This is a genomic window from Shewanella sedimentimangrovi (assembly GCF_017354965.1).
Classification (GTDB): Bacteria; Pseudomonadota; Gammaproteobacteria; order Enterobacterales; family Shewanellaceae; genus Shewanella; species Shewanella cyperi.
The window spans coordinates 4,077,851-4,135,168 of sequence record NZ_CP071502.1 but is presented as its reverse complement, the minus strand read 5'-3'; the positions used below and the strand labels follow the sequence as shown (position 1 = coordinate 4,135,168).

General features: G+C 57.0%; 51 protein-coding genes and 1 riboswitch (2 of these 52 only partly in view). Of the genes, 23 read left to right on the top strand and 28 right to left on the bottom strand.

The features are described 5' to 3' along the window. The 8 genes from gorA to JYB85_RS18435 all read left to right on the top strand — a co-directional run. Positions 1-604, top strand: partial view of a glutathione-disulfide reductase gene (gene gorA / locus JYB85_RS18470; RefSeq protein ID WP_207380461.1) — the 3' end only. Its footprint begins 752 nt before the window's first position; only the last 604 of its 1,356 coding nucleotides appear in the window; the start codon falls outside the window, past its left edge; it ends in the stop codon at positions 602-604. 136 nt (positions 605-740) lie between these two features. Further along, on the top strand, positions 741-1,901 hold the full coding sequence (locus JYB85_RS18465) for a GGDEF domain-containing protein (protein ID WP_207380460.1): 1,161 nt from the start codon (positions 741-743) through the stop codon (positions 1,899-1,901). A gap of 143 nt (positions 1,902-2,044) precedes the next feature. Then, positions 2,045-3,343 (top strand): phospholipase effector Tle1 domain-containing protein, encoded by a 1,299-nt coding sequence (locus JYB85_RS18460; protein ID WP_207380459.1) that lies wholly within the window; start codon positions 2,045-2,047, stop codon positions 3,341-3,343. Positions 3,344-3,952: 609 nt separating this feature from the next. Beyond that, positions 3,953-5,329, top strand: a complete 1,377-nt coding sequence (locus tag JYB85_RS18455; RefSeq protein WP_207380458.1) for a COG3014 family protein — start codon at positions 3,953-3,955, stop codon at positions 5,327-5,329. A 15-nt stretch (positions 5,330-5,344) separates the two neighbouring features. Then, positions 5,345-5,959, top strand: a complete 615-nt coding sequence (gene lpoB, locus JYB85_RS18450; RefSeq protein WP_228730161.1) for a penicillin-binding protein activator LpoB — start codon at positions 5,345-5,347, stop codon at positions 5,957-5,959. 56 nt (positions 5,960-6,015) lie between these two features. Next, positions 6,016-7,422, top strand: coding sequence for a DUF6844 domain-containing protein (locus JYB85_RS18445; RefSeq protein WP_207380457.1), 1,407 nt, complete (start codon positions 6,016-6,018; stop codon positions 7,420-7,422). Further along, positions 7,409-8,662, top strand: a complete 1,254-nt coding sequence (locus JYB85_RS18440) for a CsgG/HfaB family protein (protein ID WP_207380456.1) — start codon at positions 7,409-7,411, stop codon at positions 8,660-8,662. The genes JYB85_RS18445 and JYB85_RS18440 overlap by 14 nt, the downstream gene beginning before the upstream one ends. A 207-nt stretch (positions 8,663-8,869) precedes the next feature. Then, the gene (locus JYB85_RS18435; RefSeq protein WP_207380455.1) at positions 8,870-10,954 is read left to right on the top strand and encodes a M13 family metallopeptidase; all 2,085 of its coding nucleotides are present in this window, start codon (positions 8,870-8,872) and stop codon (positions 10,952-10,954) included. A gap of 126 nt (positions 10,955-11,080) precedes the next feature. Here the strand turns inward: JYB85_RS18435 and JYB85_RS18430 are convergent, their stop codons facing one another. Further along, positions 11,081-12,019, bottom strand: coding sequence for a pirin family protein (locus JYB85_RS18430; RefSeq protein ID WP_207380454.1), 939 nt, complete (start codon positions 12,017-12,019; stop codon positions 11,081-11,083). A gap of 72 nt (positions 12,020-12,091) precedes the next feature. After that, positions 12,092-12,940 (bottom strand): DMT family transporter, encoded by an 849-nt coding sequence (locus JYB85_RS18425; RefSeq protein ID WP_207380453.1) that lies wholly within the window; start codon positions 12,938-12,940, stop codon positions 12,092-12,094. Positions 12,941-13,099: 159 nt separating this feature from the next. On the opposite strand from JYB85_RS18425, the gene JYB85_RS18420 reads away from it, so the two are divergent. The 4 genes from JYB85_RS18420 (at position 13,100) to JYB85_RS18405 (ending at position 20,928) form a co-directional block, all read left to right on the top strand. Next, positions 13,100-13,495, top strand: coding sequence for a VOC family protein (locus JYB85_RS18420; RefSeq protein ID WP_207380452.1), 396 nt, complete (start codon positions 13,100-13,102; stop codon positions 13,493-13,495). 78 nt (positions 13,496-13,573) lie between these two features. Beyond that, positions 13,574-16,480, top strand: coding sequence for a DUF2339 domain-containing protein (locus JYB85_RS18415; RefSeq protein ID WP_207380451.1), 2,907 nt, complete (start codon positions 13,574-13,576; stop codon positions 16,478-16,480). Between the two features lie 163 nt (positions 16,481-16,643). Beyond that, positions 16,644-19,976 (top strand): TIM-barrel domain-containing protein, encoded by a 3,333-nt coding sequence (locus tag JYB85_RS18410; RefSeq protein ID WP_207380450.1) that lies wholly within the window; start codon positions 16,644-16,646, stop codon positions 19,974-19,976. A gap of 133 nt (positions 19,977-20,109) precedes the next feature. Next, positions 20,110-20,928, top strand: coding sequence for a substrate-binding periplasmic protein (locus tag JYB85_RS18405; protein WP_207380449.1), 819 nt, complete (start codon positions 20,110-20,112; stop codon positions 20,926-20,928). Here JYB85_RS18405 and JYB85_RS18400 read toward each other — a convergent pair. Together JYB85_RS18400 and JYB85_RS18395 are read right to left on the bottom strand one after the other, a co-directional pair. Then, positions 20,925-21,083, bottom strand: coding sequence for a DUF2986 domain-containing protein (locus tag JYB85_RS18400; protein ID WP_207380448.1), 159 nt, complete (start codon positions 21,081-21,083; stop codon positions 20,925-20,927). The two genes, JYB85_RS18405 and JYB85_RS18400, sit on opposite strands and share 4 nt — an antisense overlap. A gap of 59 nt (positions 21,084-21,142) precedes the next feature. Continuing rightward, positions 21,143-21,310 (bottom strand): YqaE/Pmp3 family membrane protein, encoded by a 168-nt coding sequence (locus JYB85_RS18395; RefSeq protein ID WP_207380447.1) that lies wholly within the window; start codon positions 21,308-21,310, stop codon positions 21,143-21,145. Positions 21,311-21,458: 148 nt separating this feature from the next. On the opposite strand from JYB85_RS18395, the gene JYB85_RS18390 reads away from it, so the two are divergent. Beyond that, complete coding sequence (locus JYB85_RS18390) at positions 21,459-22,649, top strand: GGDEF domain-containing protein (protein ID WP_207380446.1); 1,191 nt, start codon at positions 21,459-21,461, stop codon at positions 22,647-22,649. Here JYB85_RS18390 and JYB85_RS18385 read toward each other — a convergent pair. The 11 genes from JYB85_RS18385 to moaA form a co-directional block, all read right to left on the bottom strand. Further along, positions 22,620-23,291: a TIGR01621 family pseudouridine synthase gene (locus JYB85_RS18385; protein WP_207380445.1), complete on the bottom strand. Its 672-nt coding sequence runs from the start codon at positions 23,289-23,291 to the stop codon at positions 22,620-22,622. The genes JYB85_RS18390 and JYB85_RS18385 overlap by 30 nt on opposite strands. A gap of 8 nt (positions 23,292-23,299) precedes the next feature. Then, positions 23,300-24,562, bottom strand: a complete 1,263-nt coding sequence (locus JYB85_RS18380) for a sensor histidine kinase (protein WP_207382138.1) — start codon at positions 24,560-24,562, stop codon at positions 23,300-23,302. A 49-nt stretch (positions 24,563-24,611) separates the two neighbouring features. Continuing rightward, entirely contained in the window at positions 24,612-25,289 is a 678-nt protein-coding gene (locus JYB85_RS18375; RefSeq protein WP_207321351.1) for a response regulator transcription factor, read from the bottom strand. Between the two features lie 14 nt (positions 25,290-25,303). After that, entirely contained in the window at positions 25,304-25,840 is a 537-nt protein-coding gene (locus tag JYB85_RS18370) for a PepSY domain-containing protein (protein WP_207380444.1), read from the bottom strand. Between the two features lie 186 nt (positions 25,841-26,026). Then, positions 26,027-27,127: an ABC transporter ATP-binding protein gene (locus JYB85_RS18365; RefSeq protein ID WP_207380443.1), complete on the bottom strand. Its 1,101-nt coding sequence runs from the start codon at positions 27,125-27,127 to the stop codon at positions 26,027-26,029. Between the two features lie 21 nt (positions 27,128-27,148). Next, positions 27,149-27,826 (bottom strand): molybdate ABC transporter permease subunit, encoded by a 678-nt coding sequence (gene modB / locus JYB85_RS18360; RefSeq protein ID WP_207380442.1) that lies wholly within the window; start codon positions 27,824-27,826, stop codon positions 27,149-27,151. Next, positions 27,826-28,587, bottom strand: coding sequence for a molybdate ABC transporter substrate-binding protein (gene modA, locus JYB85_RS18355; protein WP_207380441.1), 762 nt, complete (start codon positions 28,585-28,587; stop codon positions 27,826-27,828). Before modA ends, modB begins: the two co-directional genes overlap by 1 nt. Next, entirely contained in the window at positions 28,584-29,117 is a 534-nt protein-coding gene (gene moaE / locus JYB85_RS18350; protein ID WP_207380440.1) for a molybdopterin synthase catalytic subunit MoaE, read from the bottom strand. The genes modA and moaE overlap by 4 nt, the downstream gene beginning before the upstream one ends. A 1-nt stretch (position 29,118) precedes the next feature. Continuing rightward, positions 29,119-29,367, bottom strand: coding sequence for a molybdopterin synthase sulfur carrier subunit (moaD, locus tag JYB85_RS18345; RefSeq protein WP_207380439.1), 249 nt, complete (start codon positions 29,365-29,367; stop codon positions 29,119-29,121). A gap of 4 nt (positions 29,368-29,371) precedes the next feature. Further along, entirely contained in the window at positions 29,372-29,845 is a 474-nt protein-coding gene (gene moaC, locus JYB85_RS18340; protein ID WP_207321345.1) for a cyclic pyranopterin monophosphate synthase MoaC, read from the bottom strand. Positions 29,846-29,866: 21 nt separating this feature from the next. Further along, on the bottom strand, positions 29,867-30,847 hold the full coding sequence (gene moaA / locus JYB85_RS18335; RefSeq protein WP_207380438.1) for a GTP 3',8-cyclase MoaA: 981 nt from the start codon (positions 30,845-30,847) through the stop codon (positions 29,867-29,869). Continuing rightward, positions 30,835-30,971: riboswitch (molybdenum cofactor riboswitch) on the bottom strand. (Overlaps the previous gene by 13 nt.) 230 nt (positions 30,972-31,201) lie before the next feature. Between moaA and JYB85_RS18330 the strand changes: the two genes are divergently transcribed. Then, complete coding sequence (locus tag JYB85_RS18330) at positions 31,202-32,851, top strand: electron transfer flavoprotein-ubiquinone oxidoreductase (protein WP_207380437.1); 1,650 nt, start codon at positions 31,202-31,204, stop codon at positions 32,849-32,851. Between the two features lie 208 nt (positions 32,852-33,059). Next, positions 33,060-34,976, top strand: coding sequence for a methyl-accepting chemotaxis protein (locus tag JYB85_RS18325; RefSeq protein WP_207380436.1), 1,917 nt, complete (start codon positions 33,060-33,062; stop codon positions 34,974-34,976). Between the two features lie 42 nt (positions 34,977-35,018). On the opposite strand, the gene JYB85_RS18320 is transcribed toward JYB85_RS18325, so the two are convergent. The 3 genes from JYB85_RS18320 to JYB85_RS18310 form a co-directional block, all read right to left on the bottom strand. Continuing rightward, entirely contained in the window at positions 35,019-35,621 is a 603-nt protein-coding gene (locus JYB85_RS18320; protein ID WP_207380435.1) for a GNAT family N-acetyltransferase, read from the bottom strand. An 11-nt stretch (positions 35,622-35,632) separates the two neighbouring features. Beyond that, positions 35,633-37,090: a sensor domain-containing diguanylate cyclase gene (locus JYB85_RS18315; protein ID WP_207380434.1), complete on the bottom strand. Its 1,458-nt coding sequence runs from the start codon at positions 37,088-37,090 to the stop codon at positions 35,633-35,635. A 236-nt stretch (positions 37,091-37,326) separates the two neighbouring features. Further along, positions 37,327-38,187 (bottom strand): PfkB family carbohydrate kinase, encoded by an 861-nt coding sequence (locus JYB85_RS18310; RefSeq protein WP_207380433.1) that lies wholly within the window; start codon positions 38,185-38,187, stop codon positions 37,327-37,329. 295 nt (positions 38,188-38,482) lie between these two features. Here JYB85_RS18310 and JYB85_RS18305 point away from each other — a divergent pair, with 295 nt between their 5' ends. Beyond that, entirely contained in the window at positions 38,483-39,214 is a 732-nt protein-coding gene (locus JYB85_RS18305; protein WP_207380432.1) for a DNA/RNA non-specific endonuclease, read from the top strand. A 162-nt stretch (positions 39,215-39,376) separates the two neighbouring features. On the opposite strand, the gene JYB85_RS18300 is transcribed toward JYB85_RS18305, so the two are convergent. Continuing rightward, positions 39,377-39,916 carry a GNAT family N-acetyltransferase gene (locus JYB85_RS18300; RefSeq protein WP_207380431.1) on the bottom strand — a complete coding sequence of 180 codons (540 nt, stop codon included), beginning with the start codon at positions 39,914-39,916 and terminating at the stop codon, positions 39,377-39,379. Between the two features lie 35 nt (positions 39,917-39,951). Further along, entirely contained in the window at positions 39,952-40,311 is a 360-nt protein-coding gene (locus tag JYB85_RS18295; protein ID WP_207380430.1) for a nuclear transport factor 2 family protein, read from the bottom strand. Positions 40,312-40,643: 332 nt separating this feature from the next. Here JYB85_RS18295 and JYB85_RS18290 point away from each other — a divergent pair, with 332 nt between their 5' ends. Continuing rightward, positions 40,644-40,877, top strand: a complete 234-nt coding sequence (locus JYB85_RS18290) for a hypothetical protein (protein ID WP_207380429.1) — start codon at positions 40,644-40,646, stop codon at positions 40,875-40,877. Positions 40,878-41,042: 165 nt separating this feature from the next. After that, positions 41,043-41,516 (top strand): peroxiredoxin, encoded by a 474-nt coding sequence (locus JYB85_RS18285; protein ID WP_207321335.1) that lies wholly within the window; start codon positions 41,043-41,045, stop codon positions 41,514-41,516. 4 nt (positions 41,517-41,520) lie between these two features. Here JYB85_RS18285 and JYB85_RS18280 read toward each other — a convergent pair whose 3' ends face one another. The 3 genes from JYB85_RS18280 to ompR all read right to left on the bottom strand — a co-directional run bounded on the left by JYB85_RS18280 (position 41,521) and on the right by ompR (position 45,603). Then, a complete protein-coding gene (locus tag JYB85_RS18280) occupies positions 41,521-43,467 on the bottom strand; it encodes a methyl-accepting chemotaxis protein (RefSeq protein ID WP_207380428.1) in 1,947 nt (648 codons plus the stop codon). Between the two features lie 80 nt (positions 43,468-43,547). Beyond that, positions 43,548-44,864, bottom strand: a complete 1,317-nt coding sequence (gene envZ / locus JYB85_RS18275) for a two-component system sensor histidine kinase EnvZ (protein WP_207380427.1) — start codon at positions 44,862-44,864, stop codon at positions 43,548-43,550. A 13-nt stretch (positions 44,865-44,877) separates the two neighbouring features. Then, positions 44,878-45,603, bottom strand: a complete 726-nt coding sequence (gene ompR, locus JYB85_RS18270) for an osmolarity response regulator transcription factor OmpR (RefSeq protein WP_207321332.1) — start codon at positions 45,601-45,603, stop codon at positions 44,878-44,880. A gap of 308 nt (positions 45,604-45,911) precedes the next feature. Here ompR and greB point away from each other — a divergent pair, with 308 nt between their 5' ends. Together greB and JYB85_RS18260 are read left to right on the top strand one after the other, a co-directional pair. Beyond that, positions 45,912-46,406, top strand: a complete 495-nt coding sequence (gene greB, locus JYB85_RS18265; protein ID WP_207380426.1) for a transcription elongation factor GreB — start codon at positions 45,912-45,914, stop codon at positions 46,404-46,406. 117 nt (positions 46,407-46,523) lie between these two features. Beyond that, positions 46,524-48,872, top strand: a complete 2,349-nt coding sequence (locus JYB85_RS18260) for a Tex family protein (protein ID WP_207380425.1) — start codon at positions 46,524-46,526, stop codon at positions 48,870-48,872. Between the two features lie 56 nt (positions 48,873-48,928). Here the strand turns inward: JYB85_RS18260 and JYB85_RS18255 are convergent, their stop codons facing one another. Together JYB85_RS18255 and bioH are read right to left on the bottom strand one after the other, a co-directional pair. Continuing rightward, a complete protein-coding gene (locus JYB85_RS18255; RefSeq protein ID WP_207380424.1) occupies positions 48,929-49,444 on the bottom strand; it encodes a hypothetical protein in 516 nt (171 codons plus the stop codon). 34 nt (positions 49,445-49,478) lie between these two features. Beyond that, entirely contained in the window at positions 49,479-50,267 is a 789-nt protein-coding gene (bioH, locus tag JYB85_RS18250) for a pimeloyl-ACP methyl ester esterase BioH (RefSeq protein WP_207380423.1), read from the bottom strand. Between the two features lie 29 nt (positions 50,268-50,296). Between bioH and JYB85_RS18245 the strand changes: the two genes are divergently transcribed. Next, positions 50,297-51,043 (top strand): ComF family protein, encoded by a 747-nt coding sequence (locus JYB85_RS18245; protein ID WP_228730160.1) that lies wholly within the window; start codon positions 50,297-50,299, stop codon positions 51,041-51,043. Here the strand turns inward: JYB85_RS18245 and JYB85_RS18240 are convergent. Then, positions 51,040-53,541: a M14 family zinc carboxypeptidase gene (locus tag JYB85_RS18240; RefSeq protein ID WP_207380422.1), complete on the bottom strand. Its 2,502-nt coding sequence runs from the start codon at positions 53,539-53,541 to the stop codon at positions 51,040-51,042. The genes JYB85_RS18245 and JYB85_RS18240 overlap by 4 nt on opposite strands. A gap of 221 nt (positions 53,542-53,762) precedes the next feature. Here JYB85_RS18240 and nfuA point away from each other — a divergent pair, with 221 nt between their 5' ends. Further along, positions 53,763-54,341 carry a Fe-S biogenesis protein NfuA gene (nfuA, locus tag JYB85_RS18235; RefSeq protein ID WP_207380421.1) on the top strand — a complete coding sequence of 193 codons (579 nt, stop codon included), beginning with the start codon at positions 53,763-53,765 and terminating at the stop codon, positions 54,339-54,341. A 40-nt stretch (positions 54,342-54,381) separates the two neighbouring features. On the opposite strand, the gene JYB85_RS18230 is transcribed toward nfuA, so the two are convergent. Next, positions 54,382-55,719, bottom strand: a complete 1,338-nt coding sequence (locus JYB85_RS18230; protein ID WP_407695904.1) for an MATE family efflux transporter — start codon at positions 55,717-55,719, stop codon at positions 54,382-54,384. A gap of 19 nt (positions 55,720-55,738) precedes the next feature. On the opposite strand from JYB85_RS18230, the gene JYB85_RS18225 reads away from it, so the two are divergent. Next, positions 55,739-56,791 carry a polysaccharide deacetylase family protein gene (locus JYB85_RS18225; RefSeq protein ID WP_207380420.1) on the top strand — a complete coding sequence of 351 codons (1,053 nt, stop codon included), beginning with the start codon at positions 55,739-55,741 and terminating at the stop codon, positions 56,789-56,791. Positions 56,792-56,801: 10 nt separating this feature from the next. Here the strand turns inward: JYB85_RS18225 and JYB85_RS18220 are convergent, their stop codons facing one another. Beyond that, a protein-coding gene (locus JYB85_RS18220) for a protein-glutamate methylesterase/protein-glutamine glutaminase (RefSeq protein ID WP_207380419.1) crosses the window boundary here: on the bottom strand, positions 56,802-57,318 show its 3' portion. The gene runs 506 nt beyond the window's last position; only the last 517 of its 1,023 coding nucleotides appear in the window; its start codon lies off the right edge, out of view; it ends in the stop codon at positions 56,802-56,804.

Genomic DNA, 57,318 nt, shown 5'->3' with positions numbered 1-57,318 from the left:
CCATGAAGTGGATTGCCTTATCTGGGCCATAGGCCGCAGCCCGGCCACCGGCAACATAGGGCTGGAAAATACCGATGTACAGCTGGATGAGCAGGGCTATGTGCTGGTGGATGAACAGCAGAACACCCGTGCCAAGGGCATCTACTGCGTCGGCGACATCATGGCCGGCGGCATTGAACTGACCCCGGTGGCGGTGAAAGCAGGACGCCTGCTGTCCGAGCGCCTGTTCGGTAACATGCCAGAGGCGCGCATGGACTATTCCAATGTGCCGACCGTGGTGTTCAGTCATCCACCCATAGGCACCATGGGGCTGACCGAGCCCGAGGCCAGGGCCAAGTACGGTGAGAATAATATCAAGGTCTACAATTCGACCTTCACCTCCATGTATACCGCTGTTACCGCCCACCGCCAGTCCTGCAAGATGAAACTGGTGTGTGCCGGCCCAGAGGAAACCGTGGTCGGTATTCACGGCATAGGTTTCGGCATGGATGAAATACTCCAGGGCTTCGGCGTGGCCATCAAGATGGGGGCCACCAAGGCCGACTTCGATGCGGTCGTGGCCATACACCCCACCGGCGCAGAAGAGTTTGTCACCATGCGCTGAGAATTGCTGCAATTACCTAAGGCCGCTTTGTATTAAAGCGGCTTTTTTGTTGCGCAAGTGGGCGAGGTCTATACTTCTTGGAATAGTCTTGGGGCGGCTAACGACCCACTTCCTGATACAGCGGCAGCAAGGTGCTATGTTTTACAAATTGGAACATACCATTGGCTCCACCATTTACTTCGTCATTTGTATCCTGTTTATCCTGGTCAGCAGGGTCCCCAGAACCAATGGCGGTGCCAGGCTGTGGGCGGCAGCAATCTTCTTCGCACTGTTGGCGCGGTTGTCCTTGCTACTGCACGCGCAGCAGTCAAATCTCGAACTTACCTTAGTTAGTTATGCCGCTTTGAGTGTGCTGGAAAAAGCGCTGCTGGTGGCAGGTGTGCTGCAGTTTTATGGCTTGAAGCCCGGGCAGGTTTGGCTGTGGGCAGGTACCTTGGCGGCAGAGCTGTGGCTGTTGTTGGTGTTGCTGACCGACATACCCTTGTGGGCCGGGCGAGCCAGCTTGGTGGCCTTTAACCTGGCCTACCTTGGCTGCTTTGCATTTGTCATTGTGAAGCATAGACAAATGATGCCAATTGTCTTCATGACCGCGGCAGCTGTGACAGCCGCCTTGTTGACGCTGCACTGGCTGTCCTACCCCCTGATGTATCTGATGCCAAGCTGGCAGCTTCCGGGTTTTATGATTGGCACTGGTCTGACTCTGGTGTTGTATCTGGCACTCTTGGCGGCCATTTTGTTCAGCTTGCAAAAGCGCTTGCTGGAAGCAGAAGAAAAAGCATTGGAGCTGGCCCATCACGATCCTCTCACCGGGCTGAAAAACAAAAGGTATTTGCACAATATTTTTGAGAAAGCCGTGTTGTTGGCAAACCGGCCCCACCAATTGATGGCCATTTTTTATATCGATCTGGACAATTTCAAACCCATCAACGATAAGGCGGGCCACGGTACCGGAGATGAAGTGTTGAAGGTGGTGGCCGAGCGGCTCAGGAGCAGTACCCGAAGCACAGATATTTGTGCCCGGATCGGCGGTGATGAATTTATCATCATAGCCACGCAGTTGGAAAACCATGCCCAGGTGCAGGAGGTGGCCAATAAGTTGGTAACTCAGCTGGCTGAGGATGTTGTGATAGGCAACAAAGCTTACAGCCTGGGAGCCAGTATAGGTATCAGTCTGTACCCAGAAAACGGCAATGAATTAAAGCAATTAATAGAGCAGGCCGACGCGGCCATGTACCAAATAAAGCAAGCCGGAAAACGGGGCTATAAATTCTGCGATTCAGATCCAAGATCGCACTGAGACACCAGCAATCATAGGGCTTGAGCCTGCTTTTACATCGTCAGGGTTGGTCACTTTTTAATCAATGTTCAGCTATACTCATTCCACTGTATCGGCGCCAATGTCGAGGCTTGCTGCTATTTCCCTGTGGAAGGAGTGTAATTATGAACGCGGCCAAACGCATCGTCATCTGTTGTGACGGCACCTGGAATGCGCCGGATGATAATCCGACCAATGCGGTGAAAATGGTTCGAGCCATCAGGCCCATCGCGGCCGATGGCAAACATCAGGTGGTGTTTTACGATCAGGGGCTGGGTATCAATCCCATCAGTAGATTGATTGCCGGCACCTTGGGTTATGGCATGAAGCGCAATGTGCTCAATGCATACCGTTTTATTGTCCACAACTATCAACCGGGCGATGAGGTGTATGTTTTCGGCGCCAGCCGCGGGGCCCATACAGCCAGGGCGCTGACCGGCCTGATTGATGCGGTCGGTCTGGTGGCCAGAGAAGATTTAGGCAAGCTGTCGAAAATTTACCGCTATTACCGCACTCCGGAATACAAACGCACCGCCACCCACTATGAAGGCAATATTCGTCCCGACATACGCATGCTGGGGGTGTTTGATTCCGTTGGTGCCCGTGGTGCACCGTTGCCGTTGCTTAATCGTTTAACCCGCAGTTGGATTGGCTTTTACGATACCCAAATCAGTCCCTCGGTGAACAATGCTTTTCAGGCCCTGGCCCTGGATGAAAGGCGACACAATTATCAGCCGGATCTGTGGGCCGGCTCCCAGCTCGACAATCAGCGCATTGAGCAGTGTTGGTTTGTCGGCGCTCACGCCGATGTGACCGGCGGCTATGAAGAATCAGGGTTGTCCGATGTGCCATTGCAATGGATGGTGAACAAGGCGCAAGCCTTGGGGCTGGACTTTGATGAGAACTATTTGGCTCACCATTGCAAACCGGATCTCAAGATGACAGCCCACAACTCCTATTCCTGGAGTTATCGAATGTTGGAAAAATTGGGCGCCAAACCCGAATTGCGGCAGGTTTACGGCGATCCCCAAAGTTCACCCATCAATGTCAGTCTGCATGCCAGTGTCAAGCAGCGCATGGCCGAAGGCACATACATGCCTGACAATCCCGAATTGGTTAGCGAGTCGGAAGTGCCACAGCATGAAGAGGCCGTTGCCAAGTCAGATGTGCAAAATACCCGGGAAGCAGATCGCCGTGCTCAGGAGCGCTTCAAGGGCGGCCACATCCAGGCTATGCTGCACAAGGACAAGATGGATGCCAGTTGCCAGTTGCTGGACTTCAGCAAAGAAGGTGCCCGTATTCAGTACCAGGGCGATCTGCTGGTGGGTGACAGGCTGTCACTGGACAGTGAACTGACAGGCCCAACCCAGGCTCAGTGTGTCTGGAAAAACGGCGCCAGCTATGGTTTGAGATTTGCTGCCTGATCTACTGCTGCCCGGCCTATTGCGGTCGGGCAGCCGATGCGCATCATCCTCCTGTGCCGAGTCTCTTCAGGTGTGCTCAGCCCTATAAATGCTCGTTTTGAACTGTATTGTGATGCTATGCCTGATAATCAGGGCCAAGCCTAAGTAATGGTTATAACATCGCTGGAAAGGATTGGATGCTTTTAAAGGGGAATCTAGCTTAAGTTAAAGTGGCCATTTGAGCATGTGAAATCCTTTGATAGATAACTCTATTCATCAATGGCTTGGAAATTATTTCTAGATTGTGAATAGCTAATATTATTGAGATTTGTCTGAGTCAGGTCTTTGACTAAAGTGTTGTTTATTTAAGTGGATTTCACCTCCACTCATCGGTGTTGTCTTAACGGTTACAAATACCATTTGTGATATGTATCTCTGTTTTAATAAATTTTAAGATTGATATATTAGTGTTAAAAATTGTAAATTCAAAAGGCGACGGATTGCTGTAAGCTGGAAGTGGAGACTTCAATACCCCTCTCTTTACTGTCATATCCCGCGCAGAAGACCAAACATCAGTTTTTGTTGCTCGACCAAATACTATGGTGGAGCCCATTTTTGCAGGGAACTCAAATGAACAAAACATTGGCAGCCACAGTCTTGGCCCTCACTGTCTCTGGGTGTGCTATTACTGAGCGAAATTCTCAAGGAAAACTCGATAATAATTTGCTGAAGGGGGATACGGTCGGCGCCATAACCCTTGCCAAAGAGAAAGCTGGACTGGATGAGACGACTAGTAAACTTGCCGATCAACTCTGGGGTATGCAGGCCGGCAGTCTGCTGCGAATGAACAAGGATTATGCCGAGAGCAATAAGTATTTCGATAGCATCGAAGATGTAATGTACATGGAGGATACCGAGAATGTGCTGGAGTCTACTGGTGAGTTAATTGGCTCCACCTTGACCAATGACGCCATGCTGGACTACGAGCAGACATATTATGATGCCGTTATGGTAAACACCTATAAGGCTTTGAATTTCATCTCTATTGGAGACCTTGCCAATGCGCGTATAGAGTGGAATCGCTCCGACGAGAGGCAAAAGCGTGCTGCTGACTATTTTGCGAGCAAAATTAATAAACAAAAAGAGTCTCTCGCCAAAGAGGATGCCGCCAATGCGGATAACATCAAAAAGAGTCTGACTGAGTCAGAAAAATTACTCGCTGATCATCATATCACTGAAACCGAATGGAGTGCCTATGATGGTTACATTAATCCATTCTCGACATTCATGCATGGGCTGTTTTTCATGCTTAATGCTCAGGACAGCAGTGATATTGGCAAGGCGGTCGACAGCCTGAATCGGGTAGCTTCGATCACCAAAACCAAGGTGTCATCTGATACTTTGAAGCTGGCTGAAAAACTGCAAAGTGGTTCATCTCATGTGGCCGATCTTAAGAAGGTCTGGGTCGTATTTGAGAATGGCCAAGCAACCAAAAAAGAAGAATTGCGTGTCGATTTACCCTTGTTTTTAGTGTCTGACAATGTGGCCTACACAGGTATAGCTTTGCCAAAACTCAAGGCCTTCCCAGCGCCTTATGCCAGCGTAAAAGTTGGTGCGGTAGAAACCGAAGTTGTTGGAGATATGGATAAGATCATTCAAGCCGAATTCAAAGAGGCATTTCCGTTGATCTTGTCTAAGGAAATAAGTCGCGCAGTGATCAAAACAGTAGCCCAGAAACAGATAAAGGACCGCAATCCCTTGCTGGGTTTCGGTGCCGGATTGTTGCAGGCGGCAACAACACAGGCGGATACCCGAACCTGGAGTTTGTTACCGAAAAATTTCCAGGCAGCCATGGTCGACACCCCTGAACAAGGCAAGCTCACTTTGTCCCTCGGTGAACCGGCTGCATCCATAGATGTGGACGTGCCGACCGATAAAAACGCCATCGTTTACATTAAGGCCGCTACGGCCAATGCCTCCCCAATAATCGAAGTTATCAGCCTTTAAATAGAGAGTTTTATTATGATGAAAAAGAAAATTGTAGTAGCGGGTTTGATTAGCGCAGCCCTGCTATCAGGTTGTCAGTCGACGTCATATGTCCCTAAGAATTCGAAGGAAATTGTGACCATGGGGCTGTCACATCGGGACTTTGATGATGCCGCTAATCAAGCACTGAATGAGATCATTGCCAGCCCGCTCTTGGCGCACCCGCAGGCTGCACAGGGTGGTCGCTATATCATGGCCGTTTCGAATGTCATAAATGACACCGCTCAGCGGATAGACACTGATCAGCTCACCAAAAAAATTCGTGTTGGTTTGCTGCAAAGTGGCAAGTTTATCACCACTACCGCTGTCGGTATTAATGGTGCTGAAGATGAAATGACCTCTAAGGTCAGAGAGTTACAGAACTCCAAGTTGATGAATCAAGCGACAGTCAAGAAAAATGGTACCGTGATTTCTCCGGACTTCAGCCTCAGCGGAAAAATTATTCAACGCACAAATAAAATAGACCGTTCATCGCAACTGGTTGACTACTACTTCCAACTTACCCTGACTCAACTCGAAACTGGTTTGGCCTATTGGGAAGGGGAATACCCAATCTCTAAAAAAGGCAGCAACGATTCAGTTACTTGGTAATTCTGCATCGCCCCGCAATGGCGGGGCGTCTTACCCAATGGAATGGAGAAGTCAATATGATCCTGCCACCACAGTTCACCCGAACTCTACTGAGCTTAACCACTACCTTATTCTTATTCAGCGCAATGGCCAACAGTGAAGAGCAAGTGGTCACTGAGGCTGAAGCGCTGAGTTCAGCCCCTACCCTAACCAAGGAAGAAGTTGTCGCTGCCAAAGAGCAGGGGTTGGATGATGCATACCAGTATGTCAGCGAATTGGCTCAGGAATTTGTCACAAGCAAAATGACTCAGTTTGCCGGGCAAAATAAACAGGTCCATTTACACTTCGGTACTGCATTGGTGGCTGCCAAGCCTACGGAGGCTGGTTGGAGCGATTCGCGCATTATGGCCTACCAAGGGGCGCAGTTACAGGCTCGCGAATCGTTGCTGAAACAGTTGCATCGAGATGTCACCTCGGAGACGCTCCGAACGTCATTCAAAACCAATAAATTGCCCGAATTTACGGCCGAAGAATTACAGAGTCAAGATCGATTGGAAGCGATTCTGGATAAGGTCGTGACTTTGGTTGACGCCACTTTGGACTCGAAGCTAAATGAAATGGGCATAGATGCCGCAGAATATAGCGCTGCACCACCATCAAAGCGTAAAGTAATGATGCAAAAAGCTATTACCCGCACAGCGAAACAGAGGGCCCGTGGTGACATCAGTGGCTCACAGATAATGAAATCCTACGAAGCGACAGATAAAAACGGCAATACGGCCATTGCGGTTGTCATTGCTACATCGGTCAAGAAAAAGAACTTCCTGGCTTCATTGCGATTGAGTAAAGGCAATATTGAACCCAGCCCAGAAAAAGCCGGTGAACCCTTAAATCAATATTTGGCCAGACAAAAAAATAATTTGGTTTACCAATATGGAACCAAGTTGTTATGGGATGAGAAGGGTTATCCCATGTTGGTATCCTTTGGAATGTCAGGTAATGACTGTAACCCGAGCGATTATGAAGAATGTGTAGATAATCGTGAATTCAGTTTCGGTGATGCTGAGCTTGATGCATTGGCCCATATCGCCGAAGGGTATTCGCTGATGGGAACATTTGAGTCTGAGCGAAGTAATACGGAGCACAAGACGCGTACTGCGACTGCTACTCAGACCCAGAGCAAGGAAACTGACGTCAACGAAGATACTGTGGCGGAAATCATTAAGGAAATTTCCGAATCATCATCCATGAGATCTTCCGTAAAAGGTTTGGTGGGTGTGAAGACAGCCATGCGCTGGACCGAAAAGCACCCTATTACCAACAGAGAAGTCAATGGTGTTGTGCTGGTTTGGCACCCCAGGGCCGAGCAAGACACCCGGACCTTCAAAGAGGGGAAGATAATAGAGAAAAAGTCCAACGCTGCTAAGGCAAGCATTCGTTCAGGTGTCGGGGAGAGTGAAGAGGCTGCCAATGAAGAGTTCTAATCGTAGCCGTTTTTTGTGTTCGCTTTGGTTGCTGTGCGCCCCGTTCGCGCATGCTGCAACTGTTGATGTGGAAGTTCGTGGTTCGGGAATGAGCCGCGAGCTGGCCATTGAAAATGCTCTTATTGAGGCTGTTCGTCAGGTGAGAGGAGTCGAGATTGATCAACGCTCGATTAGGCAGTCCCTAAAGGTAAAGGTAAACCATGAGGCGGTACTGTCTTCCGAGCAGGTCAATGAAACGGCCTCCAGAACGCAGGGATACGTAGAACAGTATCAGGTATTGGAAGAAGACTGTGACGAACAGGAATGCCAGGTACTGATCACGGCCAGTATACCGGTATACAAAGGGCCGGGGATTGCGCCAGACAATCGGCGTAAGTTGGTGGTATCCAGGTTCAGCGGACGCTATGGGGAGCAGTTCAGTCAATATCTGCAGACCCAATTGGTACAAAGTCGACGTTTTGCCGTGCTGGATCGAGAGCGCAATTCGGAATTTGTCAAAGAGCGCAACCTGTTGCTGAGTTCAGAGACGGCCAGATCGGAAAAAATCCGCCTGGGCCAGGTATTGGGAATGGACTATTTGGTGTTAGGCAGCGTAGATGTTGATGGTGCAAGTTACACCAATACCCTCAGCCTGACCGGTGAGCAACAGACGGCTGAATATGGGGAGGTAAAGGTATCATATCAGCTGATTAATATAGCTACCCGTCAGATAAAATGGCAGGACGATGCCATTATTGCTTTGGATTCGGCCGATGCAGATAGTCTAAATGCCGGAGCTGCGGAGGAAGTTGCTCGAACCATTATCGAGGCTATTTATCCCATTAAGGTGTTGTCGCAAAGTGGCAATCAATTGGTGCTGAATCAAGGGGGCAAAAACCTCGCTGAAGGTTATATTTATGACGTTTATGGCCTAGGGAAAAAATTGGTAGATCCTTACACCAAAGAATCTCTGGGTCGCGAAGAAATTCATTTGGGGCAGGTGGTGATTGAGCGGGTTGCTACCAAATTGTCATATGCCAGAGTGCTCAGTGGGGACATTGGTTCCATGGCGAAAGATACCGTGCTGCGCAAAGCTCGACAGAATGACCGCTTGTTGCAAATGAATCACGAGCCAGAAGTTCATTCCAGTGTCACTCCGGCAGCGGCAGGGGGCATACTATTACCTCAACCCAAAGAGCCGACGCTACCGGTTTCGCCTGTCGGTGGTGTGGTTTTGCCCGATATTCCCTCTTCAAACTGAGCCACAGTGAAAAGACGCGGTTGTAATAAGGGTTTTCTTGAGATTGGGGCTTTTGGCAGTAACGAGATTTATTAGGTACTGCCAATAGCTTGGGAATTGAATAATTGTGGGAATGTCTTGCGGTTGTTATATGGAAATGGAGTAGACTTTTCTGCGTTGTCGATTCTTGCAATATAAGTTGAAATATAACGATAAAAGGAACTACAGATGTTGAACCGTATCGCAGCTGCTTTGCTGACAGGCGCAGCAGTATTGGGGGGCGTAGCTGCCATCCCAAGCCAGGCACAAACGCCTGTGAATGCCATGGCCAGTCAAAGCCTGGTGGGCATTAATTTGCAGGCCATGGATTTATCGAAAAAGCCCGGGGACGACTTTTATAACTATGCCAACGGCGAGTGGATGAAAACCACCAAGATCCCCGATGACCGCTCCAGCACTGGTGCCTTCCTGGTGGCCTTCCTTGAGACAGAAAAGCACAAGGCTGAGCTTATCGATGCGCTGGTCAAAGCCAAACATGCGCCCGGCAGTGATGCAGCCCGCATCGCGGATTTTTATCATGCTTATCTGGACACGACCGCCATCGATGCCGCCGGTATGAAGCCGGTGCAGGCCGATCTGGCCCGCTTTGCTGCCATCAGCAACAAGGCCGAGCTGTCGGCAGCCCTGGGCGCCAACCTGCGCGCCGATGTGGACCCACTCAATGCCACCAATTACTTCACCGAAAACCTGTTCGGGATCTTCGTGACCCAGGGCCTGTCAACGCCGGGCGAAGTCTTGCCCTACATGTTGCAGGGTGGTCTGGGTCTGCCGGAGCGGGAATACTATCTCTCCGACGCCCCCAAGATGCAGGAGATCCGCACCGCCTACCAGGCTTATATCGCCAAATTGCTGCAGACCGCGGGTATGGAGGATGCCGAGGCCCGTGCCAAACGGATTTATGCCCTGGAGCTGAAGATTGCCGAGGCCCATGTCAGCCGCGAAGACAGCGAGGACTTCAGCAAGTCCTCCGCCATCTGGAGCCGTGCCGACTTTGATGCCAAGGCACCCGGTATCGACTGGCAGACCTTTATGACGGCGGCGCAGCTGGGCAAAGAGGGGCGCTTTGCCGCCTATCACGCTCCGGCCATCACGGCCCTGTCGGCACTGGTGGCGTCCGAGCCACTGCAATCCTGGCAGGATTGGCTGGCATTCCATCAGATCAACAGCCATGCAGACGTGCTGCCTACGGCTGTGGATCAGGCCCACTTTGACTTCTATGGCACCACCCTGTCGGGTACCCCACAACAGCGCAGTCGTGACAAGCGTGCCCTCAGCGCCCTGGATGACTATTTGGGCGATGCTGTCGGCAAGGCCTATGTGGACAAGTATTTCCCTGCCTCGGCCAAGGCCAAGGTCAGCGACATGACCAAGCAGATCATCGCTGCCTTCCACAACCGGGTCGAACACATTGACTGGATGGCGCCTGCCACTAAACAGGAAGCCCTGGCCAAGGTTGCTTCCCTGGTGGTGAGTGTGGGTTATCCCGACAACTGGCGCGACTACGGCCACTATAAGGTCAAGGCCGGCAGTGCCTATGCCAACCAAATTGCCGGACAGCAGGCGGAATACGCCCATCAGCTGGCCAAGATTGGCCAACCCCAGGACAAGGGCGAATGGTGGATGACGGCTCAGATAGTGAACGCGGTCAACCTGCCGGTGCAAAACGCGCTCAACTTCCCGGCGGGCATATTGCAGTCGCCCTTCTTTGATGCCAATGCCGATGATGCCTACAACTATGGCGCCATAGGCGCGGTTATCGGCCACGAAATCAGCCACAGCTTCGACAACAACGGTGCGGCCTTCGACAGCACAGGAGCCATGCGCAACTGGTGGACCCAGGAAGATTTCGAACATTTTGCCCGGCAGGGTGATGCCCTTGCGGCACAGTTCGACGCTTACCAGCCGTTCCCGGATCTGCATGTGAACGGCAAGCTGACCCTGGGAGAGAACATTGCCGATGTAGCCGGTCTGGCAGCCGCCTACGACGCTTACCGTGCCTCCCTCAAAGGCAAGGAAGCACCGGTGATCGACGGTTTCAGCGGCGATCAGCGTTTCTTCATTGGCTATGCCCAGACTTGGGCCACCAAGATGCGCGAGCCGGCCATGCGCCAGCGTATCGCCACCGATGGCCATGCACCCGGCAACTACCGTGCCCTGACGGTGCGTAACCTGGATGCCTGGTACCAGGCCTTCAACGTCAAGCCCGGTGATGCCCTGTATCTGGCGCCCGAGGACAGGGTCAAGATTTGGTAATCCTTGGATTCACCCTTTAAAAAAGACCGCCTTGATGGCGGTCTTTTACTAGCTATCTCCTTACACATGTTTCTGCCTGTGCATGTTTGGGCCTGCACATGTTTTGGCCTGTGCATAGGGGGGGCGTTACCAGGGCAACGGCGGTGGAATCAGCCGTTTGCCCCGATAACCCGGCACTGTGCCAAAGCGCGGATCTTCGGTCAGCCACTGGGCCTGGGCTTCGGCGATTTCATCCTTGCTGTGGCCGACAAAATTCCACCAGATGCTGACCGCATCGCTTAAGGGCTCGCCACCCAAGAGCAGCAGGCGGCAACCCGGTTGCAGCTCCAGCTCGACACAGTCCCGCCCCAATCCCAGATAGGCCAGCTGATTGTCGCTGAACGCCTCATCATCGACGCTGAATTGGCCCTCCATCGGCATCAGGCCGTATTCGAATCCGGGTTGCAAAGGCAGCGACAAGCTGACCGGCGTTTCTGCCGTGGAGGGCAGATACAGATCCATACCGAGGATCGGGGAAAAGTGCAGCACGGGGGCCTGGTGTTCCAGCCATTGACCGGTCAGCAGGGTAAATTCGACCCCGGCCTCGGTCCAGCGCGGCAGTGTGGGGTAATGATCGAAGCGTGGTTGGGTATCCTTGTGGGCCAGAGGCAAGGCAATCCACAGTTGGGCCGCGTGTACCCGGCGATGACCCGGCACGGCTTCTTCGGTGTGGGCTATGCCATAGCCGGCGGTCATCAGGTTGACCTGACCCGGGCTTATAACCTGGGCGCTGCCCAGGCTGTCGTGGTGCAATATTTCCCCCTCCAGCATCCAGGTGAAGGTTTGCAGCCCTATATGGGGGTGAGGACCCACGTCCAGCGCCGGGCCATCGGTGACCGGGCCTATATGGTCGAGGAAGCACCAGGGGCCAATCAGGCGCCTGTCCTTCTGCGGTATGGCGCGGGCCACGGGAATACCACCCACATCGCCGATCCTCGGCAGGATGCGCTGAATTTGCCTGCGTCCCTCGTTACTGGGGCACTCTCTTGGGCCGCCATAAAATTGCGGGGATTGACGTTCACTCATGCTGACTCCGGTTTGACAGGGGATAACTTTAGCCTTGCTCAAAGCTGCGCTATTGGCAAATACCCGCTGGATTCAGGATTTGCTTGCCGTCCTGGCCAGAATGACCAGCAGTATGCCGCCGAGGATGGCGATGCTTGCCAGTACCAGTCTCAGGCTCAGGGATTCCCCCAGAAAAACTATGCCGCCGAGGGATGCCAGCACGGGCACGCTCAGCTGTACGCTGGCGGCGGTACTGGCTTTGAGTTCGGGCAGTACCCGGTACCAGATGGCATAGCCTATTCCTGATGCCAGGGCGCCGGAGGCCAGGGCGTATCCTATGCCGGGGTAATCCCAAGAAGTGTCGCCGGGCCAGATAAGGCTGAACAGCAGAGCGGGGACCAGGGCATAGAGAAAATTTCCGGCGTTAACCCGCAGCGGATCGCCACCTTTGCGGCCCCGCAAGGAATAGATGCCCCAGGCGATGCCCGCGCTGAGCATCAGCAGCGCGCCCACCAGTGGCGGCGCTGCCAGCCCAGGCAGCAAGAGTCCGACAAGGCCGCCAAAGGCCAGTACCAGTCCCAGCCATTGGTACAACGTCAGGCGCTCACCACGTACCAGCCCCACTCCTATCATGGTGAATTGCACCGCGCCGAACAGGATCAAGGCCCCCATGGCGGTGCTCAGTTGCAGATAAGACAGGGAAAAGCCGGCGGCATACACCCACAGTGCCAGGCCGGAAAGCCAATTGCCGCGCCCCGGGGCACCTTGCCTGTTCAGTCTGGCTATCAGTCCCAGCATCAGGGCGCCGGACATCAGCCTGAGGCTGGTAAAACTGGCGGCATCTATGCTGGTTTGACTCAGGGCGGCACGGCACAACAGCGAATTGCCGGCAAAGGCACACAGGGTCAGCAGGGTGAGCAGGGTTAAACGCAGGGACGGCATTGGGACTCCGGGATCAGGCGTCATGGGATCATGGGTAACGGTTCAAGTATAGATATTGCATCTTTGCCCAAGGTCTGCGAGGTTTGCCTGCATAATGAATTTCAACCTATTATGGCGTTGGATACCCCAGGTAAATTTTTGTTATCCAAAGGAATGAACATGATAGATCACTTAAGCAGCTATGCTACAGACTATGAAGTTACCAAGGCTTTTTATCAGGCCGCGCTGGCTCCCCTTGGCTATCCCTTGGTGCTGGAAGAGGTGGCCCATTGGAACCCCGATTGGCCTACCCAGCGCATGTGCGCTTTCGGTCCGGACGGCAGACCGGTGTTCTGGGTGATTGAAAGCAGTGAGGCTGCAACCCCCAGACATACCGCCTTTGCGGCCCGTGATCGGGCAGCCGTGAGCGACTTTTATCATGCGGCCCTGGCTGCCGGCGGTAAGGATAACGGCGCCCCAGGGCAAAGGCCCCAGTACCATCAGCACTATTTTGGCGCCTTTGTGCTTGACCCCGATGGCAATAATGTTGAGGCCGTGTGTCATTTGCCCGGCTAGTGGCGTGGCGGCACGGTTTTGTGTATATCGGGGTAAGGCCACTATTGGCAGGCAGAATCTAAAGCAAATGGGCGGGCTATGAAGTCAACGGAAGGGACGTCAGCGGCACAACTGCAGCAGTTGCTGCGGGAGTTGCAAATACTCAAGCAGCAAGAGCAGGAGCGGCATTTACAGACCGAGCTGCGCCTGGCGGCGCTGGAGGATCAGCTGGCGCAGTTACTGCTCCGGGGCGAGGACTCGGTGCCCGAGGCGCGAGCCCAGGCGATGGGCCCTGCAACCGCCTCTCCCTGGCACAAGGCAGAACCTCAGGAGGCCGCGGTATCGGCTCAGGTAACGCCAGCTCACCCGCAAACCGCGAAAAGGGCACCAGGCTGGAGTCAAAAGGCCGGGGCGGCGCTGGCCACCGGCCTTGCAGGACTCCTTGGCCCCCTGGCCGGACTCCTGGGGCAAGCGCAGGATTTTTACCGCCATTACCAGTCAAAGGGTCAGGGGCCGGTATTTCTGATGACAGTGGCCGGCATCATCGCCATGACCCTGGGCTTTGGTTATCTGTTGCAGTATTCCCTCGACAATTGGCTGTCGGATGCGGGCAAGGCGTTGCTGGGTTTTGCCTGTGCCAACGCCATCCTGGGGCTGGGTGTTTGGCTCAGGCGACGACAACCCGCGGTGGCCGATTTTGGCTCGGCCCTGGTGGGGCTGGGACTTGTCATCAATTATCTCTGCGGCTACTTTGTCGGCCCCTATTACGGGCTTATCCCCGACAGCCTGAGCTATCTGTTGTTGCTCGCTATCACCCTGGGCGGTTATTGGCTGGCGCTGCGATTGGAGGCGCGGGTCATCAGCATAGTGGCCCTCTTGGGCGGCTCATTGGCGCCGCTGATGTTATTGCCCGGCAGCCAGGCACCGCTGATGTATCTTCCTTATCTGCTGCTCCTGGGGCTGGGTTCGGTGGCCTTGTGCCAGCGGCTGCGCTGGCCGCTGTTGCTGGAAACCACGGCCGTGCTGCACATGGCCTGCATTGAAGTGCTGGGATTCTATCTCGACCTCCCCTTGGTGGCAGGTACCATGGGCTGGTTGGCCCTTTTGTGCCTGCATGGCATTTTCTATCTTTATGGCGCTTCGACCCTGTGGCTCTTTGGCCGAAATGGCTTAAGCCACAGGCTGTTGGCGCTGCCGGCGGCCTTGCTGGCCTTTATGATCTACAGTCTGGGGAGTTTCTCCGAATTTCCCGGCCAATGGCTGGCGTTCAATGGGCTGATCCTGTCCCTGGCCGGCTGGCGACTGAGGGGCTTCAGGCATCTGTGTTGGTTTGGCGCCGCCGCGTTGGCGGGTTTTGCCGCCCTCTATCTGCTCAGCGATGAACAACTGGGGCTGGTATTGCTGTTTGAGGCCCTGCTGTTGCTGTATCTCGGATGCCGTGAGCGCCAGGTATCGCTGCGACTGGAATCCATCGCCTTGCTGTTGCTGGGACTGGGCATCAATTGCCCTCCCTGGCTGGAATTGCTGGTCGGGGGCGCTTTTTCCTTTGATTTGCCGTTTATCGCCTGGTGGTTGAGCACAGCGGCCCTTTATCTTGCGGCACGCATGCTGGCGGGGCCGGCAACGCCCGGCACACTTGAAGCCCGCTTGCTGACCCTGGTCAGGGAACTGGCCAATCTGTGCTTGGTGTTGGCGCTGCTGGGAAGCGCCTATCTGCTGGTGCAGGAATACTCTGTGCTTTTGGTTATGCCCCTGGGGTTGGCACTGCTTTACCTTGCTAAACGCTGGCAATTGCGCGGCAGTGAAATGCTTGCCTGGGTGCTGCAACTTTTACCCGCCCTGGTGGTGCTGCAAGGCATAGTTGTCAGTGGCAGTGTCCATTTCAGCGCCCAGCCCCTGTATGCGCAACTGGCGCGGATCTTCCTGTTCCTTGGTCTGCTGGGCGCCTGGTATGGCTACCGGCGCCTGTATCCCAAGGGCAGGATGAAGAAGCTGGCCTGGTATGCCCGTTTGCTGACCTTGTTCCTGTTGCCCTTGCTGCCGTTACCCAAGGTGGTGGTCAGTTATGTGGCCTGGTTGGCGCCGGCACTCTGGGCTGTGGCGGCCTTGGCCCTGATCATTGGCCGTCGTTTCCGTCATCCCCTGCTCAGGCGTGAGGCCGAGGTGTTGCTATGGTTGGCCATTCTGACCACGGCGGTTGAGTGTCTGCAGCAGCGTTGGCAGGGCTTGCTGGCCCTGACCATGGGCGCTGTCTGGCTTGGCGCCCTGGTGCTCAGATTCGGCCGCCTTCCCTGGTTGTGGCAACAGGGCTGCCGCCTGGGCTGGCAATTGGCGCCCTTCTACGGCGCCCTGGTGGTGGCCGTGATTGCGCACAGCATTGAAGGCTATTACAGCCATACCATTGCCCTCAGTTCCCTGGCGGTGGCGAGCTATTTTTATTGGCTGTTGCAGGGGACTCCGGCGGCATCCCTAAGGCCCAATTACGGCCTGGCCCTGGGCGGATTTTTTGCCGCCGCTCTCTTGCCCTGGTTGGCCTGGCTCCCGGTGGATACCCGGGGTGTCGATCCCTGGTTACTCGGGCTGGCGCAACTGACTTGTCTGGCCCTGATGTGGCAGGCACAAGTTCGCAGGCTGAGAGCCTTGCGGCGCTGGCACCGGCAGTTGCCCTCCCGCTGGCGGCCCATGGGCTGGCATGGTCTGTTGCTGCTGACCTATCTGCCCCTGTCGCTGACCCTGGGAGGTGCATTGGCTGCCGGGCTCAGTGCCTTGCTGATGGTGTGCCACGGTTGTTGGCTGATGTTCCTCAGCCTCAAACCCGCCAATCAGTCGCTGTTGCGCCTGGCGGGTGGCATCTTTGCCCTGGCCTGTCTCAAGCTGCTGTTGTTGGATATGGCCTCGGCCTCCCTGTTGCAGAAAATAGTGGTGTTTATGCTGATCGGCGCCATTTTGCTGGCCGTGGCCTTCTTCTTCCAGAAAGCCCGCAATCGTGTTTTGAATCTGGAGTAAGCAATCCCGGCCGGGTGGCCGGGAATTCTCCCCTCATCCATCTTAAGTGGTTTTGTTTGTTTTCGTTTTGTCGATGTTTTCTTTTGTTTGCTTTTGTTTTATGGTGGTTGTTCCTTTGTGAAGCCGTATTCACCGTAACCCTACAAGATCTCCGAGGAAGAAAATGCCCAAGCCGTTTCCCCTTTTCGCCCTGCGCTGCCATCCCACAGCCCTGGCGCTGGCTGCCATTATGTACTGTGGCCAGGGTCTGGCAGCCCCGGTAGGGGCGCTCACAGGTGTGGAACCAGGCGTGAGTCAACTCACTCTGACCACGGATAACCGGACTAAACTGCAAATCGATGTGCTTAAACCCAGCCTGCTGCGCATTCAGGCGGGAGCCGGTGGCGAGTTGAGTGATGAAGGCAGCAAGGCCGCCGCCATAGTGGTGAAGCGCGACTACCAACCTGTGGCTTTTGAACTGAGCGATCAGGGTCAATACCAGTTATTGACGACCTCGGCGCTGGCGCTGCGGATCTACAAGCAACCGCTGCGTTTTGCCCTGTATAGGGCCGACAATCGCACCCTGATCACCGAGGAAGTGCAAAGTCTGGAGCTGAACCAGGACAGCACGGTACAAACCCTGAGTGCAGACGCTGATGAGTTTTTCTACGGTGGGGGCCAGCAGAACGGTGCCTTTGAGTTCAGGGGCAAGAGTCTGGAGATTTCCTATTCTGGCGGCTGGGAAGAGGGCGACAGGCCCAGTCCGGCGCCGTTTTTCATGTCCAGCAAGGGCTACGGTATTTTGCGCAACACCTGGAGTGATGGCAGCTATGACTTCCGTGGCGCAGATTACCTGCGCTTGGCGCACCAGGAAGGGCGTTTTGACGCCTATATCTTCGCCCCCGGCAGCATACAGCAGGTGTTGGCCGACTATACCGAACTGACCGGCCGTGCCCGCTTGATCCCCCGCTGGGCCTTCGAATATGGCGATGCCGATTGTTATAACGATGGCGACAATATCAAGAAGCCAGGCACGGTGCCCGAGGGCTGGAGTGATGGCCCAACGGGTACCACTCCGGATGTGATAGCTTCGGTCGCCAAAAAGTATCGCGAGCATGACATGCCCGGTGGTTGGATTTTGCCAAACGACGGCTATGGTTGTGGTTATACCGATCTGCCCGAGGTGGTCTCCGGCCTGGCCCAATATGGTTTCCATACCGGCCTTTGGACCGAAAATGGGGTGGACAAGATTGCCTGGGAAGTGGGTAGTGCGGGCAGTCGGGCCCAGAAACTCGACGTGGCCTGGACCGGCCAGGGCTACCAGTTTGCCCTGGATGCCAACCAGGCAGCGGCCGAAGGCATACTCAACAATTCGGATTCCCGGCCCTTCCTCTGGACCGTGATGGGCTGGGCGGGGATTCAGCGTTATGCGGTGACCTGGACCGGCGATCAGTCCGCCAGCTGGGATTATATCCGCTGGCATATTCCCACCCTGATAGGTTCGGGTCTCTCTGGTCAGGCCTACGCCACCGGTGACGTGGATGCCATTTTTGGTGGCAGTCCGGAGACCTTTACCCGGGATCTGCAGTGGAAGTCATTCACGCCTGTGCTGATGGGCATGTCCGGCTGGTCCAAGGCGGCCCGCAAACATCCCTGGTGGTATGACGAGCCCTATCGCAGCATCAACCGGGACTACCTCAAGCTCAAGATGCGCTTGATGCCCTATATGTACACCACGGCCTGGGAGACGGAGCAGACGGGGGCACCCATAGTGCGTGGCCTGATGTGGGATCACGCCACAGGCGCCGAGACCCTGACCGAGGCACACAAATATCAGTTCCTGGTGGGCAAGGATCTTTTGGTGGCGCCGGTGTTTCGCTCGCAGGTCGCCAGCAAGGGGTGGCGCGAGGATGTGTTTCTGCCAAAGGGCCAGTGGATAGATTACTGGGATGGCCGGGTGGTGGAAGCGCCCGATGAGGGGCTCAGCCTGGACTATCAGGTTGATCTCAAAACCCTGCCGCTGTTTGTCCGCGGCGGTGCCATTCTGCCCATGTATCCCGAATCCCTGTATGACGGTGAGAAGCCCAAGGATGTGCTGACCCTGGATATCTACCCCTGGGGCGAGTCCGAGTACCAAATGTATGAAGATGACGGTAGCAGCCGCCGCTATCGGGTGGGGGAATTCAGCCAGCAGCGTTTCGCGGTCAAGGCGCCCGAAGGCGTGGCCGGTGACATAGAGGTCCACATTGAAGCTGCCCAGGGCAGTTTTCAGGGGCAGGAGTCGCAGCGGGCGTACGAGCTGATGATCCACAGCCGGGTCAAGCCTGAGGCCGTAACCCTGGATGGTGCCAAACTCAAGCTGTTCAAGGATGCCAAGGCCCTGGCCAAGGCGCGCAGTGGCTGGACCTACAGCGAGGAAAAGTACGGCACTGTGCTGGTCAAAACAGACAGGGTGTCCATCCGCGACAATCTGGTGCTGCAGCTTGCCATAGACGCCGCCGCGACCCTGGCCACCACAGCCGGTTATCCTGCTGCGCCCGAACTTGGTAACGAGCTGGCTGCCGATAGCTTGTTGGTGCTGGGACGACCCGCCGAGGAGTCCGGCCATCCACTGGAGAACGCCTTTGACGGCAATCCGGATACCTGGTTCCGCACCAAGCGGGATCAGTCCCAGAAGACAGGTGCCCATGAGTTCACCCTGGCCCTGGGCGAGCGGCGGCTGATCGCCGGCTTCGAGATTGCACCTCGCAATGACAAGCATTGGGAATATGGGCAAGTGGCCGACTATGAGGTTTATCTGGGCGACAATAACGGCGAGTGGGGGGAACCTGTCGCCAAGGGACGATTGGCCAAGTCACAGCAATTGCAAAAGGTGGAATTCCCGGCCAAGCCAGGCAGTTTGTTGAGGTTCAGGGTGCTCAGTACCCAGGATCAGGCCGAAGCCGATCCCATGGTCACCGCCGCCAAGGACACCGCCAAGGCCTATAACGCTTTGCTGCCAAAACAGGTGTCACCCATCACCATTTCTGAGTTCAGGGTGTTGCAACAGTCCGAACCCAAGACGGCCAGAACCCAGTTGTTCCTTGCTGAGCAATCGCCGCTTCGCAGCGACAATGCCCTGGGGCCGGTGGAGCTTAACCTTGCCAATGGCGGGCGTAAGAGCGGTGATGGTGCCCAGATGTCAATGAATGGATTGAAGTTCAGCAAGGGATTGGGTGTGTCCCACAGCAGTCGCATCGACTATCGCCTGAGTGGCCAGTGGCAATTGCTGCGGGCCGATCTGGGGATAGATGACAGCTGTCGCAGCAAGGGCGGAATGCAGTTCCAAATTTGGGGTGATGACAGGCTGTTGTATGACTCGGGGCTGGTACAGGCCCCTGCCGTGGTCAAACCCGAGCTGGATATCCGCGGCGTGAGTCTGCTTAGCCTGCGTACTACCGGTGGCAGTCCGGGCGTGTGTGGCAACTGGGCCAACGCATCCGTATTGGGCTTTCCTGCGGTTCCCGGTCAGCTATAGGGATTGTCATTCACCACAAAAACAGCCGCCGGATGTGCGGCTGTTTTTTTGTCTGTGCCAAAGATGTGTGTCTGGCTGTGTATAACCGGACTGTAGGGCCTAGACTTGAAAAAAGGCCGGTTGCGGACGATGAATGATGAAATTGTGGTGGGCGTTGGTGGCATTGCTGGGGGTCTGTGCCCAGGTCTGGGGGGCCGACCCGGACATTGATGCCATTTCGCCGCCCAACCCTCCGGATACCCGGCCGACCTTCGTTGTCGGGGTGCAAAATTTTTATTATCCACCCCATTACTTTATGCAAAATGGGCGCTACTCGGGCTTTGGTCGCGATGTGCTCGACCTCTTTGCCCAACAGCAAAATTACCGCTTTGTGTACCTGGCCGAACCCTATATCCGCACCGTGAAAGATCTGTTCAATGGCCGGGTCGACTTTCAGTATCCGGATAATCCCCAATGGCTTATCGATATGAAGGCCGATAAAGCCCTGGTGTACAGTGCCGGGGTGGTGGGCTATGTCGATGGTATCAGCCGCCACAGCGGTGATGTGGGCAAGCCGCTGGACAGCCTCAAGCGCATGGCCATGCCCATTGGCTGGACCGCGGTGCACTATGTGCCCAGGGTAGCCAGCGGGCAATTGGAAATACTTGAGGTTTCCTCGGTGGAGGCCGTGATTGCCATGTTGCTGCGACAGCGGGTCGATGGGGTTTATCTGAATGCCGATGTGGTGCGGGCGCACTTTATGGCGCTGGGCAAGGACAAGCTAGTGCAGTTCGACCCGGCTTTACCCTACTCAAGTGGTGAATTCAGCCTGTCGACCATCAAACATCCGGCCATTATTGCCCAGTTCGATCGCTTTTTGCTGGAACAGGCCGATGCCGTAGCGGAACTCAAACGTCGTTATCAGTTCAAATATGAGCAGATCCCGGCGCCGGGGAAGGAGTCGGAAAACTAATCGGCCTGGGGCAATGGTGCCGCATCGGCTTCTGCAGCGAGTCGTGCGCGCTCGGCCTTGGAGATATAGGCCGGCTTATTGCTGCTATGCAGTTTGGCATTGGCTTTTTTGGCCTTGGCCTTGAGGGTTTGGTTGATTTTCTTTTTGCGGTTCATCTTGCCTCCGGTGTGGAGCCGGGATTATAGCAGCGGCCCAACACCGGGGTGAACTGGATTCAGTCGCGGTTCACGACCCACAGGGCATGCAATATACCGGGGATGTAAAATGCAAAGCAGAGAATGATATTGATCAGTAGATCTTTACCTGTACCGGCCTTGAGAAACACCGCCAAAGGTGGCAGGAACAAAGCAATGATAACGAGCAGTAATTTATTGGTGTCCATGGTATTTCTCCTTTTTATTGGGACCATGGCAGTAACTTGGCAGCCTTTGCGCTTTACGGCAAGCAGAATTATTGGCCGCTTTGCAATTTTGCTGACAGGGTAACAATCCTGTGCAATCTTTAACGGAATCAGCACAAAAGGTTCGGTGATGGATATTCAGGCGCAGACCCTGTTCAGGGTTATCATCTTACTTTTGGCCACGGCGTCTCTTGCCTGGACTGTTATGGCTTATCCTCTGCGAATTGCCCCCCGTGCCAGCTGGCGCTATGCCGGTTCCTATGCCCTGATGATCCTGGGGTTACTTCTTGCTGGACAGCGTCAGCCAGAGGCAAGTTATCTTTATTGGTTTTCTGCCGATGTCTTGGTACTGAGCGGGCTGTTGTGTTTGCGTTGGGGAACCCTGCAATTGTTCCATTTGGATTCGGGCATAAAGCTCGATGTCCTGGTTTTGCTGTGCATTGCCGGTTTGATGTTGCTGGTGCCGCCATCTGCCGAGTCTTTGCTGTATCTGGGCAGCCTGTTCTCCTTGGCCGCGGCCTGGTTATTGTGGCGCCTGGCGCAGGCCAATATCGAAGGTTTACGCATCAGTATGTCTTCGCTGAGAGCAATACTATTTGTCAGCCCCATCATACTGGCAAGCCTGTCGTTTGTGGTCCGGCTGGGGGTGATCCTGTGGTTCGGTCAACAGGGGGTACGCTTTGTGTCCCTGGATACTGCCGAGGCCGTACCTATGCTGTGGTTTTACCTGATTCTGACCTTGGTCATCAGCATCATTACCATAATCAACGCCATTACCCGTTTGGTGACCAAGATCCGTTACCTGGCAGACAGGGATTTGCTGACCGGCCTGTGGAACAGGCGCAGCAGTGTCGGCAAACATGAACGCCTGCACCAAGCCTGGGAAAGGGGTGAGGCCCCTGTCTACAGCCTGATCCTGATGGATCTCGACCATTTCAAGCAGGTAAACGACACCTATGGCCACCTTGCCGGTGATGAGGCGCTGCGGCAGACGGCCCTGTTATTGCAGCGCGAATGCCGCCGGGATGACGTGTTGTGTCGCTTCGGTGGTGAGGAGTTTTTATTGCTGCTGCCCAATACCGATGCCCGCCGGGTGCGCGAGCTGGCGGAGACGTTGCGCCAGGTATTGATGCAAAATCCGCTGCGCTGGAAAGATCAGCTGATCCCACTCAGCGGCAGTTTTGGTTGCGCCACCGTCCGTGGTGGCTTGATGCCGACCGAGCTGCTTGAGACCGCCGATCGTGCGCTCTATCAGGCCAAGGACGCCGGCCGCAATTGCATTGGCCCCGAGTCAAACCGGCCAATCGAGGCCGGTGGCTGAAAACCAGGCTCCCTGCAGCTGCTCGGTGACCTGTGGCAACAGAAACTCCTGCCCCTGCTCTGGGGGACAGCGAAAAAGGTAATCCGTGCCGCGGAAGTTGAAGTTGAGTTCATAGGCATGCAAATAGCCGCGATCCGCTGCCGCGCCGCCGTAGAGGCTGTCACCCAGAATCGGTACCCCCAGACTGGCCAGGGCCACCCGCAGCTGGTGGGTTTTGCCTGTCAGCGGTTTCAACAGGTATAAGCGCAGGCCCTCGGCCACTGAATGGGAAAAGAACTGGGTGATGGCAGGATTGTCCAGGGTGCGGGTCAGCTTGTATTGACTGCGACGGGACTTGGCCATGTCCCCGGCGATACGACCTTGTTTCTTCTTGGGTTTCCCTTGTGCCAGTGCCAGGTAATATTTCTGTACCCTGTGCTGGCTGAACAGCTCGGTAAAGTCGCGGGCAGCATCGGACGACTTGGCCAGCAGCAACAGGCCTGAGGTCAGGGTATCGAGTCTGTGTACCGGATACAGCTTGAGCCCCAACTGCTGTTCGGCCGTGGCCACCACCCCGGCAGTGCCGTCCTGGCTGTGGAAATGCACGCCGGCATGCTTGTTGATGACCAAAAAGTCACTTTGCTCGCTGATGACTGTGAACATTAGGCCTCTCAGGGCTGAAATTGGATTCGCACCACCAGCCCGGGATCATTGTCCAGCAGACTGATAGTGGCATTGTGGCGCGATAATATCGCTTTTACCATGGACAGACCAAGGCCCGTGCCCTGCTGATTGCGGCTGGGGTCGAGCCGGACCAGGCGTTCAAACACCCGCTCCTTGGCTTCATCGGGAATGCCGGGGCCGTTGTCGCGGATCTCCAATACCGGCCCCTGCTGGACCAGCTCAATGTGGGCGCCGTGGCCGGCATATTTAATGGCGTTGTCCACCAGATTGAACAGCGCCTGGAACAGCAGGTGTTTATCGCCGGATAACTGGTATTCCCGCCCCAGGGACAGACTCAATTGCTGCTCCTGTTCCTCCGCCAGCACTCCCGCCATTTCCACCAGATCCTGGCACAGCTGCTGCAGGCTCAGGGGCTGCAGATCCAATTGCTGCTTACCTTCTTCAATGCGGGTCAGGGACAACATGGCATCGAAGGTGGCCAGGCAGTGGTCCAGCTCTTCTATCAAACCATCACAGGCCTCGGCTCTGGCTTCGGGCTCTTGATCCTTGAGCTGTTCCAGGCCGATACGCAGGTGCGACAACGGTGTGCGCAGGTCGTGGGCTATGTTGTCCGTGACGCCGCGGACCGCATTGAGATTGTGCTCCAAGGTATCGAGTACCCGGTTGAACTGGCCCGCCAGCATGTCAAATTCGTCCTGGCGCCAACTGATGGGCAAACGGGTGTCATACTGGCCCCGCTCGATACGGATGGCCAGGCGGTTGTACTGCACCAAACGCCGCAAAATGGCCTTGGAGAACAGTAAACCCAAGGCCAGGGTCAGCACTATGGTCAGGGCCACGGCGGTAGCGGCGGCACGGATAAATTTTTTGATCAGCGCCGCCAGATGGTCGGTGCGGGTGGCGATAAGCACAGGACCGTAGGCGGTCACGGCCAGGCCGCCGGTCAGTATGTGCAGCCTGTCCGGGCCACCTGTGAGTATGGGAAAGTCCACCGTTTGCGGCAACAGCGGAATATCTTCCGGGATCAGGCTCAGGGCGCCGATAAGATCGGCACTGTTACGCCAGGCCACCAGGGCAGTGCGCGGATCCGCCGCGCGGACCTGGGCGGCAAAACTGCGCCTGTCGACATTCAGCGCCAGTTGCTGGTAGCGCTGCATTTCCCCCATCAGGCGCTGTTGCACCTGATTCTGCTGTTCGGTTACCAGTTGGCGGTAGAGGGCGAACAGCAGGATGCTGATGATTAGGGTCACCAGCACTGAGAAGGTCAAAGTAATGCCCCAGATGGAGCTTTGGTGAGGCTTAATGCCTTTGACGAAGACGATAACCGGCTCCTCTGACGGTTTCTATCAGCTCGCCGTGGCCCAGTTCTTCAAACTTGCGCCTCAACTTGGCAATGTGCACGTCGATGACATTGGTGCGGGGATCGAAGTGGTAGTCCCACACGGCCTCGAACAACAAGGTGCGGCTGATCACCTGATTGGGATGCTCCATCAGGTACTTGAGCAGCTGAAATTCCTTGGGTTGCAGCAGCAGCTCTTCGCCATCAAGGGTGACACAGCGGGCCAGCAGATCCATGGTCAGCGGGCCGCACTGCAACTGGGTTTGCAGCGGTTGGGATTGGCCGCGGGAGATCAATATTTCGCTGCGCACCAGCAACTCGGAAAAGGCGAACGGCTTGGTCATGTAATCGTCGCCACCGGCGCGCAGTCCCTTTACCCGCTCGTCCACATGGGCCAGGGCGGAGAGGATAAGCACCGGGGTTTGATTGCCTGTGGCCCGCAGTGCGGCAAGGATTTTCAGGCCATCAAGGCCCGGCAACATGCGATCGAGGATTATGAGGTCGTGATTGCCCGAGGTGGCCAGCAACAATCCCTGCTGGCCATCGTTGACGGCCTCAATATTGTGACCCTGTTCGGTGAATCCCTTGACTATGTAGTCGGCTGTGGTCAGGTCGTCCTCGACCAAGAGGATTTTCATGGCTACTCCTTGTCTTACTCCCAGGTCAGCATGGGCAGGGGTTTGAGCTTGTTGATGTCGAATGCCAGCTTGCGTTTGCCGTTCTCATCCATCAGTTTGAACTCCAGGTAGCTGATACCGAGATCGTGCTCCAGCTGCGCCTCAATCAGTTTGCCCTGTTGCTCCTGAACCGCCAGGGTGACCAAAGCCGAGAAGCTCAGCTCCTTTTGCTGCAGTAACTTGACCGCGGCCAGTTCATCCTGATCGTCGGCCTCCAGTTTGTTGACCTTTTGCAGCAACAGCTTACCGTCGCTGGCCCTAAGGGTCAGCTCGGTCAGGCTGTTTTCCGCTGGATTGATAAGGTCGAACTCATAATGCAGTTCGCCGTCATCGAAATCTATATCGAACTGGCTGATGATCCCCGACTGTTCGGTTTCGATTTCGGCCATCAGCACCAGAGGGTCCTTGGGATTTCCAGCCCCCAGGCTGTCATAAAGCGGATTGGCAGCCTGGGCCAGGCCCGATCCCAGGAATGATGCACCCAGGAATGATGCATATAGGCACAACCTCATTTTATCCTCCATCGACACCCACCCTTCGGCAGCTTGTCATTAATCTCAGACAGTGGTCCAGTATACTGGTTGGTGGCTGAAGTGCCGATGGAATTCAGATTAAGTTTTGATCATCCAATCAAGGATATGGAAGATTTGTGACTGCTTCGACGCCATATCCGTGAACCAGTGTCAGCCTCTACCGGTTCAGGACTCCAGTATGTGCAGCAAATCGGGTCTGAGGTGCACCAGAGTCTTCACCCCGGCCGACAATCCCAGACGCCGTGCCAGGTGCAGGGGCACCTCAGTTGCCAGACTGGCATCACAGCCGGAAATACTGGCCTCCAGGCGCAATGAGTCACCCAGGGGCAGGGCCGTGTCTATGCTCAGTGGCAGCTCGTTGCCCTGCGCTTTGTTATGTCCCGGCGCCAGTGCGCTGAAACGTATGCCCTGATTGGGAATAAGCCAACGCACCCGGCTGCCCTCTGCCCTGTGACTGCCGTTGGCACAAAACAGCCGCTGATCACCGAAGCCCAACCAACAGCCGTCCTTTTCATTGGCGAGTACCTGGCCATCAAAGATGTTGCGCAGTCCCAACTGACGGGCCACTGCCTCGGTTCTGGGGCGGGCAAACACCTCTTGCGGTGGCCCCTGTTGCAACAGCTGACCCTGGCTCAGCAGCAACATGCGGTCCGCCAGCAGCAGGGCTTCATTAAGGTCATGGGTCACCAGGATCACCGGAATGGCAAGCTCCTGGCGCAGGCGGGCCAGCTCCAGATACAGGCGTTCGCGGGTCTCCCTGTCCACCGCCGAGAAGGGCTCGTCGAGCAGTAGCACCGAAGGTTCCCGGGCCAGTGCGCGGGCGAGGGCCACCCTTTGCTTTTGGCCACCGGACAACTGGGCCGGCAAGCGCTTATCCAAACCCTGCAGATTGACCCGCTCCAGTGCCGCCCTGGCCCGGTGCAGCCGCTCGGCCTTGGGCAAATGGTCCAGGCCCGCCAACACATTCTCCAAGGCCGTGAGCCTGGGAAACAGGCCGAAATGCTGGGGAACATAGCCTATATGGCGTTGCTGGGGACTCAGGGCCAGCCTTTGCTCGCTGTCGAACCAGGTGCGCGGGCCATGGCAAATGCGCCCCTGCTGGGGATGGTTGAGACCGGCGATCATTCTGAGCAAGGTGCTCTTGCCGCCACCGGAGGGGCCCACCACCGCCAGCACCTCGCCGGCGCGGCAGCCGAACTCGGCTTCCAGCCTGATGCCGGTTTGTTGGGATATACGCACCTGCAAGTCGGCGATGATCTGGCTCATGGCTGTGAACTCACTCCGGCATCAGCGATGGTCGCCATCCTGGCCTCCCAGGCGCCGCGACAGGCTGGTGGTAATCGCCAGGGCGGCAATGGCAAACAGCAATAACAGCAGGGACATGATCCCGGCGGCGTCGAAATTAAAGGCCTGCACATTATCATAAATGGCGATGGAAACGGTTTTGGTTTCACCGGCAATATTGCCGCCCATCATCAATACCACCCCAAACTCGCCCAGCACGTGGGAAAAGCACAGCACCAGCGCCGTTAACAGGCCTGGGACTATCATGGGCAGCTCGATGCGCCAGAAGATCTTCAGCGCCGGCATGCCGCAGCAGGCGGCCGCGTCGCGCACCTCCTTGGGAATGGCTTCAAAGGCGCGCTGCAAGGGTTGCAGGGCAAAGGGAATATTCACCAGCACAGAGGCCAGCACCAGGCCGGAAAAATGAAAAACCAGTTCCAACCCAAACCAGTTTTTGAGCCAGCTGCCCAGCAGGCTCTGGTTACCGAAACCCACCAACAGGTAATAGCCCACTACCGTGGGTGGCAGCACCAGGGGCACCAACATCAGCGCCTCCACCATGCTGCGGCCGCGAAAGCGCGTGAAGGCCAGCCAGCGGGCGGCTAGGGTGGCCAGTGGCAGCAGGATAAGCAAGGTCACCAGCGCCAGCTTGACCGACAGTGTCAGGGCCTGCCAATCCATTAAGGCTGCTCCGGCAGGGCAAAGCCAAAGTCGGCAAAGGCGCGTCTGGCCGGCTCACTTTGCAGGTAAGCGTAAAATGTCTGTGCTCCCCGGCCTGCGCCCGGTAGCAGTACCATACGCTGGGCTAGCGGGGCGTGGCTTGAGAGCGGCAATGCCAGCACCCGGGCCCTTTGTTTGAATGCCGGTGCCTGGCTCAGGGACAGGGCCACTATGCCGCCCTGGGCCGATCCGCCAAGGGCGAACTGGGCCGCCTGGGACACGTTTTCCCCCAGCACCAGCTTGGGTTGCAGCGCTTGCCACAGGCCCTTTTGCTCAAGCAGGGTGCGGGCGCGTTCGCCATAGGGGGCCAGTTCGGGATTGGCGATGGCAAAGCGCTGTAATTGACCCGAAGTCAGCAGTTGCTTGAGTCCATCGAAATTGTCATCCAGCTGCAGCGGTGATTCCTTGGCCGCCACCAACGCCAGACGGCCATAGGCGTATATCACACCGTCATTGTCTGTGATGCCCTGTTGGCGCAGACGCAGCACATAGGCTTCATCGGCGCTGAGGAACAGTTCAAAGGGGGCACCGTGGCTGAGTTGGGTGGCGAAATTACCGGAGGAGCCAAAGCTCAGTCGCAGCTTGTGGCCCGAGCTGTGTTCAAAGTCGGTGGCTATCTGTTCCAGGGCAAACTTAAGGTTGGCGGCTGCGGCCACGGTAATGGTCTCGGCCCGCAGCGGCAGCGCCAGCAGCGTCAAACAGAGCGCCAGCCATGGCCTCATGCCTCTTTCTCCACGGAAGAGTGCTCCGAAGACGAGTGCTCCAAAGAAGAGTGCTCTGTAGATTGCTGTGCCGATGTCCAGGCTTCGGCCGCCTGGGCGTCGCTGTCCCTGGCGTCTATCCAGCGTCGTCCCTGTTGCCCTTGCTCCAGTTTCCAGAAGGGGGCGCGGGTCTTGAGAAAATCGATCAGAAATTCACAGGCATCGAAGGCGGCCTTGCGGTGGGCGCTGCTGACGCCGATAAACACGATTTGCTCACCCAGTTGCAGACTGCCGACCCTGTGGATCAGGGTCAGGCGATTGAGGGGCCAGCGGCCGCGGGCCTCCTGCGCTATCTGCTGCAGCACCTTTTCCGTCATGCCGGGATAGTGCTCCAGGGTCAGGCCCGTGACCTCTGAGCCATCGTTGAAGTCGCGCACCTTGCCGACAAAGGTCACCACGGCACCGTCGGCGGGGTCGTCCGCCAGGCGGGCATACTCATGGGCAACGCTGAAATCGCCGCTTTGCACCAGGACAAGGTCTGTGTCTGTCATCTCAGCCTCCGGTCACCGGCGGGAAGAAGGCCACTTCATCGCCATCGGTGAGCTGTGTGTTCCATTGGCACAGGGTTTGATTGACCGCCACCAACAGCTTGTCGGAGCCCAGCACCCGGGCCCACTTGTCGTCCCGCGCCGCCAGTTGTTGGCGCAATGAATCGGCGGTTTCGCCTTCCCGGGCCGGTATCTCAATCCTGTCGGTGCCGAGCAATTCCCGCACCTGCGCAAAAAATAACACTTTTATCATCATCTTATACCTTGAAATGTCCAGACTTGCCGCCGCGTTTTTCAAGCAGCCGTATCGGGCCTATCTGCATGTCCTTCTGCACCGCCTTGCACATATCGTAAATGGTGAGTGCGGCCACCGAGGCTGCGGTCAGCGCCTCCATCTCGACCCCGGTCTTGCCGGCCAGCTTGCAGCGGCTGCTGATCCTGACCCTGTTGTGCTCGGGCTCAGGCTCCAGTTCCACTTCCACCTTGGTCAGCATCAGTGGGTGGCACAGGGGAATGAGGTCGGCGGTCTTCTTGGCGGCCATGATGCCGGCGATGCGGGCAGTGGCAAACACGTCGCCCTTGTGATGGCGACCGCTGAGGATCAGCTCCAGGGTCTCGGGGGCCATGCTGATATAGGCTTCGGCCCTGGCTTCGCGCTCGCTGATATCTTTGTCGGTCACGTCCACCATGTGGGCATGGCCACTGGCGTTGATGTGGGTAAATTGGCTCATGGGTTTCCTTGCAAAAATCGGTTAGCCGCCGATGGAGGCCAGATGTTGGGTGACGCCGGTGAAGCCCTGGTGCAGCAGGTGGGTTTCCCGCTTCAGCAGCAGCTGGCGCTCCAGACGGGCGATAAGCTCCGGCCTTTGTGCGGCGCTTTGCAGCAGATCCCGCAGCTCCAGACCGCCCTCGGTGAACAGACACAGATGCAGCTTGCCCCGGGCCGAGACCCGCAGACGGTTGCAGCTGTCACAGAAGTGCTTCTCGTAGGGCATGATAAGGCCGATGCGGCCCTGGTAATCGGGATGGCTGAAGTTTTGGGCCGGACCGTCCTCGGCGCCGCGGGGATCCAGGGACCATCCTTCGGCCAGCAGACGGTCGCGTATGCTGCTGCCGGGCAGGTGGTGGGCCTGGAAATAGTCCCGGCCCAGACCGGTTTCCATCAGCTCGATAAAGCGCAGATCCAGTGGTGTGTGCTTAATCCAGTGCAGGAAGCGCGGCAGGTCTTGGTCGTTGAGGTTTTTCAGCAACACGGCGTTGATCTTGACCCGCTCGAAGCCCGCTTCCAGCGCCGCGTTAACGCCACGCATCACCTCATCGAAGCGGTTTTCGCCGGTGATCTGGTAGAACATTCTGGGGTCCAGGCTGTCCACCGACACATTGATGCGCCTCAGGCCGGCATCGAACCATTCCCGGGCATGTTTCTCCAGGCGATAACCATTGGTGGTGCAGGCTATGGTGTTGATTGTCTTGGTATCGGCGATTACACGTATGATATCGCTGAAATCCTTGCGCAGCGTGGGCTCGCCGCCGGTGATCCGCACCTTGCGGGTGCCGGCCTCGGCAAAGGCGCCCACCAGATGACTGATTTCATCCAGAGACAGAAAGCCGGGTTTACCGTCCGGGCGGTAGCCGTCGGGCAGGCAATAGCTGCACTTGAAGTTGCAGACGTCGGTCACCGACATCCGCAAATAATGAAATTTGCGGCCGAAATTATCTTGCAGTTGAGACATGGTCACCTTTCCAAGTCGTGGGAGGTAAGGGCATTTCTGCGCTTACCCTGGTGGCGAAATTGCCACGGCTTCAGGTCCATATCTGTGTTGACTTAGGACGGGAAGCTCGGAGAACCGTCACTGCCGATTATAGGCCTAAGGCCCCCCGGCTCCATACCTCTTACGTGTATTTCTTGGCCTGGATCAAAACGCCGTTAACAATTTGTGACAGTGCTCACTCTCAGGCGGAAACTGTAATACACTAGGCGGACCCGGCCCCCCTGTGCCTTGGCGCAATTTTCAGGTAAGGTGGCCACAAACATGAGAAAAACACCCGTTAGCAACGGGGGACAAGTGAAGGAAAGAGGTGAACAGATGGAACGCGAATTCATGGAGTTCGATGTTGTTATCGTCGGTGCAGGCCCTGCCGGATTGGCTGCCGCCTGTCGTTTGATGCAGATCTCCCGTGACGCAGGCAAAGAGATCACTGTGTGCGTGGTGGAAAAAGGCTCGGAAGTGGGGGCCCATATTTTATCCGGCGCCGTGTTTGAGCCCAAGGTGCTGGACGAGCTGTTCAGCGACTGGCGTGACACGGGGGCACCGCTGCTGACGCCTGTGACCGAAGATGAGATCCATCTGCTCAAGTCCGACAGTGCCTCCCGCCAGCTGCCCAATGCCCTGGTGCCCAAGACCATGCACAACCATGGCAACTACATCATCAGCGTCGGCAACCTGGCCCGCTGGCTCGCCGGCCGCGCCGAAGAGCTGGGCGTGGAAATTTTCCCCGGCTTTGCCGCCAGCGAGCTGTTGTTCCATGAAGACGGCAGCGTCAAGGGCATACTGATTGGCGACATGGGTGTCGGTGCCGATGGCCAGCCCAAAGACAGCTACATGCCCGGTATGGAGCTGCACGCTAAGTACACAGTGTTTGCCGAAGGTTGCCGTGGCCACCTGGGTAAGCAGCTGATCGCCAAGTACCACCTCGACAACGGCAAGACGCCGCAACATTACGGCATAGGTTTCAAGGAAATCTGGAAGGTGCCGGCCGACAAGCATCAGCCCGGCAAGGTGGTGCACACAGGTGGTTGGCCTCTGACCCAGGGCGCCTCCGGCGGTGGCTTCCTGTATCACATGGAAGACAACCAGGTGGTGGTGGGTCTGATCATTGACCTTAACTACCAGAACCCGCACCTGAGCCCCTTTGACGAGTTCCAGCGTTACAAGACCCATCCGCTGGTGGCTCAGTATCTGGAAGGTGGTGAGCGCCTGTGCTACGGCGCCCGCGCCATCACCAAGGGCGGTCTCAATGCCCTGCCGAAGATGAGTTTCCCCGGTGGTCTTATCATAGGTTGCGATGCCGGTACCCTGAACTTTGCCAAGATCAAGGGCACCCACACCGCCATGAAGAGCGGCATGCTGGCAGCCGAAACCCTGGCCGAGGCCCTGATGGCCGGTGTGACCGAAGGTAAGGATCTCGACTGCTTCCAGGAGCGTTTCGACCACAGCTGGCTGGCGGATGAACTGTATCGCTCGCGCAACTTCGGTCCGGCGATGCACAAGTTCGGCACCCTGCTCGGCGGCGCCTTCAACTACATAGATCAAAACTGGTTTGGCGGCCGTTGCCCCATCACCTTGCGGGACGAAAAGCCCGACTATGCCCAGATGGGTCTGGCCAGCGATTATCCCAAGATTGAGTATCCCAAGCCCGACGGTAAGCTGAGTTTTGACAAGCTGTCCTCTGTGTACCTGTCGAACACCTTCCACGAGGAAGATCAGCCCTGCCATTTGCGCCTGAAAGACGAGCGCATTCCGGTGGAGGTCAACCTGGCCAGATACGATGAGCCGGCCCAGCGTTATTGCCCGGCCGGGGTGTACGAGATAGTGGAAGAGGCGGGACAACCCAAGTTCGTGATCAACTCGCAAAACTGCATCCACTGCAAGACCTGCGATATCAAGGACCCGAGCCAAAACATTACCTGGGTGACGCCGGAAGGCAGCGGTGGTCCCAACTACCCGAACATGTAAGACTCAGCGCCGGAGCCCAAAACTCCGGCGTTTTTTTGGCTGATTTTTGGCAGCACCCAAAAAATCCACCATAATTCATCGGTCTATCACATATTTCCCGTCGGGACGGGCGGGATCTTTGTGACCCATCACGGCAGGTTGGTCCCATTGTGGCAATACTTGCAGGTTCAGGCATTGGACCAGGCGCTATCCGAGGGCAAAGCACATCATGAATTTGAACAGACTCACCATAAAACAAAAAATCCTGCTGACGGTCGCGCTGGCTATCCTCTTGTCCACCTCCCTGGTGGGGGTACTGAGCCAACGCAGCGCCCGCGACGTGGTTGAACAGCGTATGTTGGACTCGGAAATGCCCAGCCTGATGCTGAGCATACGCAACAAGCTGGAAATGGACATAGTTACCCTGATGAATGCCGCCGAGCAGCTGGCCAACAGCCGCATGTTGCTGCAATGGCTGGAGGCGGACAGGCCCGCGGCCGATGAGCCCAGGGTGGTGGCCCAGCTTAAGGATGTGACCCGCCAGTATGACCTGGTTCAGGCCTCCTATGCCGATCGTCAAACCGCCGCCTATTATACCCAGGATGGCTTTTTACGGATCCTGACCCCGAGTCAGGACGGCTGGTTCTTCGGTTACCGGGACAGCGGTCAGGAACGGATGCTGAACGTGTTTACCGAGGCCAACGGTGAGGTCAAACTCTTTATCAACTATCAGCAACCCTCGGGCCGTGGCCTGGTGGGGCTGGCCAAATCCCTCGATGATATGGTGCGGCTGCTGGCCTCGTTCAAAATAGAGCAGAGCGGCTTTGTGTATTTGGTGGATGCCAGCGGCAAGGTGCAGCTGCACCAGGACAAGAGCAAGATAGGCAAGGCCAATCTGTCCAAGCTGTATCCCGACGCCGACACCAACAAGTTGCTGACAAAAAGTGATTTCAGCCTGCTGCGGGCCGAGGTCGACGGTGAGTCGACCCTGATCGCCAGCAGTTATATTCCGTCCATGGATTGGTACCTGCTGGCCCAGGTACCCGAGGCCGAGGTGTTTGCGCTGTTGTCCGATGCCGTGCTGCACATACTGCTGTGGACCCTGGCCATCGCCGTGGGCTTCGTTATCCTGGGGTCGACCGTGGCCGGCAGCGTCAGCAAGCCCATTGCCAAGGTGGCTGACATGTTCCGCAACATAGGGGAAGGCGAGGGTGATTTACGCCAACGTCTGCCGGTGGAAGGCGAGGATGAAATTGCCGAATTGGCCAAGGGTTTCAACGCCTTTATTGCCAAGATCCAGGATTCGGTACTGGAGGTGGCGCGCACCAGCGAACAACTGGGGCAGTCGGCGCGGGACGTGTCGCGCCAGGCGGGGCAAACCCTCGACGACAGCCATGAGCAGAAAGATCGCACCATGCAGGTGGTGACCGCCATCAATGAGATGGGCGCCACTGTGAATGAGATTGCCGGCAACGCTGCCCAGGCAGCCGATGCCGCCAAGGACGCGGATACCGAATCGGTTGGAGGCCAGCGGGTGGTGACCCAAGCCAGGGATACCATCAACCAGCTGTCACGGGACGTGCAGCAGGTGGGTGAGGTGATTGAATCCCTGGCGACCCATACCAAGTCCATCGGTGGCATTTTGGATGTGATCCGCGCCATTTCTGAGCAGACCAACCTGCTGGCACTGAACGCCGCCATTGAGGCTGCCCGTGCCGGTGAGGCCGGTCGCGGTTTTGCCGTGGTGGCCGATGAGGTGCGTAATCTGGCGTCGCGCACCGCCGCCTCCACCAATGAGGTGCAGGGCATGATTGACAAGCTGCAGGCCGAGGCGACCCGTGCGGTGAATGCCATGTCCCAAAGCCGCAGTCGTTCCCAGGAAGGGGTCAAGGCCGTGGATGAGGCCAGTCAGGTGCTGAGCGGTATCAGCGAGCGCATTGGCCTTATCAGTGACATGAATATCCAGGTGGCGGCGGCCACGGAGGAGCAGTCCACAGTGGTGGAGGACATCAATCGCAACGTGACCGAAATCAACGAGATCACCCAGCGCACCGCGGAGACAGCCCAGGCGGCGGCCCGCGCCAGCCAGGATTTGACCTCTTTGGCGGGACGTCTGGACCAGTTGGTGGCCAAGTTCAAGGTGTAATAAGCGCTTTAACAATCAGCCCGGCAGAGTCCGGGCTGTTTTTTAGCTGTACGGCTTAATCTGCACATCCCGGCGCCATCGCTCCAGCGGTACCTCGCTCAGTGACAGCTCAAAACCCAGCCACTGCCCCTGATCCAACTTGCCGGCGCGGCGGAATCCCAGTTTGTTCAGCAGGTGGATCGAGTCCTGATTGTCAGCCATGGCGCGGGCGATAAGACTGTCCAGCTCAAACCTGTCCTTGGCCAACACCATGGCTGCCCGGGCTGCTTCGCCGGCCAACCCCTTACCCCAATAGGCCCGTGCCAACCGAAAGCCCAGATCTACCTGTCCATCGCCGTGCTGCTTGAGGCCGCAAAAGCCGACAAAGGTGCCATCATGCAGATGCAGGCTCCAGCGGCCAAAGCCGTGGCGCTGGTAATGGTCATAATTGCGGATAAAGGCCAGTGCGGCGGCCGGGTCGGCAAAGGGCAAGTCACCCGTGTATTGCAACACCAGCGGGTCGGCATTGAGGGCAAAAATGTCGGCGGTATCCCCGGGGGCAAAGTGGCTCAGGCTTAGCCTGGGGGTGGTGGCCACCACCACTCTGGCAGCTTGACCCATGGCAGCTTGACCCATGGCTGATTGATTCATGGATGCTTGATTCATGGATGTTTGATTCATGGATGGTTGAGTACCACGCGATCGCGGCCGCTGTCTTTGGCCTGATACAGGGCGATATCGGCGCGCTTGATGAGATTGTCGGCCGACTCCTGGTACTCAAATTGGGCGACGCCGATGCTGACCCGGATGTCGATGTCGTGGCCGTTGACCTTGAGCCGGCGGTTGGCAATGCGCTCACGCAACAACTCGGCCCGCTCACTGGCCTGCACCATGTCCTGATGGGTCAGTAACAGGAATTCCTCTCCGCCCCAGCGACAGAGTATTTCGTCATCCAGCAGTGTGTCCTGGATCAGGCTGGCGACCGTCTTGAGCACCAGATCGCCCATGCTGTGACCGTGGGTATCGTTGATCTGCTTGAAGTGATCTATGTCCAGCAGCAGTATGCTCAGGGCGCTGGAATTGGCCTTGGCCTGCAAGAGCGCCTGATCAAAATATTCCTCAAACACCTGGCGGTTGGCGGTACCGGTCAGCTTGTCGGTAGATGCCATGTGTTCCAGCCGGCGCTGGTAACGACCCAGGGTCATATTGGCGATCAGCAGTATACCCAGAGTAACCACCAGGCTCAGGCCCATATTGCCCCAGAAGGTATTGAGCAGTTCCTGCTCCCCCTGGGACTCTTCCTGTTCCACAATCAGGAACCATTTAAACTCGGGCACCAGGCGACTGTTGAGGTATACCGTTTTGCCTTCGCGTTCGTAACTGAAATTGCCGCTGGGGCTGGTGAGTATGCGGGTGGCCAGTTTATCCAAACCATAGGTGTGTTGCAGGCTTGCCTGACCCCGATAACCCGGGCCAGACAGGGTAATGTCCCCCTCGCGATCGCAGAAGTACACCACCCGGTTGTAGCGTTGCTGGTACAGCTCGATCAGGGCCTTGACCTTCTCCACCGCCAGTCCGACACCGGTGACGCCAATAAAGCGGCCTTCAAAATCAAATACCTTGTAGTTAACGAACACTGTGGTCTTGCTGCGGTCTGCGGTGTCCGCATCTATGTTGATCTCGTAGGGTTCGCTTTCGGGCAGGGAGCGGACCCGGAAATACCAGGCGTCCTGGGGATTGGTGTCCTGGATTTTTTTCAGTATGCCGCTGGAGTGGTAGTAGTTACGGCTGGCTTCGGAGACAAAGAAGCTGGTGACTGTGCCGTAACGCTCCTGGATTTCCTTGAGGTAGCGCACCAGCTTATCCGGATCCTGCTCCCTGGCCAGGGTCCAGTCACGGACAAAGGTGTCCTGGGCCATCAGCGAGGAAATAAAGATAGGCCGCAGCAAATCCTGCTGGATTTCCGAATAGATGTTGTCGCTGGTCAGCGGCAGGGTGTTCTGCTCTACCTGTTGGCTGAGCGAATCGTGGGCAACCTTGTAACTGATGCCGCTGGTGGCCAGAAAGGCGGTGACCAGTAACAAAGTCAGCAGCCAGATGAATCTGCGCTTTTCATTCAAGACCGAGTTCCCCAATTGCGCCTCCGGGGTGTTTATTGCAAACCGGTGATCTCATACTAATGCACAAAGACGCCTTGTGCATGAAATGGCAGGGTTTATAAAAAAAATCCCCGCACAGGGCGGGGTATCAAAACAAGCAAACAACTGACAAATGGGAAGGTTCAGGGAACAGCTAACCTGCGGTTGATGACCCGGAATATTAAGGCGCTGGGATTGCAGGCAGATGACATGCAGATGTCAGCTTTATGACATCACTTGCTTAGCGCGTTTGCTTGCTCGTCGAGATACTGTTGCAGCGCCGTTCCCGGGGTGGAGCTCTCACTTTCGACCGCAAACGCTGCCCAGATGGCCGCTTCGGCCATGGCGTCCACTATGGTCATGTTGCGGCACAGACCATGGATCAAGCCGGCGGCATAGGCATCACCGGCCCCCGTGGTATCCACCACCCTGGCGGGGCGGGCTGGTACCCGCCGACAGCCGTCGCCGCTGTAAACGCATGCCCCCTTGTCACCCTCGGTCACCACCAGGTAGCGCAGGCTGTCGCCGGCAATGGATTGGGCGTATTGCCACAGGGGTAGCTCGGTGCGGCCATTGAGATCCGTGGCCGAGGCCAGCAACAGGTGGCAGGGCCTTTCCCTGTCATCCTTGGCCAATTGCGCCACCACCAGGCAATGGGGCAGGGCTGTCCTGGCCCAGCTGGCGGCCCCTTCGGCGGAGGAGTTGATATAGAGGGCGTCCCAGCGTTGCCAGCGGGGCGGCGCCGGCAGCTCGAAAACCGGCCTTTGGGGGCGGATTATGGTGCGTTCACCGTCCGGCGTCATTACCAGCAGCATCTCGCAGGTATTGCCTGGGCGGCGCTGGATCATATGACAATCTATGCCCTGGGTGCTGGTTTCCGCCAGCAGCCAATCACCTATATCATCACGCCCCACCTGGCTGACCAGAGCGACCCTGTGGCCGGCCCACACCAGACCCAATCCGGTATTGGCGCCGCCACCGCCCAATCTTTGGCCACCATCCCGGTAATGAAAGCGTCCACCCGTGTGCAGCGGTTTGTCGAGCAGCAACAGGCGATCACAGTTGAGGTTGGCGACCAGGATAATGTTGGCCATGGCAAGGCTCCTAAAACAGGGACTTTGGCCATACTACTGTGCCACGGCGCCCAGGCAAGGGCTTTTGCGCCGCTTTTGGCTGCCCGTCACTGCATCCTGTGCGTTAAACCAGTGTTGCAGCTCCCGCTTCGAGGATTTTTCTCGGTCTCTGCTGTTTTTTCAGACATCAGACTTCTAGCTGACACAGTGCTTTGTTAACATCCGCTCCGCAGCTTAACAATGCTGCAACATGCTGTATTGATTCAGTTTTTGGGATTCGGTGCGGTAAACAATAAAATCAAAAGGGGTTAATACCATGAAACACTACTTGATTGGCCTGTTGGGCCTGATGTTATCGGCCCAGGCCGCTGCTGCCTGTCACCAGCACCTTGAAAAAGGCACGCCGGGGCAAAGCGATCAGCAACTGTGCCGTGACGGTTACGCCGTGGGTTACAACTACCAGAACAAGGTTGCCGACTGGGTGGCTTACCATATCACTGCCGCCAGCGTGAATGCCTTTTTCGAGCGTTCCAACAGCTTTACCACCGACAAGGAGTTGCCGGAGGCCTATCGCTCGTTGAGCTCGGACTACAGCAGCACCGGCTATGATCGCGGCCATCTGGCGCCCTCTGGCACCATGGATTTTACCGAGGAGTCCATGAAACAGAGCTTCTTGATGTCCAACATGTCACCACAGCTGCCGGGATTTAACCGCGGTGGTTGGAAGGCGCTGGAGGAAAAGGTGCGTGAATGGGCCAATACCTACGAGGAGCTGTATGTGGTTTCCGGCCCCATCTGGGATGGCAATGAGACCTATGTAGGCAACGGTGTCTATATTCCCAATGCCTTCTATAAGGTGATTTTGGATCCTTACTACAACGATGCCATTGCCTTTATCGTGCCGCACCGCAGCGTGTCTTCCAGCGAACTGCCCCAGTTCATTACCACAGTGGATGAAGTGGAGCGTCTGACCCAGCTGGACTTCTTCAGCCAGTTGCCCGACTCGGTTGAGGAGGCGGCCGAGTCCACCCTGTGGGAAATGTGGTAAGCCTCAGTCATTCCGGTAACAGTCGTCCTTGCCTGGACCTTGAGTAACGGACCCTTCAATATTCGGGAAACAGGCCCAGTGAGAAAGGCTTCTTATCCGGGATGACATCTGCCAAGGCTGAGCGCTGGTTGCGCTCAGCCTTTCTGTGCCGCAGGTCTGTGTTCAGGGCCATTCACTGGCCAGGATGGCGTATTGATACTCACTGCCCCAGGCACCCTTGAAAAACACGTTATCTATCCAGTGTGCTTCGCGACGAAAGCCGCAGCGCTCCAGCAATTGGGCCGCAGCGGCATTATGCGCATCGGTAACTGCGATAACCCTGTGTTTGCCCAGAGTATCGAACAGGTAACTCAGTATGGTGTTGACGGCTTCAGTAGCCAGTCCCTTACCTTGGGCGGCCGCCGACAGGGTAAATCCCAACTCCACCTGGGCTTCATCGATAAAATGCAGCGCCAAATCACCCAGTAATTCATCGGTATCCGGATTGGCCAAGGCTATCTGGTACCAGCACCCCGGTGTCGCAAAGGCCAACCCCTGCATCCCATCATACAGGCGCTCGGCATCGGCCAGACTGTAGCTGGACCAGCTTTGATAGCGGGCGATATCGGGTTCGGCCCGGTAGGCGGTAAAGGCGGTCAAGTCAGAGTGCTGAAAGGCCCGCAGCAGCAATCTTGGACTGCGCAGGCGGGGATAGTCAGTCATTTTCATGTCCTTATTTGAATTTCGTCCAGATGGGATCAACCCTGCTCCTGATCCGCGGCAAAGCTCCACATACTGTGGATCAGACCGGCCTTGATTTCGAACACCACCATGACCTGGCGCGGCTCATCTCCCAAACCGAAAATCAGTTCCTGATCTATGACCTTGTTGCCGGCCACCATGCGCTTGACCACCTCGGCCCTCAGCGTCGGCACATTGAAGCGCTCGCTGGCATAGAAGTGGCCAAATTCGGCTTTGCCCGAGAGTATCGGCGTTGTCGCCGGTGGTCGATACAGGCGCACATCGTCGCTGAAGAAGGTCAGAAAGCCTTCCAAATCATGGGCGTTGTAGGCATCCAGTTGACCCTGTACCAGTTGTTCCGCGCTGAGTTGCGGCATGAAAATAGTCCTTATTGCAGTGTCCTGGCAGTTGATATGGTCGTTGAATTGCCCGGATTGGGCAGTTTATAGCCAGATATAGCAATTTATCTATTGCTTATAGAAAAAAATTCCAAAAAAATATGCGGCGCAAATTTTTGGCCGATTTCGCTAACCCATTGAAATGTAATACAGCCCACTGCAAATGCCGGGCCAATTTAGTCAATCTTTTGACTGGTCAAAAAAACAGCTATTGAAACCATTGATTTTTTAAATAAAGATCAGCCCCAGATCGGCAAAAAGATCGATCGGACCCGAGTAAGAGTAACGCGAGAGTTCAAAGGATTAGTGTCATGAAACGGCAAATTTTCTACGCCATCGTCGCCTACGCGGCCTGGCTTACCTATCAGGATGTCAACGGCATGCTGGATGAGCAGCAAGGTCAGGCTTTCAAGCCGCTGCTTGAGCAGTTGATTGATGAACAAAAGGAAGAAAAGCCTGAACTGACGGCCTACGGCAGGCTCAGCATAGAAAATCAGGAACTGGTGGATGCCGACATGGCCAAACACCGCCGTGCAGCCGAGTAATATCCAGCCCTGAGTAACAATGCCCTGCCAATGCGGGGCATTTTCATTTTATGCCCTTTATCCCGCTGCCGATCCGGTTGGCTATTTCCCTTGTTTTTCTCCGTGTTTGCGCCTTGCCAAAGGGGGTAGCATACTTGAGATCCATTTACCCTAAGGAATTTACCCATGATTCAGCAAGGACATAAACTGCCGGCACTCAGCCTGAGCCAACTGACCGCCGATGGCATGGTTACCCACGATGTTGCCAGCCTGTTTGCCGGCAAGAAAGCGATTCTCTTTGCCGTACCCGGCGCCTTTACCCCCACCTGTTCCGCAGCACACCTGCCCGGTTACGTGGTCTTGGCCGATCAGTTCAAGGCCAAAGGTATTGATTTTATTGCCTGCGTGGCTATCAATGATGCCTTCGTGATGAAGGCCTGGGGAGATGCCCAGAACGCCAGCGAAATCATGATGCTGGCCGATGGTGACGGCAGCTTCACCAAGGCCATGGGGCTGGAAATGGAAACCGGTGCCTTCGGTGGCCTGCGTTCCCAGCGTTATGCCATGCTGGTGGAAGACGGTGTGGTCAAGGTGCTGAACGTGGAAGCACCCAAGGCATTTGAGGTCAGCAAGGCCGAAGTGATGCTTGCTGCCCTCTGATCCCTTATACAGCCTGGGCGCCGCCGCTCAGGCTGTCTTCTATGCGGGCCACGCTGTCGGCCACTTCGCTAGCTATAGTCTGACTCTGCCTTGAGGCCGCCAGTGACTGGGCGCGCAACGCTTCCATGGCCTGCACGAATTCATCCAGATAATTGAGCTGCAAACCGGCATTGCTGACCCCCTGCCCAGCGGTTTGGGCCATGCCGTTGGCCTGTTGCTGTACCGCTTGCGCTAACTGGAGCAATTGACCGGCACGTTGGTGCTGGCTGTCGGTGGTCTGTTCAATGCCCTCAACCGTGTGGGACAGGGCCTCGTTGGCTGTCGTCAGTTGTCCCAGGATGGCGAGGATCTCCTGCAGCGAACTTTGGGTCCGCTGTGACAGGTTACGCACCTCGTCGGCCACCACGGCAAAACCCCGTCCCTGTTCGCCGGCCCGGGCCGCCTCGATGGCGGCGTTAAGGGCCAGCAGGTTGGTCTGTTCGGCAATATTGCCTATGACATCAATGATCTTGGACACATCACTGACTGAGCCGCTCAGGCCCGCCAATGACTCATGGCAGCGCCGGACCGCGTCGTGGGAGTCCTGGGTGGCCGCCAGCACGGCTTCCGCCTGGGCCTGACTTTGGCGCATCTGCTCCATGGTGCCGCTGGCATCTTCGGCAACTTTGTGGGACGTGCTGCTGACCTCCTGGGCCAGTTCGCGCAGGGCGGCGGTGCGACTCAGAGCCTCATTCACTATCTGCTCTGTGGCCTCACTGTTTTTGGCCAGGCCGCCAATCTGGCTCACCAGCTGTCCAAGGGATTGGGAAACGTCGGAAATACGCCCGCGTTGCTGTTCATCCTGCTGTTCAAAATTGTCCAGCAGGCGATTGAAATGCTCGGCTATTTGTCCGGTTTCGCAGCGACTTTGGATCTGCAACCGCTCGCGTTGGTTGCTCTCGGTCAGGCGTCCGAATGCCAGATTGAGTCGCTTCAAGGGTTTCACCACCCGTCGCTGTTGCAACACCAGGTAGACCAGGGCAAACAGCGCCAGCACTGACACTATGGCGTAGAGTATCAGCTGCATTTCCTGTTTCAGCTTGGTGTTGCGTTGCTCCTGGCTTTCGCTCAGGGCCAGCAGCAGGGTCTCGCTGTTGGCAATGGCCTGCATCAGGTCGGCCTGGATCTGCTGGTTATTGGCCAGTAGTTGATGGGTGTTGTCTATCTCGCGTCGGTATCTTTGGCTCAGACTTAGCAGCTCGCTGCGGTACTCGGCCCCTACCTCGGTTTTTTCCGCTTCCTGCTCGCCAAGGGCAAACTCATCCACTTCCTCCACCCGGTAAATGCCGATATCGGCAAGCTGCGACAGGCTTTGGCGCCAGGCGTCCAGTTCATCGAGTTTGGTGGCCAGTATCCCCTGCAGGCGTTGATCTTTGCCAATCAGATAGCCTTCACTCAGTTGAGACAGTTGGTAAACCAGCGGGGGCAGGGTGCTGCTCAGGGCAAGGTATTTCCGGGCCAGGGGCTCGTTGATGGTCAGGCCCTGGGTACCGTAGTCCGCCAGACGACGGTTGAAGTCCAGCAGCTCGGTTTCGGCGTGGGCCAGCAGTTGCCTGGGATTGCCCGACAGCTTGCCGGCGGCGCGGTATTTGGTGTTCAGTTCATCGGCAAAGTGTTTCAGCAATTGGCTGAGCTCTGTGGCTGCCGGATTGTCCACCTCGGCTATGCTGACCTGCATCTGTTGCAGCTGGCTGCGGGCCGACTCCAGTTGGCTGGCATCGCCGCTGTCAAGGTAGTGTTCCAATTCGCGGCGTACTTCCACCAGAAAGCTGCGCTGTATCTGCTCCAGGGTTTGGCCCTGTAATTCCAGTTGCTGGCGCTGCTCACTGCTCCAGAGCACTATGCCGGCCAGGGTGGCCGCCAACACCAGTAAAATGGCGGATGCAGTCAGGGATAGGGTGGAAATCTTCATCTTGATTACGCCGTAGTCAAAGTGCCTGAGTCGGCGCCAGCATATGACGTTAAGATGACAGATTGATGACGACTAGATTGTCATTCCAGTGGCAGCCAAACCTCGGCCCGCAGGCCGCCTTCCGGCCTGTTACTCAGGCTGACCCTGCCCTGGTGCCTGTCCACTATGCGCTTGATGATGGCCAGTCCCAGACCGGAGCCGACGCTGCCACGGGCGCTGTCGCCCTGGGTGAAAGGTTGAAACAACTTGGGGATCTGCTGCTCGGGAATGCCGGGGCCATTATCTTCCACCGCAAAGCCGACCCGGCGACCGTCGAACAGGGAAGAAATCCGCACCCAACCATTGCCGTAGCGAAAGGCGTTTTCCACCAGATTTCCCAAGACCCGTTTGATGGCAATGGCCTGCATGGGGATCTCCGGGCAGTCGGTCAGTGCCAGCTCTATGGTGCCGTCGCGTTTCGACTCGGCCTGGGCCAACTCCTGGATTAAAGGGTTTAGGGGTATAAGCTCCCGCACCGCTTCCTGATCCTGGCGGATATAAGCGATAAATTGGTTGATGATGGCGTCCATGTCCTCAATGTCGGCCACAATGCCGTCCTTCAGGTAGGCGTCTTCATCGACCATCATCTCAGATGCAAGTCGGATCCGGGTCAAAGGGGTGCGCAGGTCGTGGGAAATACCGGCCATCAGCAAGGCCCTGTCCTGCTCCAATTGCTTCATGCTGTGGGACATCTGGTTGAAGGCATTGGTCACTTCAACAATTTCGCTTGAGCCGCGCAGGGCCAGCGGCTCCGGAAAATCCCCCCTCGATACCGCCATGGCGGCCTGTTGCAGGGCCTTCAGGGGTTTGTTTTGCTTGCGGGCAAATAACCAGCCACCGGCCACACTCAGGGCGCCGATCACCATCAGATACAAAGTCAGGGGAGACAGCGCCATCTCGTTGAAGCCGGTCAGTGGTACCCGGATCCACAGGGCGGGGGCCTGGGGCGGCCGGATCCAAATTTGCAGCGTCTCGCCCTGGGTAATGCGCACCTCGGCCTTGCCGCCCAGATAGTCGGACATCTGGTTTGACAGCAGACCATAGTAGGTTGCCTGCTCGACCCCGGCTTCCCGGGCCTGCTTCTGGTTATACACCTTCATGCTGTCGTCTTTGACCTTGGCATTGAGGGCATCGACAACCGTCAGGTGTTCGCGGCCCAACTCTATGCCGTCGGCAAACAGAAAACTGACCTGGCGGGCAATCAGCTGGTTAATTTGCTGATAGCTGGGTTTGATCACGTAGAGGGCGACCGAAACGTAAGACACCAATTGGTTTATCAGCAACAAACAGCCAATCAGCATCACTGTCTGGCTGAAGGCACTGCGGGGCAGCAGGCGCTGCCACCAGGAGTGATTCATCTACTGCTCCGGCTCAGCGCCGCGCCGTGCCATCGGGCACAAACACATAGCCAAGGCCCCAAACGGTCTGGATATAGCGGGGATTGGCAGGATCTTTCTCTATCAGACGTCGCAGGCGTGATACCTGCACATCGATGGAACGCTCCAGCGCCGAGTAATCCCGGCCCCGGGCCAGGTTCATCAGCTTATCCCGTGACAGGGGTTCCCTGGGGTGGGTGACCAGCACCTTGAGTACCGCAAATTCACCGCTGGTGAGGGAAATGGCCTCATCGCCATGGTACATCTCGCGGGTTGCCAGATTGAGCCTGAATTCGCCGAAGGCGATTTCCTCTTCCTGTTGCGCCGGAGCGCCGGGGATTTCCGTGGTTTGACGCCGCATTACGGCCTTGATCCGCGCCAGCAGTTCCCGCGGATTGAAGGGTTTGGGCAGGTAGTCATCGGCACCGAGTTCCAGGCCTATGATCCTGTCCACCTCGTCACCCTTGGCGGTCAGCATGACAATGGGGATGGGATTTTCCTGCTGACGCAGGCGGCGGCAGATGGACAGGCCATCTTCGCCGGGCAACATCAGATCCAGCACCAGCAGATGAAAATTCTCCCTTTCCAACAGACGGTCCATCTGCTCCGCATTGGCGGCGCTGCGCACCTGATAACCTTGCTCGACCAGATAACGCTCCAGCAGGGCCCGCAGGCGCATATCATCATCGACAACGAGAATTTTCGAGGTTTCTTGTCCCATGGCAAATCCTTGTGTCCGGCCGGGGGCCGGTAAAACCTGAACAACTGGCTGATATTGAAAGCGTTACTATAGCCGCAATTATCTGCGCCTGACCAGAGTGGCGCATTTGACGCCTGTTTGCATCCCGGGCTTGCTCCAGCTGAAAGCCGGATACAACACAATGAATTATAGTGAATTTTATTGGAAAGGCAGTGATCCTGACTCTGAAACGGTAAATTGTAACCAAGCATAAGCCGGCGGCTTTGATCCCATCCCCGGCTCTGGTATAACCTCAGGCATTGCGAATCAATTCAGAATTCTGCTGCCCCATGACAAAAAAAGCCCATCTCATTACCCGTAAGGGCTGGGAAACTCTGGACAAAGAGCTCAAGTATCTTTGGAAGGAATACCGCCCCGAGATCACCCTCAAGGTACAGGAAGCAGCCGCCCAGGGCGATCGCTCGGAAAATGCCGACTACACCTATAACAAGCGATTGCTGCGCCAGATAGACAGCCGGGTACGTTACCTGCTCAAACGTCTGGAAGAACTCAAGATAGTGGACTATTCCCCGCAGCAGGAAGGCAAGGTGTTCTTCGGTGCCTGGGTGGAGCTGGAAAACGACGAGGGCACTGTGGTGCGCTATCGTATCGTTGGCAAGGATGAAATCGACACCGAGAAGGGTTACATCACCATAGACTCCCCCATGGCGCGGGCGCTGATAGGCAAGCAGGTGGACGATGAAATCAGCGTCCAGACCCCGTCGGGGCGCAAGGAATGGTTTATTAACTGCATCCGTTACCAAGCCTTCGAACCGGAAGATTGAACCGGCCGGGGGAAGTTTTTCGTCGAAAAGCCCGGTTTTCACCGCCCAGGCATGCCCGGTCTCCCTGGCTGTGGTATCTTTGGGCCAACGCATTTGCAATGGAATTTTTAACTGATTATGTCTGATATAGCGCGGATTATTGCCGACGAACTGAGTGTTCGCGAGCAACAGGTCAATGCCACCATAGCCCTGCTGGATGAAGGCGCCACAGTGCCCTTTATCGCCCGTTACCGTAAAGAAGTGACCGGTGGCCTGGATGACACCCAGTTGCGTAACCTGTTCAGTCGCCTGGGCTATTTGCGTGAGCTGGCCGATCGCCGCCAGGTGATCCTGTCCTCCATTGAGGCCCAGGGCAAGTTGACCCCTGAACTTAAGGCCGCCATCAATGCCGCCGACAACAAGACCCGTCTTGAAGATCTGTATCTGCCCTACAAGCCCAAGCGTCGCACCAAGGGCCAGATTGCCATTGAAGCCGGTCTTGAACCTCTGGCCGATAAACTGCTGGCCGCCCGGGGCGACGTCGCTGTCGATCCCGAAGCCGAAGCCGCCGCCTTTATCCAGGCCGAGGCCGGATTTGCCGATGCCCGCGCCGTGCTTGATGGTGCCCGTTATATCCTGATGGAGCGTTTTGCCGAAGATGCCGAACTGCTGCGCAAGGTGCGTGAGCAGCTGGAACACAGCGCGGTGATCGAGAGCCGGGTGATGACGGGCAAGGAAAAGGAAGGTGCCAAGTTCCGAGATTATTTTGAGCACAGCGAGCCCATGGCCAAGGTACCGTCACACAGGGCGCTGGCCATGCTGCGGGGCCGCAACGAGGGCATACTCAGCCTGTCGATGAATGCCGATCCCGGAGCCGAGCCCGGCAGCGGCAGTTATTGCGAAGTCATTATTGCCGATCATCTTGGGCTTAAACTTGGCAGCTGCGCCGTGGATATGTGGCTCAAGTCTGTGGTGACCGCCACCTGGCGCATCAAGATTTCGCTGCAAATGGAAACCGAATTTGTATCGCGGATGCGCGAAGTGGCTGAGTTGGATGCCATCAAGGTATTCGCCCGCAACCTCGGCGATCTGCTGATGGCGGCGCCTGCAGGTTCCAAGGCCACCCTGGGGCTGGATCCCGGGCTGCGCACCGGGGTTAAGGTGGCCGTGGTCAACGACACAGGCAAACTGGTGGCCCACACCACAGTGTTCCCCCATGAGCCCCAAAACCAGTGGGACAAGTCGCTGCGCACATTGGCGAACCTGGTGACCATGTACAAGGTGGAACTGATTGCCGTGGGTAACGGCACCGCCTCCCGTGAAACCGATAAGCTGGCGGGCGAGCTTATCGCCAGCCTGCGCGACACCCATCCGGGCCTGACCAAGGTCATGGTCAGCGAGGCCGGTGCGTCCGTGTATTCGGCCTCTGAGCTGGCGGCCAATGAATTCCCGGATCTCGACGTGTCCATTCGCGGTGCCGTGTCCATCGCCCGGCGCCTGCAGGATCCTCTGGCCGAGTTGGTGAAGATTGAGCCCAAGTCCATCGGCGTGGGTCAGTATCAGCACGATGTCAGTCAGAGTCTGCTGTCGCACTCCCTGGAAGCGGTGGTGGAAGATTGTGTAAACAGCGTCGGCGTCGATCTCAACATGGCCTCGGTGCCACTGCTCAGTCAGGTGTCCGGTCTCAACAAGACCCTGGCCAAGAATCTGGTGGATTACCGTGATGAGCACGGTCAGTTTAAAAACCGCAAGGAATTGCTCAAGGTGCCGCGCCTTGGCCCCAAGGCCTTTGAACAGGCCGCCGGCTTCCTGCGGATCCGGGATGGGGATAACCCACTCGATGCCTCGGCGGTACACCCCGAGACCTATTCCCTGGTGCAGCGCATTGCCGCCGCCAAGTCCCTGGCCATCGACAGCCTGATAGGTAACACCGAGCTTATCCGTGGCATCAATCCCAAGGATTTTGTTACCGAGGAATTCGGTTTGCCGACCATCACCGACATTTTGCGGGAGTTGGATAAGCCGGGTCGCGATCCCCGGGGTGAGTTCAAGACCGCCCAGTTCAAGGACGGGGTCCATGAAATCCGCGATCTTAAGCCTGAGATGATCCTTGAAGGCGTGGTCACCAATGTCACCAACTTCGGCGCCTTTGTGGACATAGGTGTGCACCAGGATGGTCTGGTGCATATTTCGTCCCTGGCGGACAAGTTTGTCAGCGATCCCCACACAGTGGTCAAGGCCGGTGACGTGGTCAAGGTCAAGGTGATGGAAGTGGATGTGGAGCGCAAGCGTATCGGCCTGACCATGCGCCTCGACGAGAAGCCCGAGGTCAAGAGCGCCAAGCCACAACAGCACAAGGGGGGGCAGCCCAACCCGCGTGGTGGCCAGCCAAAAGGCGGTCAACGCCAGGGCAGCAAGCCGCAACCGGCCAACGCCGCCATGGGCAATGCCTTTGCCGATGCCTTCGCCAAGCTGAAAAAGTCCTGATACCTAAAGGGTATGAAAAAACGCAGCCTCGGCTGCGTTTTTACTTTTATGGCAGTTCAGATCCAGGCCGACAGCGCCGGCTCTTCCTCCGGAGCGGTGCGCCCGGCGTAGAACTCGCTTACATGGGCGGCAATGGCGCGGTAGAACTGCTCCGGCATACCGGCCTGGGGGCTGGTGCCCTGATTGGCCTTGGGCTGGGGGCTGCGGGTTTCGCTGCGCACCTTGATGTCTTTGCGTGACAGGGCCGCATGTTGTTTGGCCGGTATTTTCAGCGACCGTGGTGGCGCCTGGCGGTTTTGCTGCTGTTCACCGGCTTGGCGCTGCTGCTGTTCCTGTTGCGAGCCCTGATGTTGTTGCTGCCTTTCCTCGACCCGCTGCTGCAGCCGTGACTGGATCTGGGGCTCATCTGCGGTGCGCTCATGTTGCGGGTTAAAGGCACGCTCTTCATGGCCCTTGGTGGTTTCGCTTGGGGGGATGATGGGAGGACGCAGCTGACTGTCTACCCGAGCGGCGTCGGTCGCGGCATTGGATGTCGCGAGCGGAACCTGGGGGTAGTGACTGACAAGCAGCATAGGAAGGCGTCCTGCTAAGAATTCTGGTTAAATATTAGCCGCTTTCTTTGCCGGAATAAAGTCTGTCGAGCCAATCGGTTACACAGAGCACAAATTCATCGCCGTGGGAGATAAACGGGGCGTGTGACGCCTTGGCCAGAATCTTGTCTTCGGTGATGGAATTTGAAGGCAGCTGGCCCATCATCCTTCTGGGCACCAGGCCGTCGAGGCGGCCCCAGATCCGCAGCCAGGGCAGGTCCATGGTGGCCAGTCCCGGTCTGAGATCAACCTGCTCCAACATGCTCAGGCCCTGGGCCAACGCCGAAGCCTGGGGTAATGGCCGCGATAATACCAGTTCCTTAATGCGTTTGATGTCTTCCCTGGCGCTGTCGCTGCCCATGGCCTGGATGGCCAGGAACCTTTCAATGGTGCGGGGCAGATCCTGCTGCAATTCCGCTTCAAACTGTGCCAATACCTTGGGCGCTATGCCGGGCCAGGCTTCCTGCTCCCTGGCCATAAAGCAGGGTGAGCTGGCAATGGTGATAAGGCCCGCCAGTCGCTGCGGGTGCCTTTGTGCCGCCCGGGTGGCGACCAGGCCACCCAGAGACCAACCGGCCCACACGGCATCGGCGGGCGCCATGGCCATCAGGGCATCGACCCAGGCATCGAGATCACCTTTTATGGCGGGGCTCAAACCAAAGCCCGGCAGATCGACACAGTGCACCTTATACTTGGACAAGGCCTGTTGCAGGGGCGAAAACACCTTACCGTTCATGCCCCAGCCATGGAGCAATACCAGCGGCGGACCATCGCCAAAAATGTCGCTATGAAGGGAAGCTTGCACTGCGGCCTCTCGGGGTTCAGGGAAGAAACATGAAATTAGATACACTGCGGCGGCTGGGCGCCTGGCTCAGCGCTAGTTTACCCAACCGTTGTCTGCTCTGTCATCTGTCTATCCCGGCCGAACATACCGGGTTGTGCGATACCTGTCTCGCCAGCACCCTCTATCAGGGACCCGTATGCCTGGGTTGCGGTCGTGGTTTGCTGCAGGAATCCGGCTTCTGTGGCAGCTGTCAAAGGCTTGATACCCTGGCCGTGGTGGCACCTGCCAGCTATCACCATGGCCTGGGCAGTGTGATTGCTGCCATCAAGCACAGGCAGCAACTGGCTCCCCTGGCGGTGTTGTGTCAGCTTCTGTGGCAAAGGGCCCACAGATTGAGCCTGCTTGGGCTGATCCAATTGCCCCAGGTGTTGGTGCCCGTGCCCTTGCATCCCAAGCGGCAACGCAGCCGGGGTTTTAACCAAGCCTGGCTGATTGCCGCCGAACTGGCCCGCTACAGTGGCTTGCCCCTGGACGATAGTCTGGTGAGTCGTTGCCTGGATACCCGGCCCCAGGAAGGACTTGATGGCAAGGCCCGCAGGCGCAACCTGGCAAATGCTTTCAGTTTGAACCGGCCTTGCCCCTGGCAGCGCATTGCCCTGGTGGATGATGTGGTGACCACGGGAGCCACGGCGCGGGAAATCGCCGCCTTGTTTCGGGGCTCAGGTGTGGCGGTACAGGTCTGGTGTTTGGCCCGGGCCGAAGCGCCGGGCCTGTTGTCAGAGGTGCTGTCCGATTAATTGCCCAGGGCCACGGGCAGGAAAAACAAGGCATTGGCATAGACACGCTCGGCGCCAAGCCAGACATTGCGGAACATGAGATTATCGGCCAGGGCGACCACGGCACCTTTGCCCCGGGGTTCGGCCACCATGGTCGTGGTGCCGCCAAAGGCGCGGCCATACTCGGGAGCCAGGAAACCGTTGCGCAGCGGCGGATCCCGGTAATGGGCGGCTTCCACAAAGGGATCGCTGCTGTCCGCCAGTCCCAGCACCTGATTTTTCATCACAGGAAGGCTGGCGCTGCCAAGGCCCCAGCTCAAGGGGTGCAGGGGATCGAGTTGCCACTCAAGGATGGCGCCACCAATGGCCTGGCGAGCCTTGAAGCTTTCCCTGTCTTCCCAGCTCAGTTCCGCGGTGCTGAACTGCTGCAGGAAGAAGCGATCCTCCCTGACATCGGTGCGCAGCAGGTTACGTTTCTTAAGCCAGATCAGGGCACCCTTCTGGGCAATGATGACTCCGCCGGCGTTGACAAAGTTGGCCAGTTTGCGGCCAACATCCTCATCCAGATGCATATAGTCACCGTCGGCGAGCAGCAGATGGCTGTAGTTTTCCAGGCTGACCTTCTCCAGACGATCGCTGTCCACCAGGGGCGTGGGGATGCCAATCCGGGTGTCCAGGTATTGCCAGAGTTCGCCCACTTCTGTGGGTTCACTGCCACGGCCACTCACCAGCAGAGGTTTGATGGGGGTGAGCGGATAAAAGTCATCGCTGCCGAGATCGGCGCCGACCATGGCCTGGGCCGAGAGGCTCTGCTCCAGTGGCAGTCCAAATTGGTGCGCCAGTTGCTGCGTCAGGGCCTGTATTTCACCGGCTTCAAATCCCGGTTGTTGCAGCAGTATCAGCAGGGTGCCCGGGCCATATTCCCGGTTGCGACCCGACTGTCTCTGGGTGAAGGGTTTGGAGGCGACTCTCACTCTGACGCCCCTGGCCTGTAATTTTGCCAGCGCCGCTGCGGCGTTGCCCTGACGCCAGTCCAGCAGCAGGGCGACGGCGGCGTCGCTTGGTTCGAACCTGGGGGGCAACAGCGGCAACTCGCTCAGCTGTTCCCACTCGGGACGAAAGTCGTTTTCAACTGCCAGGTTGTAGGCCGAAGCCAGGTCCCAGGCCGACACATCGTAGAAGGTGGCATCGGCAAATTCGGTACGCTGATCGAACAGCGCAGCCAGCAGCGCCGACTGAGGTTGCTCGTCGGGAACAAACAGGCTGTCCATGGCGCGGAAGACCTTTTTGTCTTCCCTGATGTCCTGGCGCAGGTATGAGTATTGCACCTGATGTTGCCTGAGCAGTGTGGCAAGGTCATCCCTGGCGGCGCCGTCACCCCGGGTCGACAGGAGTTTGCCGCTGCGCCCCAGATTGCGTTTGCCGCGGTAGAAGGCGCGTTGGTAATCGAGCAGCTCGGCTTTCAGCGCGAGGGCGCCCTGCAGGCTGGAGACGGAGGTCGTCAGGTGATTGCCAATGGCCTGTTGCAGGCTGACGGGGCCGAAATTTGAATCCTGTATCTGGCCTCGGGCACTGGCCTGTTCAAACAGCATGCCCACGGCGCCGTTGATGTCGGGGTAGGTGGAGCCCTTGCCATAGAAAAAATCATCGAAGGACTGGCGGCTGAAATAAGGCTGTTTACGGCCGTCCAAAGCCCGGCGGTGGAAATTGGCCAGCTTATCGGTCAGTTCCTGATTGCGTTTCGAGGTCAGGGGATGGGTGCGTTCCGGTACCCCGGGTTGGAAGAAATAGCTCTGGTTGTGGCCCATTTCGTGGAAGTCGCACACCAGATGGGGTTGCCACTTGTGGAACAGGGCTATCCGGCCACGGGTTTCGGGTTGGCGCAGGAACAGCCAATCACGGTTAAGATCGGCCAGGAAATGATTGTAACGCCCACCGGGCCAGGCCTGCATATGCTCCCTGTGCTCCTCGTCGCTGACCGGATTGAGTCCGGCATTGCCGTTGGCCCAGGTGGAGAAACGATCGAAGCCATCCGGATTCTGGGTGGGTGTAATCAGCACCACCGCCTGGGTTAGCAGCTCCTGTACCCATTGCTCCCGGCTTTGCGCCAGTTGCTGGGCCAGCGCCAGGGCAGCGTGGGCCCCACTGGCCTCGTCGCCATGGATGGAATAGGCCAACCAGATTATCAACAGATCCTGCTCCGCCGTTCCTTGTTTGACCCGACTGCGATTGGCGAGGATCTGCGCCAACCTGGCCTGGTTGGTGGGTGAGGTGATGACCGCGGTCAGCTGCTCCCTGTGCTCATGGCTGAAGCCGGTGCTTTCCAGTGACACCCTGTCGCTGTTGGCAGCCAACTGCTTGAGGTAGCCGTTAATCTGGTCGTGGCGCAGATGCCAGGAGCCCAGGGGGTAGCCCAAATAGGCTTCCAGGGAGTCAGTTTTGTCCTGAGCCGCTACTAAACCCAAGGGCAGCAACAGACCACAGAGCAGCAGGACGCGACGAAACAGGCTTGAATTCATGGCGAATTTCTATTTTTGTATTTGTAATGGCTTTTAAATTAACAGCTTGGGATGGTGTATGCCAACCGCTATGTCCGGCGCTACCCAATGCGACGCGGCTGTTGGGGACTTTTTGCCCCGGCTCCGGGGCCTTGGGACTACACTCCGGCGGGCAAGGGGAGTATGATAAGCCTAATTCTTAGTAATTCACTCAGGTTTATCCTGCCGGGAGCAAGCTCTACATGATTACCATTTCCGAAGCCGCCCAGGCGCACTTTGTGAAGTTGCTGGCCGATCAGCCAGAAGGCACCAATATCCGCGTATTCGTTATCAGCCCCGGCACGGCCCATGCCGAGTGCGGTGTGTCCTACTGCCCTCCCGATGCAGTGGAAGATGATGATATTGAACTGGAGTTCAATGGTTTCAACGCCATGGTGGATGAAAAGAGCGCGCCCTTCCTCGAGGATGCCAGTATAGATTTCGTCAGCGATCAGCTGGGTTCACAGCTGACTCTCAAGGCTCCCAATGCCAAGATGCGCAAGGTGGCCGGTGATGCTCCCCTGGTTGAGCGTATTGAGTATGTGATCCAATCAGAGATCAATCCTCAACTGGCCAGCCATGGCGGTAATGTCATGCTGGTGGAAATCACCCCTGAGGGTGTGGCCGTGCTGCAATTTGGCGGTGGCTGTAACGGTTGTTCCATGGTGGACGTGACCCTCAAGGATGGTATTGAGAAACAACTGCTGGACCTGTTCCCCGGCGAACTGTCCGGTGTACGCGACGTGACAGATCACCAACACGGCGATCACTCTTACCAGTAAGAATGAACTCCATTGAAAACGCGGCCTTGGCCGCGTTTTTTTATGCCCGTTCGAAGCTGTGGCGGGTCAGCAAATAATGCCCGCCCAGGCTCAGGCTGCGGGCCAACATAAAGGCACTCAGGGCCAGCCACAGCGCCCCATTGCCCCAATCCTGACTTAACCACCAGATGGGGAAAAATACTCCGGCGCAGGCGAACAGCATGCCGTTGCGCATCACCCGCCCCTTGGAGGCGCCGATATAGACGCCATCAAACAGGAAGCAGCCGAATGCCAGCAGGGGCAGGCCAATCAACCAGGGTAGCAGCCGATTGGCCTCGGTTCTGACCTCGGTGATATCCGTCAGCAGGGCTATCATCCAGGGGCCCAGCAGCAGAAAGGTGAGAGAAAACAGCAGGGCAAACACGGCTGACCAAAAGAAGGCCAGCACCACACCTTGCTGCAGACCAGCATTGTCACGTCGGCCTATGGCGTTGCCCGTCTGCACTTCGGCGTAGTAGGCGATACCATCCAGGGCATAAGCAATCAACATCAAAAGGTTCAAGAGCACGGCATTGGCCGCCAGCTGCACATCACCCAACCCCGCACCCTTGAAGGTCATAAAAGCGAAAGCGGCCTGCAGGCACAGGCTGCGGATAAAAATATCCCGATTCAGCCGCAGCAGCTGGCCCATACCCTGCTGCAGGCTATGCCAGTTGGGGAGGGCGAGGCTGTTGATGGCCAGCAATTCCCTGCGGGTGAGGACGGCCAATAGCAAAAAGGCAAACAGGTCCGCCAGCACCGAGGCCAGGGCCGCGCCGCTTATGCCCCAATGGAATCCCAGTACAAACAACAGATCCAGGGCTATATTGGCGAGGTTGGAGACTATCAGCTGCCACATGGCGGCCTTGGAGCGACCTCGGCCCAATAACCAACCGAGCATCACCAGATTGGCCAGTGCCAGGGGTTGCGACCAGATACGAATGGCAAAGTACTGACTGCCAAAATGGCTGACCTCGGGACTGGCGTCCGCGCACCAGAGTGCCAGCTGCCACAGGGGGGATTGCAACAGCAGGATCCCAAGTCCCAGCAGGGCCGCCAGCACCAGACCCTGCCACAGGGTTTGGGCCTGGGCTTTATGGTTGTTCGCGCCCCAGGCCTGAGCTACCAGGCCCGTGGTGGCCATGCGTAAAAAACCGAGCAGCCAGACAATCAGGGTGATCACCATTGACCCAAAGGCCACGGCTCCCAAATAATAGGCGTCGCTCAAATGGCCAATGACGGCCGTATCCACCAAGCCCAGCAAGGGAACTGTGATATTGGACAGCATCATGGGCAATGCCAGGGCAAATAGCGCCTTATGTTTGGTGCTGTCCCGCCACAGGGAAGATATATTCATCATATTCAGAAGGTTACTATTCATGTTGCGGTCTTGCTTTACTGCTGTCCTGCTGCTGTTGTTGTCCATCCCGGCGCGGGCCGCCGTGATCCTGCAGTACCATCATGTTGCCGACAATACTCCGGCGGCCACCAGCGTGTCAGTGGCGCAGTTTGCCGAGCATATGGCCTATTTGGCCGCCAATGACTTCAAGGTGGTGCCCCTGAGTCGCCTGGTCGAAGCCATAAGGGAGGGCACGGTACTGCCGCCCAAAACGGTCGCCATCACCTTTGACGATGGTTACCAGAACATAGCCGACAATGCGGACCCCATACTAAAACAATACGGATTCCCCTACACCCTGTTTGTCGCCATCGAACCCATGGACAAGGGCTTTGGTGGCATGATGAGTCGCGAAACACTCAAGCGCCTGGCGGCCTCGGGGGTGGATCTGGCCAATCACAGCTATGGCCACGAGCACCTGATCCGCCGCTTGCCGGGGGAAGGTACCGCAGCCTGGTTGGCGCGTATGGAAACCAATATTCTTAACACCGAGGCCGAAATCGAGAAAATCAGCGGCAAGAGTTTGAAACTGTTCGCCTATCCCTATGGTGAATACAATGCGGACTTACAGTTATGGCTGGAAAAGCAAGGTTTTGTCGGCTTTGGTCAACAGTCGGGTGCCGCCGGCAAGTATTCATCCATGACCGCCTTGCCGCGTTTTCCCGTGGGCGGGCGCTATGGAGAACTGGGGGAGCTGAAGACCAAGTTGAGCAGCCTTAATATGCCCGTGCTTAAGCAGAACCGCAGCGATCCCCAATTGGCTGTGGACGAGCGTCGTCCCCTGCTGGAATTGACCCTGGATACCCAGGATTTCAATCCGCTGCAGATGATGTGTTATGTCTCGGGTCAGGGTCCACAAAAGCCCGAATGGCTGGATGGTCAGCGGATGCGTATTCAGGCCGCCAGGGATCTGCCCCCCGGACGCTCGCGCTACAATTGCACCGCACCCAGTCGCAGTCACAGTGGTTATTATTGGTTTTCCCAGGCCTGGGTTCGCCCCATGGACAACGGCGAGTGGCCGCAAGAGCCCTGATTGACCACGGCTAGTCGGACTTGAGCAGTTGCAACAAGCGGCCCGCCATGCGGTCCAGATGCACCTGCTCACAGGCTGCCCCCAGTTCCACCGCCGCCCCCGGCATACCCCAGACCACGCAACTGGCCTCATCCTGGGCCAGGGTGTAACCGCCCTGTTGGCGCACATTCATCAGGCCCCTGGCGCCGTCCCGGCCCATACCCGTCAGCAACACGCCGATGGCCGACTTGGCCCCGATTTCGGCCACGCTGTCGAACAGCACATCCACCGAGGGCTTGTGGCGATTGACGGGATCCGTATCCCGCAGGGCGGTGAACATATGACCCCCGCGGCGTTCGACCACCAGGTGGGCATGGCCCGGGGCAATATAGACCATGCCGGGTTTAACTATTTCGCCTCCCTGGGATTCGATAACCGTCATCCGGGCATAACTGTCCAGTCGACGGGCAAAGGAGGCGCTGAAGGCCGCTGGTATGTGCTGGGCTATCAGTATCGGCGGAAAGCTTTCCGGCAGCGGCGTCACCAGT

What these genes read in the sequence shown, in the direction of transcription:
- JYB85_RS18465 (WP_207380460.1), top strand. Translation starts at nt 741, where the DNA reads ATGTTTTACAAATTGGAACATACCATTGGCTCCACCATTTACTTCGTC.
- JYB85_RS18460 (WP_207380459.1), top strand. Translation starts at nt 2,045, where the DNA reads ATGAACGCGGCCAAACGCATCGTCATCTGTTGTGACGGCACCTGGAAT.
- JYB85_RS18455 (WP_207380458.1), top strand. Translation starts at nt 3,953, where the DNA reads ATGAACAAAACATTGGCAGCCACAGTCTTGGCCCTCACTGTCTCTGGG.
- lpoB (WP_228730161.1), top strand. Translation starts at nt 5,345, where the DNA reads ATGATGAAAAAGAAAATTGTAGTAGCGGGTTTGATTAGCGCAGCCCTG.
- JYB85_RS18445 (WP_207380457.1), top strand. Translation starts at nt 6,016, where the DNA reads ATGATCCTGCCACCACAGTTCACCCGAACTCTACTGAGCTTAACCACT.
- JYB85_RS18440 (WP_207380456.1), top strand. Translation starts at nt 7,409, where the DNA reads ATGAAGAGTTCTAATCGTAGCCGTTTTTTGTGTTCGCTTTGGTTGCTG.
- JYB85_RS18435 (WP_207380455.1), top strand. Translation starts at nt 8,870, where the DNA reads ATGTTGAACCGTATCGCAGCTGCTTTGCTGACAGGCGCAGCAGTATTG.
- JYB85_RS18430 (WP_207380454.1), bottom strand. Translation starts at nt 12,019, where the DNA reads ATGAGTGAACGTCAATCCCCGCAATTTTATGGCGGCCCAAGAGAGTGC.
- JYB85_RS18425 (WP_207380453.1), bottom strand. Translation starts at nt 12,940, where the DNA reads ATGCCGTCCCTGCGTTTAACCCTGCTCACCCTGCTGACCCTGTGTGCC.
- JYB85_RS18420 (WP_207380452.1), top strand. Translation starts at nt 13,100, where the DNA reads ATGATAGATCACTTAAGCAGCTATGCTACAGACTATGAAGTTACCAAG.
- JYB85_RS18415 (WP_207380451.1), top strand. Translation starts at nt 13,574, where the DNA reads ATGAAGTCAACGGAAGGGACGTCAGCGGCACAACTGCAGCAGTTGCTG.
- JYB85_RS18410 (WP_207380450.1), top strand. Translation starts at nt 16,644, where the DNA reads ATGCCCAAGCCGTTTCCCCTTTTCGCCCTGCGCTGCCATCCCACAGCC.
- JYB85_RS18405 (WP_207380449.1), top strand. Translation starts at nt 20,110, where the DNA reads ATGATGAAATTGTGGTGGGCGTTGGTGGCATTGCTGGGGGTCTGTGCC.
- JYB85_RS18400 (WP_207380448.1), bottom strand. Translation starts at nt 21,083, where the DNA reads ATGAACCGCAAAAAGAAAATCAACCAAACCCTCAAGGCCAAGGCCAAA.
- JYB85_RS18395 (WP_207380447.1), bottom strand. Translation starts at nt 21,310, where the DNA reads ATGGACACCAATAAATTACTGCTCGTTATCATTGCTTTGTTCCTGCCA.
- JYB85_RS18390 (WP_207380446.1), top strand. Translation starts at nt 21,459, where the DNA reads ATGGATATTCAGGCGCAGACCCTGTTCAGGGTTATCATCTTACTTTTG.
- JYB85_RS18385 (WP_207380445.1), bottom strand. Translation starts at nt 23,291, where the DNA reads ATGTTCACAGTCATCAGCGAGCAAAGTGACTTTTTGGTCATCAACAAG.
- JYB85_RS18375 (WP_207321351.1), bottom strand. Translation starts at nt 25,289, where the DNA reads ATGAAAATCCTCTTGGTCGAGGACGACCTGACCACAGCCGACTACATA.
- JYB85_RS18370 (WP_207380444.1), bottom strand. Translation starts at nt 25,840, where the DNA reads ATGAGGTTGTGCCTATATGCATCATTCCTGGGTGCATCATTCCTGGGA.
- JYB85_RS18365 (WP_207380443.1), bottom strand. Translation starts at nt 27,127, where the DNA reads ATGAGCCAGATCATCGCCGACTTGCAGGTGCGTATATCCCAACAAACC.
- modB (WP_207380442.1), bottom strand. Translation starts at nt 27,826, where the DNA reads ATGGATTGGCAGGCCCTGACACTGTCGGTCAAGCTGGCGCTGGTGACC.
- modA (WP_207380441.1), bottom strand. Translation starts at nt 28,587, where the DNA reads ATGAGGCCATGGCTGGCGCTCTGTTTGACGCTGCTGGCGCTGCCGCTG.
- moaE (WP_207380440.1), bottom strand. Translation starts at nt 29,117, where the DNA reads ATGACAGACACAGACCTTGTCCTGGTGCAAAGCGGCGATTTCAGCGTT.
- moaD (WP_207380439.1), bottom strand. Translation starts at nt 29,367, where the DNA reads ATGATAAAAGTGTTATTTTTTGCGCAGGTGCGGGAATTGCTCGGCACC.
- moaC (WP_207321345.1), bottom strand. Translation starts at nt 29,845, where the DNA reads ATGAGCCAATTTACCCACATCAACGCCAGTGGCCATGCCCACATGGTG.
- moaA (WP_207380438.1), bottom strand. Translation starts at nt 30,847, where the DNA reads ATGTCTCAACTGCAAGATAATTTCGGCCGCAAATTTCATTATTTGCGG.
- JYB85_RS18330 (WP_207380437.1), top strand. Translation starts at nt 31,202, where the DNA reads ATGGAACGCGAATTCATGGAGTTCGATGTTGTTATCGTCGGTGCAGGC.
- JYB85_RS18325 (WP_207380436.1), top strand. Translation starts at nt 33,060, where the DNA reads ATGAATTTGAACAGACTCACCATAAAACAAAAAATCCTGCTGACGGTC.
- JYB85_RS18320 (WP_207380435.1), bottom strand. Translation starts at nt 35,621, where the DNA reads ATGAATCAAGCATCCATGAATCAATCAGCCATGGGTCAAGCTGCCATG.
- JYB85_RS18310 (WP_207380433.1), bottom strand. Translation starts at nt 38,187, where the DNA reads ATGGCCAACATTATCCTGGTCGCCAACCTCAACTGTGATCGCCTGTTG.
- JYB85_RS18305 (WP_207380432.1), top strand. Translation starts at nt 38,483, where the DNA reads ATGAAACACTACTTGATTGGCCTGTTGGGCCTGATGTTATCGGCCCAG.
- JYB85_RS18300 (WP_207380431.1), bottom strand. Translation starts at nt 39,916, where the DNA reads ATGACTGACTATCCCCGCCTGCGCAGTCCAAGATTGCTGCTGCGGGCC.
- JYB85_RS18295 (WP_207380430.1), bottom strand. Translation starts at nt 40,311, where the DNA reads ATGCCGCAACTCAGCGCGGAACAACTGGTACAGGGTCAACTGGATGCC.
- JYB85_RS18290 (WP_207380429.1), top strand. Translation starts at nt 40,644, where the DNA reads ATGAAACGGCAAATTTTCTACGCCATCGTCGCCTACGCGGCCTGGCTT.
- JYB85_RS18285 (WP_207321335.1), top strand. Translation starts at nt 41,043, where the DNA reads ATGATTCAGCAAGGACATAAACTGCCGGCACTCAGCCTGAGCCAACTG.
- JYB85_RS18280 (WP_207380428.1), bottom strand. Translation starts at nt 43,467, where the DNA reads ATGAAGATTTCCACCCTATCCCTGACTGCATCCGCCATTTTACTGGTG.
- envZ (WP_207380427.1), bottom strand. Translation starts at nt 44,864, where the DNA reads ATGAATCACTCCTGGTGGCAGCGCCTGCTGCCCCGCAGTGCCTTCAGC.
- ompR (WP_207321332.1), bottom strand. Translation starts at nt 45,603, where the DNA reads ATGGGACAAGAAACCTCGAAAATTCTCGTTGTCGATGATGATATGCGC.
- greB (WP_207380426.1), top strand. Translation starts at nt 45,912, where the DNA reads ATGACAAAAAAAGCCCATCTCATTACCCGTAAGGGCTGGGAAACTCTG.
- JYB85_RS18260 (WP_207380425.1), top strand. Translation starts at nt 46,524, where the DNA reads ATGTCTGATATAGCGCGGATTATTGCCGACGAACTGAGTGTTCGCGAG.
- JYB85_RS18255 (WP_207380424.1), bottom strand. Translation starts at nt 49,444, where the DNA reads ATGCTGCTTGTCAGTCACTACCCCCAGGTTCCGCTCGCGACATCCAAT.
- JYB85_RS18245 (WP_228730160.1), top strand. Translation starts at nt 50,297, where the DNA reads ATGAAATTAGATACACTGCGGCGGCTGGGCGCCTGGCTCAGCGCTAGT.
- JYB85_RS18240 (WP_207380422.1), bottom strand. Translation starts at nt 53,541, where the DNA reads ATGAATTCAAGCCTGTTTCGTCGCGTCCTGCTGCTCTGTGGTCTGTTG.
- nfuA (WP_207380421.1), top strand. Translation starts at nt 53,763, where the DNA reads ATGATTACCATTTCCGAAGCCGCCCAGGCGCACTTTGTGAAGTTGCTG.
- JYB85_RS18230 (WP_407695904.1), bottom strand. Translation starts at nt 55,719, where the DNA reads ATGATGAATATATCTTCCCTGTGGCGGGACAGCACCAAACATAAGGCG.
- JYB85_RS18225 (WP_207380420.1), top strand. Translation starts at nt 55,739, where the DNA reads ATGTTGCGGTCTTGCTTTACTGCTGTCCTGCTGCTGTTGTTGTCCATC.